The organism is Anoxybacillus sp. LAT27 (genome assembly GCF_022030075.1).
Classification (GTDB): domain Bacteria; phylum Bacillota; class Bacilli; order Bacillales; family Anoxybacillaceae; genus Anoxybacillus; species Anoxybacillus kestanbolensis.
In genome coordinates this window covers 1-53,640 of the sequence record NZ_JAIWYK010000440.1, presented here as the reverse complement: position 1 = coordinate 53,640, position 53,640 = coordinate 1, and the positions used below count along the sequence as shown (strand labels likewise).

Annotated in this window: 70 protein-coding genes, 1 riboswitch and 1 other annotated feature (1 of these 72 only partly in view); of the genes, 42 read left to right on the top strand and 28 right to left on the bottom strand. The window is 43.1% G+C overall.

From position 1 onward, the window contains the following. On the top strand, positions 1–10 hold the 3' end of the coding sequence (locus LD028_RS14255; protein WP_006318213.1) for a GNAT family N-acetyltransferase. 335 nt of this gene lie to the left of the window's left edge; only the last 10 of its 345 coding nucleotides appear in the window; its start codon lies off the left edge, out of view; the stop codon is at positions 8–10. Positions 11–16: 6 nt separating this feature from the next. On the opposite strand, the gene LD028_RS14250 is transcribed toward LD028_RS14255, so the two are convergent. Beyond that, the gene (locus tag LD028_RS14250; protein WP_237812147.1) at positions 17–523 is read right to left on the bottom strand and encodes a DUF309 domain-containing protein; all 507 of its coding nucleotides are present in this window, start codon (positions 521–523) and stop codon (positions 17–19) included. A gap of 49 nt (positions 524–572) precedes the next feature. On the opposite strand from LD028_RS14250, the gene LD028_RS14245 reads away from it, so the two are divergent. Together LD028_RS14245 and scpB are read left to right on the top strand one after the other, a co-directional pair. Further along, on the top strand, positions 573–1,334 hold the full coding sequence (locus LD028_RS14245; RefSeq protein WP_237812146.1) for a segregation/condensation protein A: 762 nt from the start codon (positions 573–575) through the stop codon (positions 1,332–1,334). Continuing rightward, entirely contained in the window at positions 1,327–1,914 is a 588-nt protein-coding gene (gene scpB / locus LD028_RS14240) for an SMC-Scp complex subunit ScpB (RefSeq protein ID WP_080630414.1), read from the top strand. Before LD028_RS14245 ends, scpB begins: the two co-directional genes overlap by 8 nt. A gap of 219 nt (positions 1,915–2,133) precedes the next feature. Here the strand turns inward: scpB and LD028_RS14235 are convergent, their stop codons facing one another. Then, a complete protein-coding gene (locus LD028_RS14235; RefSeq protein WP_237812145.1) occupies positions 2,134–3,495 on the bottom strand; it encodes an IS1182 family transposase in 1,362 nt (453 codons plus the stop codon). A gap of 169 nt (positions 3,496–3,664) precedes the next feature. On the opposite strand from LD028_RS14235, the gene LD028_RS14230 reads away from it, so the two are divergent. The 3 genes from LD028_RS14230 (at position 3,665) to LD028_RS14220 (ending at position 5,465) form a co-directional block, all read left to right on the top strand. Further along, positions 3,665–4,387 (top strand): DUF2268 domain-containing putative Zn-dependent protease, encoded by a 723-nt coding sequence (locus tag LD028_RS14230; RefSeq protein ID WP_237812144.1) that lies wholly within the window; start codon positions 3,665–3,667, stop codon positions 4,385–4,387. Between the two features lie 54 nt (positions 4,388–4,441). Next, positions 4,442–4,648: a YuzI family membrane protein gene (locus tag LD028_RS14225; RefSeq protein WP_006318836.1), complete on the top strand. Its 207-nt coding sequence runs from the start codon at positions 4,442–4,444 to the stop codon at positions 4,646–4,648. Between the two features lie 76 nt (positions 4,649–4,724). Beyond that, entirely contained in the window at positions 4,725–5,465 is a 741-nt protein-coding gene (locus tag LD028_RS14220; protein ID WP_006318835.1) for a YjbA family protein, read from the top strand. 29 nt (positions 5,466–5,494) lie between these two features. Here the strand turns inward: LD028_RS14220 and trpS are convergent, their stop codons facing one another. After that, positions 5,495–6,484 carry a tryptophan--tRNA ligase gene (gene trpS, locus LD028_RS14215; protein WP_237812143.1) on the bottom strand — a complete coding sequence of 330 codons (990 nt, stop codon included), beginning with the start codon at positions 6,482–6,484 and terminating at the stop codon, positions 5,495–5,497. Positions 6,485–6,531: 47 nt separating this feature from the next. Beyond that, positions 6,532–6,759: a binding site (T-box leader), on the bottom strand. 35 nt (positions 6,760–6,794) lie between these two features. Further along, complete coding sequence (locus LD028_RS14210) at positions 6,795–7,124, bottom strand: DUF3899 domain-containing protein (RefSeq protein WP_237812142.1); 330 nt, start codon at positions 7,122–7,124, stop codon at positions 6,795–6,797. Between the two features lie 286 nt (positions 7,125–7,410). Here LD028_RS14210 and LD028_RS14205 point away from each other — a divergent pair, with 286 nt between their 5' ends. From LD028_RS14205 to LD028_RS14185, 5 genes are all read left to right on the top strand, one after another. Then, positions 7,411–9,057, top strand: coding sequence for a peptide ABC transporter substrate-binding protein (locus tag LD028_RS14205; protein ID WP_237812141.1), 1,647 nt, complete (start codon positions 7,411–7,413; stop codon positions 9,055–9,057). A 104-nt stretch (positions 9,058–9,161) separates the two neighbouring features. Beyond that, positions 9,162–10,091 carry an oligopeptide ABC transporter permease gene (gene opp3b, locus LD028_RS14200; protein ID WP_237812140.1) on the top strand — a complete coding sequence of 310 codons (930 nt, stop codon included), beginning with the start codon at positions 9,162–9,164 and terminating at the stop codon, positions 10,089–10,091. Continuing rightward, complete coding sequence (opp3C, locus tag LD028_RS14195; RefSeq protein ID WP_255706985.1) at positions 10,091–11,101, top strand: oligopeptide ABC transporter permease; 1,011 nt, start codon at positions 10,091–10,093, stop codon at positions 11,099–11,101. Before opp3b ends, opp3C begins: the two co-directional genes overlap by 1 nt. A 20-nt stretch (positions 11,102–11,121) precedes the next feature. Continuing rightward, entirely contained in the window at positions 11,122–12,180 is a 1,059-nt protein-coding gene (locus tag LD028_RS14190) for an ABC transporter ATP-binding protein (RefSeq protein WP_237812139.1), read from the top strand. Beyond that, positions 12,177–13,115 carry an ABC transporter ATP-binding protein gene (locus LD028_RS14185; RefSeq protein ID WP_237812138.1) on the top strand — a complete coding sequence of 313 codons (939 nt, stop codon included), beginning with the start codon at positions 12,177–12,179 and terminating at the stop codon, positions 13,113–13,115. The genes LD028_RS14190 and LD028_RS14185 overlap by 4 nt, the downstream gene beginning before the upstream one ends. A 119-nt stretch (positions 13,116–13,234) precedes the next feature. Here LD028_RS14185 and LD028_RS14180 read toward each other — a convergent pair whose 3' ends face one another. Beyond that, the gene (locus LD028_RS14180; protein ID WP_237812137.1) at positions 13,235–13,426 is read right to left on the bottom strand and encodes a hypothetical protein; all 192 of its coding nucleotides are present in this window, start codon (positions 13,424–13,426) and stop codon (positions 13,235–13,237) included. 248 nt (positions 13,427–13,674) lie between these two features. Between LD028_RS14180 and spxA the strand changes: the two genes are divergently transcribed. Further along, positions 13,675–14,085 carry a transcriptional regulator SpxA gene (gene spxA, locus LD028_RS14175; protein WP_237812136.1) on the top strand — a complete coding sequence of 137 codons (411 nt, stop codon included), beginning with the start codon at positions 13,675–13,677 and terminating at the stop codon, positions 14,083–14,085. Between the two features lie 12 nt (positions 14,086–14,097). Here spxA and cls read toward each other — a convergent pair whose 3' ends face one another. Together cls and mecA are read right to left on the bottom strand one after the other, a co-directional pair. Beyond that, a complete protein-coding gene (gene cls / locus LD028_RS14170) occupies positions 14,098–15,606 on the bottom strand; it encodes a cardiolipin synthase (RefSeq protein ID WP_237812135.1) in 1,509 nt (502 codons plus the stop codon). A 57-nt stretch (positions 15,607–15,663) separates the two neighbouring features. Further along, on the bottom strand, positions 15,664–16,329 hold the full coding sequence (mecA, locus tag LD028_RS14165; protein ID WP_237812134.1) for an adaptor protein MecA: 666 nt from the start codon (positions 16,327–16,329) through the stop codon (positions 15,664–15,666). A 225-nt stretch (positions 16,330–16,554) separates the two neighbouring features. Here mecA and LD028_RS14160 point away from each other — a divergent pair, with 225 nt between their 5' ends. Both LD028_RS14160 and pepF read left to right on the top strand, forming a co-directional pair. Then, on the top strand, positions 16,555–17,739 hold the full coding sequence (locus LD028_RS14160) for a competence protein CoiA (protein WP_237812133.1): 1,185 nt from the start codon (positions 16,555–16,557) through the stop codon (positions 17,737–17,739). Positions 17,740–17,776: 37 nt separating this feature from the next. Further along, the gene (gene pepF / locus LD028_RS14155) at positions 17,777–19,573 is read left to right on the top strand and encodes an oligoendopeptidase F (RefSeq protein ID WP_237812132.1); all 1,797 of its coding nucleotides are present in this window, start codon (positions 17,777–17,779) and stop codon (positions 19,571–19,573) included. 24 nt (positions 19,574–19,597) lie between these two features. On the opposite strand, the gene LD028_RS14150 is transcribed toward pepF, so the two are convergent. The 5 genes from LD028_RS14150 to LD028_RS14130 form a co-directional block, all read right to left on the bottom strand. Further along, positions 19,598–19,762, bottom strand: a complete 165-nt coding sequence (locus LD028_RS14150) for a hypothetical protein (RefSeq protein WP_237812131.1) — start codon at positions 19,760–19,762, stop codon at positions 19,598–19,600. Between the two features lie 236 nt (positions 19,763–19,998). Next, positions 19,999–20,811 carry a ClpXP adapter SpxH family protein gene (locus LD028_RS14145; protein WP_237812130.1) on the bottom strand — a complete coding sequence of 271 codons (813 nt, stop codon included), beginning with the start codon at positions 20,809–20,811 and terminating at the stop codon, positions 19,999–20,001. Then, positions 20,795–21,199: a globin domain-containing protein gene (locus LD028_RS14140; protein ID WP_237812129.1), complete on the bottom strand. Its 405-nt coding sequence runs from the start codon at positions 21,197–21,199 to the stop codon at positions 20,795–20,797. Before LD028_RS14140 ends, LD028_RS14145 begins: the two co-directional genes overlap by 17 nt. Before the next feature lie 57 nt (positions 21,200–21,256). Continuing rightward, positions 21,257–21,865, bottom strand: a complete 609-nt coding sequence (locus LD028_RS14135) for a lytic transglycosylase domain-containing protein (RefSeq protein WP_237812128.1) — start codon at positions 21,863–21,865, stop codon at positions 21,257–21,259. Further along, the gene (locus tag LD028_RS14130) at positions 21,862–22,452 is read right to left on the bottom strand and encodes a CYTH domain-containing protein (RefSeq protein WP_237812127.1); all 591 of its coding nucleotides are present in this window, start codon (positions 22,450–22,452) and stop codon (positions 21,862–21,864) included. Before LD028_RS14130 ends, LD028_RS14135 begins: the two co-directional genes overlap by 4 nt. A gap of 127 nt (positions 22,453–22,579) precedes the next feature. On the opposite strand from LD028_RS14130, the gene LD028_RS14125 reads away from it, so the two are divergent. From LD028_RS14125 to LD028_RS14110, 4 genes are read left to right on the top strand one after another with little or no spacing between them, the layout of a single operon-like run. Then, complete coding sequence (locus tag LD028_RS14125) at positions 22,580–22,936, top strand: UPF0738 family protein (protein WP_035019771.1); 357 nt, start codon at positions 22,580–22,582, stop codon at positions 22,934–22,936. A 12-nt stretch (positions 22,937–22,948) separates the two neighbouring features. Then, on the top strand, positions 22,949–23,587 hold the full coding sequence (yjbM, locus tag LD028_RS14120; protein ID WP_006318786.1) for a GTP diphosphokinase: 639 nt from the start codon (positions 22,949–22,951) through the stop codon (positions 23,585–23,587). Positions 23,588–23,592: 5 nt separating this feature from the next. Continuing rightward, on the top strand, positions 23,593–24,384 hold the full coding sequence (locus LD028_RS14115) for an NAD kinase (protein ID WP_006318785.1): 792 nt from the start codon (positions 23,593–23,595) through the stop codon (positions 24,382–24,384). A 12-nt stretch (positions 24,385–24,396) separates the two neighbouring features. Then, a complete protein-coding gene (locus LD028_RS14110) occupies positions 24,397–25,275 on the top strand; it encodes an RluA family pseudouridine synthase (protein ID WP_237812126.1) in 879 nt (292 codons plus the stop codon). Here the strand turns inward: LD028_RS14110 and prpE are convergent. Next, positions 25,272–26,006 carry a bis(5'-nucleosyl)-tetraphosphatase PrpE gene (prpE, locus tag LD028_RS14105; protein WP_237812125.1) on the bottom strand — a complete coding sequence of 245 codons (735 nt, stop codon included), beginning with the start codon at positions 26,004–26,006 and terminating at the stop codon, positions 25,272–25,274. The genes LD028_RS14110 and prpE overlap by 4 nt on opposite strands. A gap of 41 nt (positions 26,007–26,047) precedes the next feature. After that, positions 26,048–27,211: an FtsW/RodA/SpoVE family cell cycle protein gene (locus LD028_RS14100; RefSeq protein WP_237812124.1), complete on the bottom strand. Its 1,164-nt coding sequence runs from the start codon at positions 27,209–27,211 to the stop codon at positions 26,048–26,050. A 111-nt stretch (positions 27,212–27,322) separates the two neighbouring features. Between LD028_RS14100 and mgtE the strand changes: the two genes are divergently transcribed. The 5 genes from mgtE (at position 27,323) to LD028_RS14075 (ending at position 30,867) form a co-directional block, all read left to right on the top strand. After that, positions 27,323–28,645, top strand: coding sequence for a magnesium transporter (gene mgtE / locus LD028_RS14095; protein WP_237812123.1), 1,323 nt, complete (start codon positions 27,323–27,325; stop codon positions 28,643–28,645). Between the two features lie 92 nt (positions 28,646–28,737). Next, entirely contained in the window at positions 28,738–29,514 is a 777-nt protein-coding gene (fabI, locus tag LD028_RS14090; RefSeq protein ID WP_006322799.1) for an enoyl-ACP reductase FabI, read from the top strand. 185 nt (positions 29,515–29,699) lie between these two features. Beyond that, entirely contained in the window at positions 29,700–29,891 is a 192-nt protein-coding gene (locus LD028_RS14085; RefSeq protein WP_035046168.1) for a type II toxin-antitoxin system HicA family toxin, read from the top strand. A 28-nt stretch (positions 29,892–29,919) separates the two neighbouring features. After that, a complete protein-coding gene (locus tag LD028_RS14080; RefSeq protein ID WP_237812122.1) occupies positions 29,920–30,330 on the top strand; it encodes a type II toxin-antitoxin system HicB family antitoxin in 411 nt (136 codons plus the stop codon). Positions 30,331–30,510: 180 nt separating this feature from the next. Beyond that, positions 30,511–30,867, top strand: a complete 357-nt coding sequence (locus LD028_RS14075; protein ID WP_035020845.1) for a CotO family spore coat protein — start codon at positions 30,511–30,513, stop codon at positions 30,865–30,867. Here LD028_RS14075 and LD028_RS14070 read toward each other — a convergent pair. Genes LD028_RS14070 through LD028_RS14055 form a run of 4 tightly spaced genes read right to left on the bottom strand, consistent with a single transcriptional unit; the run spans position 30,851 to position 34,548 of the window. Beyond that, the gene (locus tag LD028_RS14070; protein WP_237812121.1) at positions 30,851–31,987 is read right to left on the bottom strand and encodes a glycosyltransferase family 4 protein; all 1,137 of its coding nucleotides are present in this window, start codon (positions 31,985–31,987) and stop codon (positions 30,851–30,853) included. The two genes, LD028_RS14075 and LD028_RS14070, sit on opposite strands and share 17 nt — an antisense overlap. A gap of 2 nt (positions 31,988–31,989) precedes the next feature. Continuing rightward, positions 31,990–32,931, bottom strand: a complete 942-nt coding sequence (locus LD028_RS14065) for an NAD-dependent epimerase/dehydratase family protein (RefSeq protein WP_237812120.1) — start codon at positions 32,929–32,931, stop codon at positions 31,990–31,992. Continuing rightward, a complete protein-coding gene (locus LD028_RS14060) occupies positions 32,928–34,202 on the bottom strand; it encodes a UDP-glucose dehydrogenase family protein (protein ID WP_237812119.1) in 1,275 nt (424 codons plus the stop codon). Before LD028_RS14060 ends, LD028_RS14065 begins: the two co-directional genes overlap by 4 nt. A gap of 13 nt (positions 34,203–34,215) precedes the next feature. Next, the gene (locus tag LD028_RS14055) at positions 34,216–34,548 is read right to left on the bottom strand and encodes a hypothetical protein (protein ID WP_237812118.1); all 333 of its coding nucleotides are present in this window, start codon (positions 34,546–34,548) and stop codon (positions 34,216–34,218) included. Between the two features lie 124 nt (positions 34,549–34,672). On the opposite strand from LD028_RS14055, the gene LD028_RS14050 reads away from it, so the two are divergent. Next, on the top strand, positions 34,673–34,996 hold the full coding sequence (locus LD028_RS14050; protein WP_035065006.1) for a DUF1360 domain-containing protein: 324 nt from the start codon (positions 34,673–34,675) through the stop codon (positions 34,994–34,996). 29 nt (positions 34,997–35,025) lie between these two features. Here LD028_RS14050 and LD028_RS14045 read toward each other — a convergent pair whose 3' ends face one another. Then, a complete protein-coding gene (locus tag LD028_RS14045; protein WP_237812117.1) occupies positions 35,026–35,694 on the bottom strand; it encodes a mitotic spindle assembly checkpoint protein MAD1 in 669 nt (222 codons plus the stop codon). A 90-nt stretch (positions 35,695–35,784) separates the two neighbouring features. Beyond that, positions 35,785–36,504: a BMQ_0737 family morphogenetic spore coat protein gene (locus LD028_RS14040; protein ID WP_237812116.1), complete on the bottom strand. Its 720-nt coding sequence runs from the start codon at positions 36,502–36,504 to the stop codon at positions 35,785–35,787. Between the two features lie 155 nt (positions 36,505–36,659). Between LD028_RS14040 and LD028_RS14035 the strand changes: the two genes are divergently transcribed. The 9 genes from LD028_RS14035 to LD028_RS13995 all read left to right on the top strand — a co-directional run bounded on the left by LD028_RS14035 (position 36,660) and on the right by LD028_RS13995 (position 41,054). Continuing rightward, positions 36,660–36,923: a spore coat protein regulator YlbO gene (locus LD028_RS14035; RefSeq protein ID WP_035065017.1), complete on the top strand. Its 264-nt coding sequence runs from the start codon at positions 36,660–36,662 to the stop codon at positions 36,921–36,923. A 207-nt stretch (positions 36,924–37,130) separates the two neighbouring features. Beyond that, a complete protein-coding gene (locus LD028_RS14030) occupies positions 37,131–37,322 on the top strand; it encodes a phage holin family protein (protein ID WP_237812115.1) in 192 nt (63 codons plus the stop codon). An 83-nt stretch (positions 37,323–37,405) separates the two neighbouring features. After that, positions 37,406–37,609, top strand: a complete 204-nt coding sequence (locus LD028_RS14025) for a DUF1657 domain-containing protein (protein WP_009362150.1) — start codon at positions 37,406–37,408, stop codon at positions 37,607–37,609. A 58-nt stretch (positions 37,610–37,667) separates the two neighbouring features. After that, the gene (locus LD028_RS14020; RefSeq protein ID WP_237812114.1) at positions 37,668–38,123 is read left to right on the top strand and encodes a YhcN/YlaJ family sporulation lipoprotein; all 456 of its coding nucleotides are present in this window, start codon (positions 37,668–37,670) and stop codon (positions 38,121–38,123) included. 9 nt (positions 38,124–38,132) lie between these two features. After that, complete coding sequence (gene spoVAC, locus LD028_RS14015; RefSeq protein WP_035020855.1) at positions 38,133–38,615, top strand: stage V sporulation protein AC; 483 nt, start codon at positions 38,133–38,135, stop codon at positions 38,613–38,615. Further along, the gene (spoVAD, locus tag LD028_RS14010; protein ID WP_237812113.1) at positions 38,612–39,628 is read left to right on the top strand and encodes a stage V sporulation protein AD; all 1,017 of its coding nucleotides are present in this window, start codon (positions 38,612–38,614) and stop codon (positions 39,626–39,628) included. Before spoVAC ends, spoVAD begins: the two co-directional genes overlap by 4 nt. Continuing rightward, positions 39,625–39,981 (top strand): stage V sporulation protein AE, encoded by a 357-nt coding sequence (gene spoVAE / locus LD028_RS14005; RefSeq protein ID WP_035048897.1) that lies wholly within the window; start codon positions 39,625–39,627, stop codon positions 39,979–39,981. The genes spoVAD and spoVAE overlap by 4 nt, the downstream gene beginning before the upstream one ends. Before the next feature lie 6 nt (positions 39,982–39,987). Beyond that, positions 39,988–40,194 (top strand): DUF1657 domain-containing protein, encoded by a 207-nt coding sequence (locus tag LD028_RS14000; RefSeq protein WP_012575625.1) that lies wholly within the window; start codon positions 39,988–39,990, stop codon positions 40,192–40,194. Between the two features lie 2 nt (positions 40,195–40,196). After that, the gene (locus LD028_RS13995; RefSeq protein ID WP_237812112.1) at positions 40,197–41,054 is read left to right on the top strand and encodes a DUF421 domain-containing protein; all 858 of its coding nucleotides are present in this window, start codon (positions 40,197–40,199) and stop codon (positions 41,052–41,054) included. An 86-nt stretch (positions 41,055–41,140) separates the two neighbouring features. Here LD028_RS13995 and LD028_RS13990 read toward each other — a convergent pair whose 3' ends face one another. Then, positions 41,141–41,458 (bottom strand): thioredoxin family protein, encoded by a 318-nt coding sequence (locus LD028_RS13990; protein ID WP_237812111.1) that lies wholly within the window; start codon positions 41,456–41,458, stop codon positions 41,141–41,143. Between the two features lie 85 nt (positions 41,459–41,543). Here LD028_RS13990 and LD028_RS13985 point away from each other — a divergent pair, with 85 nt between their 5' ends. The 3 genes from LD028_RS13985 to spoVIF all read left to right on the top strand — a co-directional run bounded on the left by LD028_RS13985 (position 41,544) and on the right by spoVIF (position 42,331). Further along, complete coding sequence (locus tag LD028_RS13985; RefSeq protein ID WP_035020859.1) at positions 41,544–41,780, top strand: hypothetical protein; 237 nt, start codon at positions 41,544–41,546, stop codon at positions 41,778–41,780. 81 nt (positions 41,781–41,861) lie between these two features. Then, positions 41,862–41,990, top strand: a complete 129-nt coding sequence (locus LD028_RS13980) for a YjcZ family sporulation protein (protein ID WP_006322839.1) — start codon at positions 41,862–41,864, stop codon at positions 41,988–41,990. Positions 41,991–42,076: 86 nt separating this feature from the next. Then, positions 42,077–42,331, top strand: a complete 255-nt coding sequence (gene spoVIF, locus LD028_RS13975) for a sporulation-specific transcription regulator SpoVIF (RefSeq protein WP_006322845.1) — start codon at positions 42,077–42,079, stop codon at positions 42,329–42,331. Positions 42,332–42,348: 17 nt separating this feature from the next. Here spoVIF and LD028_RS13970 read toward each other — a convergent pair whose 3' ends face one another. Further along, positions 42,349–44,472, bottom strand: coding sequence for an ATP-dependent helicase (locus LD028_RS13970; protein WP_237812110.1), 2,124 nt, complete (start codon positions 44,470–44,472; stop codon positions 42,349–42,351). Between the two features lie 109 nt (positions 44,473–44,581). Between LD028_RS13970 and LD028_RS13965 the strand changes: the two genes are divergently transcribed. After that, the gene (locus LD028_RS13965; RefSeq protein WP_237812109.1) at positions 44,582–44,719 is read left to right on the top strand and encodes a hypothetical protein; all 138 of its coding nucleotides are present in this window, start codon (positions 44,582–44,584) and stop codon (positions 44,717–44,719) included. On the opposite strand, the gene LD028_RS13960 is transcribed toward LD028_RS13965, so the two are convergent. The 4 genes from LD028_RS13960 to LD028_RS13945 form a co-directional block, all read right to left on the bottom strand. Further along, the gene (locus tag LD028_RS13960; protein ID WP_237812277.1) at positions 44,716–45,393 is read right to left on the bottom strand and encodes a DUF421 domain-containing protein; all 678 of its coding nucleotides are present in this window, start codon (positions 45,391–45,393) and stop codon (positions 44,716–44,718) included. The two genes, LD028_RS13965 and LD028_RS13960, sit on opposite strands and share 4 nt — an antisense overlap. Before the next feature lie 67 nt (positions 45,394–45,460). After that, positions 45,461–45,892, bottom strand: coding sequence for a GNAT family N-acetyltransferase (locus tag LD028_RS13955; RefSeq protein WP_237812108.1), 432 nt, complete (start codon positions 45,890–45,892; stop codon positions 45,461–45,463). A gap of 4 nt (positions 45,893–45,896) precedes the next feature. Then, complete coding sequence (locus LD028_RS13950) at positions 45,897–46,409, bottom strand: YjcG family protein (RefSeq protein ID WP_237812107.1); 513 nt, start codon at positions 46,407–46,409, stop codon at positions 45,897–45,899. A 59-nt stretch (positions 46,410–46,468) separates the two neighbouring features. Beyond that, a complete protein-coding gene (locus LD028_RS13945) occupies positions 46,469–47,161 on the bottom strand; it encodes an alpha/beta hydrolase (protein ID WP_237812106.1) in 693 nt (230 codons plus the stop codon). Positions 47,162–47,388: 227 nt separating this feature from the next. Here LD028_RS13945 and LD028_RS13940 point away from each other — a divergent pair, with 227 nt between their 5' ends. Continuing rightward, a complete protein-coding gene (locus LD028_RS13940) occupies positions 47,389–48,606 on the top strand; it encodes an RNA-guided endonuclease InsQ/TnpB family protein (RefSeq protein WP_237812105.1) in 1,218 nt (405 codons plus the stop codon). A gap of 100 nt (positions 48,607–48,706) precedes the next feature. After that, entirely contained in the window at positions 48,707–49,222 is a 516-nt protein-coding gene (locus tag LD028_RS13935) for a phosphatidylglycerophosphatase A family protein (RefSeq protein WP_237812104.1), read from the top strand. A 104-nt stretch (positions 49,223–49,326) separates the two neighbouring features. Here LD028_RS13935 and mscL read toward each other — a convergent pair whose 3' ends face one another. Continuing rightward, positions 49,327–49,722: a large conductance mechanosensitive channel protein MscL gene (mscL, locus tag LD028_RS13930; RefSeq protein ID WP_237812103.1), complete on the bottom strand. Its 396-nt coding sequence runs from the start codon at positions 49,720–49,722 to the stop codon at positions 49,327–49,329. 125 nt (positions 49,723–49,847) lie between these two features. Here mscL and LD028_RS13925 point away from each other — a divergent pair, with 125 nt between their 5' ends. The 3 genes from LD028_RS13925 to metC all read left to right on the top strand — a co-directional run bounded on the left by LD028_RS13925 (position 49,848) and on the right by metC (position 52,852). Then, entirely contained in the window at positions 49,848–50,321 is a 474-nt protein-coding gene (locus tag LD028_RS13925) for a cupin domain-containing protein (RefSeq protein WP_237812102.1), read from the top strand. 114 nt (positions 50,322–50,435) lie between these two features. Then, a riboswitch (SAM riboswitch) is annotated at positions 50,436–50,543 on the top strand. Between the two features lie 62 nt (positions 50,544–50,605). Beyond that, positions 50,606–51,709, top strand: coding sequence for a methionine biosynthesis PLP-dependent protein (locus tag LD028_RS13920; RefSeq protein WP_237812101.1), 1,104 nt, complete (start codon positions 50,606–50,608; stop codon positions 51,707–51,709). A 3-nt stretch (positions 51,710–51,712) separates the two neighbouring features. Then, positions 51,713–52,852 (top strand): cystathionine beta-lyase, encoded by a 1,140-nt coding sequence (gene metC, locus LD028_RS13915; RefSeq protein WP_237812100.1) that lies wholly within the window; start codon positions 51,713–51,715, stop codon positions 52,850–52,852. Between the two features lie 20 nt (positions 52,853–52,872). On the opposite strand, the gene LD028_RS13910 is transcribed toward metC, so the two are convergent. Then, a complete protein-coding gene (locus LD028_RS13910; protein ID WP_004891686.1) occupies positions 52,873–53,409 on the bottom strand; it encodes an HD domain-containing protein in 537 nt (178 codons plus the stop codon). Positions 53,410–53,640: the final 231 nt, after the last annotated feature.

Genomic DNA, 53,640 nt, shown 5'->3' with positions numbered 1-53,640 from the left:
CGAACAATGACAGGGATCAACGTCCCTGTCTTTTTTGCTTTTGTCGCTCACGTTCAGCAACGACATCACTTCGATCACGCAACTTATGTTTATGAATCGTATATTCGTTTGTCATATCGCTTTTTTCTCCCCATACAAGCCCTTTTTGATCGCATTGTTGTTGACATATATGCAACAAGGAAGCATCAATGATCGGCAAGCAAGTGCTTTCATACGGTTGTCCATGATTGATTCGCTCTACATATGTATGAATAAGCGCAATGAGTTGTTCTACATGTATGCCTAGCGCTTCATATGCTTGCTTTTCTCTTTCGCATGCGTTTAATGCTTTTGTAAACATTCGTTTTGCTCCGATCATATTTCCTCGGCGATAATGATACATCCCGACAGCGAGCTGAATGAAGCCGACCCATACATGTTCGCCTGTTTGTTTCCAATGTTCTTCTAGCACTTCATGACATTCAAAATAATCGCGCGTGGCATGGAAGTGAAGTAAATATTCGATATATGCCTTCGGATACAAGTGAAAGCCCCCCTTTTTTCATATGCTTACGTGTATTATACTATTACTTATGAATAAAGGTGGGATCAATGTGCATTATCATGTGAAATTAGATCAATTTGAAGGGCCACTTGATTTATTGCTACATTTAATTCATCGCTATGAAATTGATATTTATGATATTCCTGTGGCACAAATTACGGAGCAATATATGGCTTACATTCACGCGATGAAACAATTGCAACTTGATGTCGCAAGCGAATATTTAGTAATGGCGGCAACGCTTATTGAAATGAAAAGTAAAATGTTGTTGCCTAAGCATGAAGAAACATTGGAGGACGATGAATTATTTATTGAAGAAGATCCGCGTGAGCAACTCATGCAGCAGTTAATCGAGTATAAAAAGTTTAAAGAAGCTGCCAAACAGTTGCGCGAGCGTGAAGAAGAACGAGCGCTTTTATTTACGAAGCCACCGAGCGATTTAACGGCTTATGCGTCAAACGGTGCACCGCTTGCGCTCGATGTTGATTTGTATGATATGCTTGGGGCGCTCGCGAAATTGTTAAGGCGGAAAAAACTACAAAAACCGCTTCATACGAAAGTAGCGCGTCAAGAAATTCCGATTGGACGACGGATGGAAGAAATTTTACACATATTAAAATATGGAGAGCGAATGAACTTTTACGATTTATTTCCGTATGACGATCGCGAGCAAATTGTCGTGACGTTTTTAGCTTTGCTTGAATTAATTAAGCGAGATGAAATTATTGTTGAGCAAGAAAATAATTTTGCTGATTTATATATTCGACGAAAAGGTGATCGATATGAATGAACTAGCGATAATGGAAGCGCTATTGTTTGCTGCCGGAGAAGAAGGATTAACATACAAGCAACTGGCTGATGTGCTTGATATTCAAGAAGAACGTGTATATGAACTTGTGCAGCAATTAAAGCATATGTATGACGTAGCGGAGCGTGGCATTATGGTCGTCGAGATGGCAGGAACGCTTCAACTTGTGACGAAAAAACAATGTGCTCCATATTTGCAAAAACTTGTTGAGTCACCAACGACGTCATCGTTGTCACAAGCTGCGCTTGAAACGTTAGCGATCATCGCCTATCGCCAACCGATTACCCGCGCAGAAATTGAACAAATTCGCGGTGTTAAAAGCGATAAACCGCTTCAAACATTATTAGGAAAAGCGTTAATTAAAGAAGTCGGTCGTGCAGAAGGAACAGGTCGTCCTATCTTATACGGGACAACAAAAGAGTTTTTAGACTACTTTGGTTTAAAAACGTTAGACGAGCTTCCCCCTCTTCCAGAATGGGACGAACAAGAAGAAGAGCGCGAAGCCGACTTATTTTTCGAACGCCTTAACGAACAACTGCAAGAAGCGGGCGAACAACGATGAGTTTTCGTTTTTTCTTTGGGCTTCTTTTTATTTTTGTTTTTGGAAGAATGGTTGAATACGATGTAGAGACGTATATTTTACATCCAATTTTGCAAAGTGCATTTTTTCAACAGTCTGAAATAACCCTCTCAAAGAGGGTTATTTGCAAAGTGTTGAAAAAGTGGGGAGTCAAGAAAAAGTTCACTTTCCTCGTGAATTTTTTCTTCTTTTCTTTTTTCCTTATTTGTGGTAACTTAAATCTATACCATGTGATTGAAGGGATCGTAACTTGGTCCACTTCTTGAGGTTTTGGATCATGGCGGTGATCCAAACCTGAATCTGTACGTATGGAACTCCGCGGTATCGTGCAAAACGAAGTCCGTGGAGTTCTTTACTTTCTGCAAAGCTTCGTTCAATGGTCGCAGGGCGAACAAGGCGAAAAATTTTCCCTTTTTCAGATAGTCGACGTTTTTTCATTTGTTGGTAAACCTCTTGATGAACGGAGACTCGAAAGACGCGATCGCCTTTTCCGTTCGCCGCAGGGCAATTCGCACAACTGCCTTTGACATCAGGTTTGTATTCATGATACCCCGATCGAGTAGATGTGGAATAGAGAAATTTTACTCCACAAGGGCAAACATAGACGTCTTCCTTCACTAAACGGAATTGACTGGAACGACATTTTGAATGTTCCTTTCGATGAAATCGGCGATAAGAAACATAGGCAAGGATCCCTTTGTCTTCGAGCTCTCGTCCAAGACGTGCATTATAATAGCCTGCGTCTAATACGATATTTTCCGGTGTATAACCGACCCGTTGTTTGACTCGCTCGATGCGTTCAATGAGCACACGATGTCCTGGCACATTTGCCGATGTGACGTAGGCATCCAGAATGAAATTGTGTAGTGTGTCGACAATCCGATGATCATGGTAAGCAAATAAACCTCTTGGATCATGTTTGACGGATAGCCCTGCATCGGGATCTGTGGTACTGCAAATCACTTCTTTCTCTACCTCTTTCGGTGGTTTTGGATCTAAAGTTTTTTTGCCGTGTTGTAAGCGCTTTTTATTTACGAGCTGTAACACGTACTCATCTTCCTTCTCCACCACTTTTCGAACCACTTTCACGCGTTTCCGTTTGTTCGCATTGGCTTTCAACTCGGTTTCATCTGAAGCCCATGTTTCTGGGGATAAGAAGCCTTCTTTTTTAATCTGTAAGAGTACATATTCAAATAATGCTTCCCATATTTTCGGATTGACGCGATGGCGCAAAAATTTCGAAACGCTGGAGTGACATGGAGCAGAATCGTCCATGGAAAGACCTAGAAACCATCGGTACGTGATATGTTGGTCAATTTGTTTACAAGTGAAACGAACAGAACGAAACCCTTCAACATATTGAATGATCAAAATTTTTACTAACATCAAAGGATCAAGGGATGGACGACCTTTGTCCTCTGAATAAAACGGTTTTAATAAGGAGTACACGTAATCCCAATCCATCACTTTATCGATTTGAACAAGTAAATGACGTTTGTCGTACATTTTTTCATATGCTTTTCTGTTCTTTTTCAATTCTGACTTGGAGAAAGGACGGTACATACTTCTACCTCTCCTTCTTCATAGTTTTCCTTTAACATATTAACAAAAGAAAAACGATTTTGTCCTTGACAAAATCGTTTTTCAACAGTCTGAAGGATGAGGCTTTCCTCATCCTTTTCACATTTTCCTTTCGTTTTTCGTACAATGCGATAACGAAGGGGGGAGTATCATGGGAGTGATTAACACAAAAAACTGGTTTGAACATGACAAATGGCGTGAAAAAATAAACGAAGACGTACAGCGCCATTTATTCGCACATGGCATGGCACGGCGTAATCAACAGGAGATCATGAAACAGCTCGCTGAAAAAAATGTATGGGCGTTTGTCGCTAAAAAGTTTATGGAGCTAAGAAAAGAGTGGGACGGCCCGGATGTGCCGATTTATATTTTCCCCGCAGATGCCACAAATCGTTCACTTCAACATGAATTTGGCGGAAAGTCAGGCGTCGCTTTTTTCGATCAACTGTTTTTATTTTTACTTCCTCATGTCTCGAACGAACATATTTACGCCCTCCTCATTCACGAATATAACCACGTTTGTCGTTTACATGCTGATCCGAAAAACGAACGCGATTATACGCTCCTTGATCGCATCGTGATGGAAGGATTAGCCGAACATGCGGTGAGGGAGCGGCTTGGAAGCAAATATGTCGCCAAATGGACGACATATTATACGAAAGAACAACTTGAGCAATTTACTAAAAAATGGATCGTGCCAAACTTGTCTCTTTGTCCAGACGATGCTCGTTATCGTGCGCTTTTATACGGCTCAATGTTGTATCCACGCATGCTTGGTTATGCAGTTGGATATGAAGTGGTGAGACGAGCGCTAGCGAAAAAGACGATGACGGAGTTACTCACTATGACATCTGAACAAATTTTTTTTATGTAACGCATCGTTATGTCACTTGTTCATACATATAGTAGTGGACAAGGGGGCTAACGTATGCGTTTCTTTTTTTATTTGCTTGGGTTCGGGATGTCGGTGATCGGTGGGACGACGATGATTGCGTATTTAAACATTATGGCATCGCGCTCAGATTGGAAAGAATATTTGTTATTTATTAGCACAAAAGTGGAGTGTTATTTTTTACCGATTGGCTTATTCATGACGTGGCTAAGCATTTTTTTCCCATTTCGTGATGATGGTTAAATTTAGGGTGAAATGGAATAAAATGAACGACCTCTGACCATACTGTGAACAAATCGTTCGAAGTGAGGGGTTATGCATGTTGTATCTTCATGATGTTTGGGTAAATTGGTTTGAAGGAGAAGAAAACGGCTATAACGTTTGCCACTTTTATGAGTGGAGAAAAGATGATGCGATTGAACTGTTAGATCAAGTGCCAGTGTTGAAAGTGAGTGCACCATTGTTTCACTACTTAGAAAACAGCTTGGCCGAAATTCCGAAAGCGTTGCTTGAAGACGTATATCAAAAAGCGTACGTGCGCAAAAATCATGAGCGCATCCAGCTTGATTATTGTTTTATCGCCACAGACGGTTACGGCATTATCGCCATTGATACGATTGGCTATCATATTCCGATTCGAAAAAGCCGCCTCATTCCACGCCAAGAACAACTCGTTTATGAGATGATGAAAGAACAAGAAGTGCGCACATATCCGTTTCAACAAAGTGAAAAAGAATATCACATTTTATCGCCTCATCCTGCGCTCATGAGCGGATTAACGCGCAAAGAGCGGCAATTGAAGCAACTGTTATTTATGGCGCTTGATCAACTATACGGAACGAAGAATGTTGCCGAAGTGCGTTATTGGTATACGGAATGGGCGCCAGAAAAGTATGCATACATTCAACAAATGTCGTTTGAAGAAGCGTGGAACGGCTTGTACGAAGAAGCGAAACATGGATGGTCGGAGCGGCACGTTCATTTGTGCGAACGGCTTGTAAAAGGACAACCGTTTTTTGAAAAACTATGGGAAATGGAACAAGAACCGAAAGTGAATTAAAAAACTCAGCCCTTATGGAGCTGAGTTTTTTATCGTCTTTTTCTTCCTAACCCGATGGCATTTTCCATTTTCTTTAACATTTTGTTTGCGACGCGGTTTGCTTTTTCTGCTCCTTCGTCTAAAATGTCATCTAGTTTTGAGCTTTCCATAAGTTCATAATATTTTTGTTGGATTGGTGTCAATGCGTCAATAATAACTTGAGCGACATCGGATTTAAACTCCCCGTACCCTTTTCCAGCATATCGTTCTTCTAATCGCTCGATCGGTTCGTTCGCTAAAATGGAGTAAATCGTTAATAAGTTCGATACGCCCGGCTTCTTTTCTTTATCGTAACGAATGATGCCTTCTGAGTCTGTGACGGCGCTTTTTACTTTTTTCTCGATCGTTTTCGCATCGTCAAGTAGTGTAATGTAAGATTTTTGGTTTGGATCGGACTTGCTCATTTTTTTCGTCGGATCAGTAAGCGACATAATGCGGGCTCCGATTTTCGGAATGCGCGCCTCCGGGATCGTGAAAATGTCCCCATATCGTTTATTAAATCGCTCCGCTAAATCGCGTGTGAGCTCAATATGTTGTTTTTGGTCTTCACCGACAGGAACGATATCTGTCGAGTAAAGTAAAATGTCGGCTGCCATAAGCGGCGGATACGTTAACAATCCAGCGCTGACCGCTTCTTTTCCAGCTGATTTATCTTTAAATTGCGTCATCCGCTCTAATTCGCCAATGTAGGCGATGCATTGTAAAATCCAACCCGCTTGCGCATGCGCAGGTACTTCTGATTGAATAAACAACGTTGATTTGTTCGGATCGATGCCAACGGCTAAATAAAAGGCCGCTAAACTGCGAATGTTTTTCCGAAGCGCGAGCCGATCTTGCGGAACGGTAATCGCATGTTGATCGACGATACAAAAGTAGCAGTTGTAATCGTCTTGCAATTCAACAAATTGCTTCATCGCCCCGATATAGTTGCCAAGCGTAATGACACCGCTCGGTTGAATACCTGAAAAAATCGTCTTCATCGAATCACTCCTTTTCGTTTTTTAACAATAAAAAAAGTCCTATCATCTTTAGGGACGATAGAACCGTGGTGCCACCCTAGTTATTGTCGTTGCGACAATCACTTTGCCCATGCGCATGCATGGCACCTTTGTAACGTAAGGCAAACGTCCAAGCCTACTTTTTGTTCAGCTTGAATGCTCGAAAGCCCATTCCATACAACTAGCGGCTTGTTCGCACCATCCACAAGCTCTCTGAACGCCTCGTCATATGTACTATTCTTTGTCATCGCATCGGTTTTTGAAAACATTATATGAGTTTCCACTTCGATTGTCAATTCATGTATGAAAAAATGAGCGTTGCGCCTGTGACGACCAGCCCAGCAAAAAAAAGCGTCGCTCCCCATTGTCTTTTTGACGCGTCGTCGCGTTGTTCATCAGCCATGTATCGTTCAACAGGAGAACGAAACAATCGTTTAAAACTAGAGATAGTGACATCGAAAAATCCTTTTTCATATATGAACCGAAATCCGCCAATAATAACGAGTGGTTGGGCGATGTAAAAAGAAACATTAATAAATGTTAACCACTTCGTTTCAGAAAAAAGTGCAACCGTTAGCGCGATCAAAAATACGAAAAAGCTTGTCATGACTGCCTTTTTCACGATCTATCCACCTTTCACGCTTAATCGCTGTGAAGTATTATACTAAAAAAAGTGTAAATTTTCTATTTACAAATGTCCAGAAAACAAATAAAATAGTCATCAAGCTGATTTTATCAAATTTGTGAACAAACCTCGCATTTATTTAAAATGTTAGAAAATTTAAAAAAGGTTTCAAAAAAATCTTTTCAAATATATTAATTCGTTATATAATGTCCTTGTGTTTCAAATCTTCTGATAAATCAGAAGATGGAAATAAATACAATAAAAAGATGAGGGGGAAACTCGCATGAAGAAAAAGCTATCTGCCTTTTTCGCTCTTCTTCTTGTTGCTTCCATGGTGCTAGCAGCATGTGGCGGCAACAAAGCGGAAGAACCGAAACCTTCAGATGAAGGGAAACAGGAAACACCAGCAAAAGAGCAAGTATTAAACTTGCTTGAAACATCAGAAATTCCTTCTTTAGACTCTACGTTAGCAACTGACAGCGTGTCATTCCGCGTCATGAACAACGTATTTGAAGGTCTATATCGTTTAGACGAAAACAACGAGCCTACACCAGGAATGGCTGAAAGCTATGAAGTAAGCGAAGATGGAAAAGTATACACATTCAAACTTCGCGATGCGAAATGGTCAAATGGTGAGCCTGTAACGGCAAACGATTTCGTATATGCATGGAGAAAAGCGCTTGATCCAAACACAGGTGCTGAGTATGCATACATTATGTACGACATTAAAAACGCTGAAGAAGTAAACACAGGAAAAGTGCCTGTTGACCAATTAGGCGTCAAAGCAATTGACGAAAAAACGTTACAAGTTGAATTGAAAAACCCAATTCCTTATTTCTTAAGCTTATTAGCGTTCCCTACATTCTATCCACAAAACGAGAAATACGTAAAAGAGCAAGGGGACAAATACGGTCTTGAAGCAAATACAACAATTTACAACGGTCCGTTCGTATTAAGCGAGTGGAAACATGAGCAAAGCTTCCAATTAAAGAAAAACGAGCAATATTGGGATGCGCAAACTGTAAAACTTGAAACAATTAACTTCAACATCGTGAAAGACGTTGCGACTGGTGTAAACTTATACGAAACAAACAAAGCTGACCGCGTCGGTTTAAGCGCAGAGTTTGTTGATAAGTACAGCAGCGACAAAAACTTCAAAACAAAATCAGAGCCTGTATTGTTCTTCATTCGCATGAACCAAAAGAATGAAGTGTTGAAAAACGTCAACGCTCGTAAAGCGATTGCGATGGGCTTCGACAAAGAAGCAATGGTTGCAACAATTTTAAATAACGGTTCAAAGGCAGCGAACTATTTCGTTCCAGAAGGATTCGTTACTGGTCCGAACGGAAAAGACTTCCGTGAAGAAAACGGCGATTTAGTGAAATTTAACGCAGAAGAAGCGAAAAAATATTGGGAACAAGCGAAAAAAGAGCTTGGCAAAGACAAAGTTACGCTTGAGTTGTTAAACTACGACTCTGAAAGCGCGAAGAAAATCGGTGAGTTCTTAAAAGAGCAACTTGAAACAAACTTACCTGGTTTAACAGTTAACATTAAGCAACAACCATTTAAGCAAAAACTTGATCTTGAAAGCAAAATGCAATATGAATTATCATTTGCTGGTTGGGGTCCAGACTATCAAGACCCAATGACATTCATCGACATGTTTGTCACAAACGGTGCGCACAACCAAACAGGTTGGTCAAATGCTGAGTATGACAAGCTTGTACAAGATGCGAAAACAACGCTTCTTTCTGACTTGCAAGCTCGTTGGGATGCGATGGTCAAAGCTGAGAAAATCTTGTTAGATGAAGCAGTCATCGCTCCAATGTATCAACGTGGTGCGGCATACCTAGAGCGTGAATACGTGAAAGGTATCGTTGATCATCCATTCGGTCCAGACAACAGCTACAAGTGGGCATATATCGAGTAATCGAAAAGAAAGGAGAGTATATGTGCGACAAGCATATACTCTCCTTTTGCCTGCTAATCCGGGAAATTTCAAAAAGTTTTTAATTTTGTAAGGAGGTGTGCAATATGGCACGATACACGTTACAACGTTTTATTTACATGTTAATTACGTTGTTCATTATCGCAACGGCAACGTTCTTTTTAATGAAGCTTCTCCCAGGTTCCCCTCTCCAAAATCAAGAGAAGTTATCGCCAGAACAACAACAAATTATTTTAGAGAAATATGGATTAAACGATCCGGTGCCAGTGCAATACGTTCGTTATTTAGGTAACTTAGTTAAAGGAGATTTAGGCGTTTCTTTCCAATATGACAATCGCCCAGTGACACAATTAATTGGTGATCGTATTGGTCCATCTGCACAACTTGGTTTTCAAGCGCTTGTGTTTGGAACAATTGTCGGTATTTTACTCGGTGTCATTGCAGCAGTTCGTCATAATACGGCTCTTGACTATGGTGCAACAGTACTAGCTGTATTAGGTATTTCTATTCCATCATTCGTATTTGGTGGTTTACTGCAATACTATGTTGGTGTAAAACTACAGTGGCTACCTGTTGCGTTTTGGGATGGTTTTGAGTACACGATTATGCCAACGTTAGCATTATCGGTGTTTGTTATTGCAAGCATCGCTCGTTTTATGCGTACGGAAATGTTAGAAGTGCTCGGTTCCGACTACATTTTAACCGCGCGTGCGAAAGGGATTAGCGGCTTTGGGGTTATTTTTAAACACGGATTACGAAACGCAATGATTCCAATTATTACAATTCTTGGTCCGATGGCTGTTAACTTAATGACAGGAACGCTTGTTATCGAACAAATTTTTGCTGTTCCTGGATTAGGGGAGCAGTTCGTTCGTTCCATTAATTTAAACGATTACCCTGTGATTATGGGGACGACCATTTTCTATAGTGCGTTATTTATTCTCGTTATTTTTATTGTGGACTTGCTTTACGGTTTAATTGATCCGCGAATTCGTTTAGCGGGAGGGAAAAAATAATGACAGAAAAACAATTATCTCCTGAGTTATTTGAATTAGCACCAGAACGTCAAGGTGATATGGAAAAAATTAATCGCCCAAGCTTAACTTTTTTACAAGATGCTTGGATTCGATTAAGAAAAAATAAAGGTGCTGTTTTCGGATTAGTGATGATTATCGCTATTACACTTATGGCGATTTTTGCACCGATATTTAGTGATCATACGTATAAAGAACAAAATTTAAAACATGCGAAATTACCACCGCGCATTCCGGTGTTAGAAAATATAGATTGGCTTCCGTTTAACGGAAAAGATATGAACGGCATTGATGTGTACGAGAAACGTGGGGTAAAAGAATATTATTGGTTTGGAACGGACGATCTCGGCCGTGATTTATGGACGCGCACATGGTACGGAGCACGCATTTCGCTGTACATCGGTGTATTAGCAGCAGCGATTGATTTGTTAATTGGAATTATTTACGGTGGCGTTTCAGGATTTTACGGCGGTCGCGTCGATAATGTCATGCAGCGCATTATTGAAGTGTTAGTTGGTATTCCGAACTTAATCGTTGTTATCTTATTTATTCTCGTGTTCGAACCGGGAATTATTTCGATTACAATGGCGATGGTTATTACTGGATGGGTGACGATGGCACGGATCGTGCGCGGACAAATTTTAAAATTAAAAAATATGGAATACGTGTTAGCCGCTCGCACGCTCGGTGCATCTGATTCGCGCATTATCGCTAAACATTTATTACCGAACGTTGTTGGACCGATTATTATTACGACGATGTTTACGATTCCGAGTGCGATCTTTACTGAGGCGTTTTTAAGCTTTATCGGACTTGGTATTCGTCCACCGGAAGCGTCTCTCGGTTCGCTCGTTAATGACGGTTACAAATCGATCCAAACGTTCCCGCATTTAATGATGATTCCAGCGTTTGTGATCAGCTTGCTCATTTTAAGCTTTAACTTATTAGCAGACGGATTACGCGATGCGCTCGATCCGAAAATGCGTAAGTAACGGATGAAAGGGGTGGAATGATGGAAAAAGTACTAGAAGTAAAAGATTTGCACATTTCTTTTGACGTATACGGCGGTGAAGTACAAGCTGTACGTGGTGTATCATTTGATTTATATAAAGGCGAGACGCTTGCGATTGTTGGGGAGTCTGGTTCAGGAAAATCGGTGACTTCAAAAGCGCTTATGCGTTTACTACCGGTTCCTCCTGCGCGAATTAAACAAGGACAAATTTTGTTAGAAGGTCGCGATTTAACGAAGCTGTCAGAAAAAGAAATGCAGCGTGTACGCGGGGCGGAAATTTCGATGATTTTCCAAGACCCGATGACAGCATTAAATCCGACGATGACAATCGGAAAACAAATTACAGAAGTATTATTAAAGCATCAACAAATGACAAAAGAAGAGGCGAAAGCGCGCGCCATCGAGTTGCTTGACCTCGTTGGGATTAAAGAACCAGCGCTTCGTTTTAAACAATATCCACATCAATTGTCAGGCGGGATGCGTCAACGCGTCGTTATTGCGATCGCGCTTGCATGCAATCCGAAAGTGTTAATTGCCGATGAGCCGACAACAGCGTTAGACGTAACGATTCAGGCGCAAATTTTAGAACTTATTAAAGACATTCAGAAAAAGACAGGAACGTCGATTATTTTCATTACGCACGATTTAGGTGTTGTGGCAAACGTAGCTGATCGCGTCGCGGTCATGTATGCCGGAAAAATTGTTGAAAAAGGAACGGTTGATGAAATTTTTTACAATCCAAAACATCCGTATACATGGGGGCTGCTTGCATCGATGCCAAGTTTAGAGCACGGAGACGAAGAGTTATATTCGATTCCTGGAACGCCTCCAGATTTATTAAATCCGCCAAAAGGTGATGCGTTTGCACCACGTAATGCGTACGCGTTAAAAATCGACTATGAAATGGAACCGCCAATGTTTCAAGTATCTGATACGCACTATGCGGCAACGTGGTTGCTTCATCCGAATGCACCGAAAGTCGAACCTCCGAAAGTCGTTCGTGAACGGATGAAAAAATTCGTTACACTAACGAACAACAAAGGAGGGAATAAGCAATGAGCGAAAAACAAAAACTCGTTGAAGTGAAAAACTTAAAACAATATTTTAAAGTCGGGAAAGGTCGAGTTGTTAAGGCGGTTGACGATGTGACGTTCGACATTTATAAAGGCGAAACGCTCGGTCTTGTTGGGGAGTCAGGATGCGGAAAGTCAACGACAGGCCGTACGATTATCGGTTTATATGAAGCAACAGATGGTGAAGTGTTGTTTAACGGATTGAGCGTCCATCGAAAAAAATCGGCGAAAGAAGCGAAAGAATTAAAACGGAAAATGCAAATGATTTTCCAAGATCCGTATGCGTCATTAAATCCACGTATGACGGTTGCGGATATTATTGCGGAAGGCATCGATATTCACGGCTTAGCGTCGTCGCGAGAAGAGCGCATGAATCGCGTATATGAGCTTCTTGAAACAGTCGGGTTAAATCGTGAACATGCGAATCGCTATCCGCATGAGTTTTCGGGTGGGCAGCGTCAGCGGATCGGTATTGCGCGCGCATTGGCGGTTGAGCCGGAGTTTATTATTGCGGACGAGCCAATTTCGGCACTTGACGTATCGATTCAAGCGCAAGTCGTCAACTTAATGAAAAAGTTGCAGCGTGAAAAAGGATTGACGTACTTATTTATCGCGCACGACTTATCGATGGTCAAATACATTAGCGATCGCATTGGTGTCATGTATTTCGGAAAAATGGTTGAGCTTGCCGATGCGGAAGAATTGTATCGCAACCCAATTCATCCATACACGAAATCGCTTCTTTCTGCGATTCCGCATCCAGATCCAGAAACAGAGCGGACGCGTAAGCGCATCATTTACGATCCGTCACAACATAACTATAAAGAAGGCGAAGACGTGCGCATGCGCGAAATTACGCCAGGTCATTTCGTTTACTGCTCCGAAGCAGAGTACGAAAAATATAAAGCGATGTACAGCTAATCTCTCGTTCGAGAGATTAGCTTTTTTTCACTTCACTGCTTTTTTCGTTTTCTGCACTAAAGTATTATACAATATTTTGATTCATTTGACTATTTTGTTTGTAAAAAAAACTCCGAGATTTATCTCGAAGCTTTTTTTCCGCCAACTGTTTTCCAGCCCGTTTGCATCTGTTCGCTCATCGATGTATGTAATCGTTTTTTTCGCCCGCCAAATATGTTTTCACCAATGCCGTTTAAAATGACGCCCATAAGCGCCGTAATGCCGATTACTAAAATGGCGACGATCGTAAAGTCGATAAAAAATTGCGCCATACGTTTTCCCCCTTTGTTTGCCATGTCTATTTTTATTGTAGAGAAAATTTAAAATGTAAGCAATAAAAAATGAAACCATTTTGATCGGACAACCGTATAATATGTTGGGTAAAATTGAAAAAAGGTGTATCTTTCTAAACTTTTTTGTTGTATAATGTACGTTGTAAAGTTTTTTAAAGTCATTTTAAAATAAGATGTGTTTTAATACAGAAAGCGAATAAAGCAACCCATAAGGGAGTGATTCATATATGGTGATCGTATATTCATCGCCAAGTTGTACGTCTTGCCGAAAAGCAAAAGCGTGGTTAGAAGAGCATAACATTCCGTATAAAGAGCGCAACATTTTTGCAGAGCCGTTAACGATTGAAGAAATTAAAAGCATTTTGCGCATGACAGAAAACGGAACGGACGAAATTATTTCAACGAGATCGAAGATTTTTCAAAAGTTAAATATTCAACTCGATTCGTTGCCGTTGCAAGATTTATATGAAATTATTCGTCAACATCCAGGCTTGTTGCGCCGTCCGATCATTATGGACGAAAAGCGCCTACAAGTTGGCTACAATGAAGACGAAATTCGTCGCTTTTTACCGAGAAAAGTGCGTACGTATCAATTGCGTCAAGCACAGCAACTCGTCAACAACAAAGGCTTAGCATAAACGCTAAGCCTTTTATAGTAATGGCGAAAGGAGGCGAGCTGTCGATTCAGTCATGCGCATCCAAAGCGGTCGGCGTTTGAATTGATTGATATCAATTTTTGATGAATGCTCGAAGTCGTTTATAAAATCATCGACTAACGTTTGTACGCTTGGCGTTTGATATAAAAACGCATTTACCTCAAAATTTAAATGAAAGCTGCGCATATCCATGTTCGCTGTACCGATGGAAGCGAGTTCCCCATCTACAACGATAATTTTGCTGTGCATAAATCCTTTTTCGTATTCGTAAATGGTCGCTCCTGCTTCGAGTAGTTCGGGAAAATAAGAGCGTGACGCGTAAAATACAATTTTTTTATCCGGTCGCTTTGGGACAAGAAGCCGCACGTCAATTCCGCTTAATGCCGCCACTTTTAATGCCGTTAAAATGTCTTCATCTGGAATAAAATACGGCGAGGCGATCCAAATCGAGCGCTGTGCCGATGTAATCATCGCGAAAAATAAATGTTTAATGACTTCCCATTTCGTATCCGGTCCGCCAGCGACAAGCTGAACGCCTCCAAGTGCTTCATCCTCAACTGTCGGTGCACTTAAGTAGTTCATCGTTAATAGCTGTTGACCGGTCATGTAATACCAATCTTGTAAAAAAATAAGTTGTAGCGTACGTACTGCTTCGCCGTACACGAATAAATGCGTATCGCGCCAAAAGCCGAAATATTCGTTTTTCCCTAAATATTCGTCCCCGATATTTAACCCGCCAACAAAACCGACTTTTCCATCAATGACGATAATTTTACGATGGTTGCGGAAGTTAATTTTATTGTTTAAAAACGGCAAGCGCACAGGGGAGAAAGGGATGATATCGACGCCAGCTTCACGCATCTCCTGTATGTACGTTTTCGATAGCTGCCAACTGCCGACCGCATCGTATAAAAAGCGAACGTGCACTCCTTTTTTTGCTTTGTCCATTAATATTTGCTTCAGCCGTTGGCCGATGTCGTCGTCACGTACGATATAATATTCAAGATGAATGTGATGCTCGGCTTTTTCTAACTCTTTAAAAATGGTTGTAAACGTTTCTTCTCCGTTCGTCAACACACGTGTTTTTGTCGCAGTTGAAATCGATTCTTTCGTCATGTGTCTCGCTAGTTGTAGCAACGGCTGTTGATGCGGTTTCATATATAATGTTTGCGCGTCATGCGTCTCGTTGCGCTCTAGTTTGCGAAACGTTTGTTCATCAAGCAACGCCTTTTTTCGAAATAGTCGTTTTTTGCGATAGTTTTGGCCGAGTAAAAAATAAAGAATAAAACCAACGAGCGGAAAGCTGCTAAATAAAACGAGCCATGTGAGCGTTTTCGTTGGATGGCGATTTTCTAAAAAGATGACAAACGAAATAAAAATCACTGACAAGGTGACAAATAAGCTGAACGTTCCGAGCAGCCAGCCTTCCCAATAATCTTTTGTCACTACTAAAAAGCCGACGAAAGCAAGTATAAATAGCACAACTTTTAAAGCGTTTCTCATTTGTTGTTCACCTGACCTCGCGAGAAAAAAGCCGATTTCAATCAATTGAAATCGGCGTTATGAGTTTGGAAAGTGTTTGGCGATCATCGTTAATGCTTGTTCTGCGATGACGATTTTTCCGTATTCTTCGAGACGATGAATCGTCATTTGCGAATCTTGCCCGTATTCAAGCAATATGCTTAACATATTGTCAATGTCGCGATCGGCATCTTCTTCTGTAAATTCGACGTACAAGTAGTAGTGATTTTCAAATGCGAATAGTTTGTTGTGTAATGTTGAAAAATCGCGACGGTGCGCAAGAGCAATGACGTCTTCAATCGTTTTGAAGCGGATGACGAATTGGAGCGGATTATCAGGTTCTGATGATGATGCTTTTATAATGTTAAAATGCTGGTCTAATATATGTTCGATTTTTTCATCAACCGGTAAGTCTTTGAATCGTTCATCGACAATTGGCAATTCGAGTCTGCTGCCGTCTTTTGAAATTTGCGCTTTTGTGACGAACACTTCTAACCCTTTTTCAAGAGCGTGCACTTGAATCCAAAGCGGTCCTTCTAAATAAATTTCTGCTTCTTGATGGATTTCATCCATCATTTCCCAAAATAATTCTTCGCTCCGTTCGCGATTGTACCAAATTTCTTCACGATCGAAGCCGCGTTCTTCAATATCTCCGTAAGATATATATAGTTTCAACGTATATTCATTGATGCGTTCGATTTCCATGTTCCTCAGCTCCCTTCTACGATTATCCAGTCAGGAAGGGAATGTATCCCCGAGCGTTCGCCCATCCTCCTACATCTTGTACTTCTATTGTATGACAAAATGTGAAAGAAGGGAAATAAAAAACGCCTAATTCAATAAATTTAGTTGTTCCCCTATTTTTTGTATTTGTTGCAGGAAAAAAGACGATGTTGATGAAAAAAAATGTGTGGAGAAAGGAGAGGTTATATGTTTGTCGCATTATTGAAAAATGGAGAAACATGTTCGTTGTTAGACGATTGGACGATCGAGCAGCTACATGTATTGCGAGCGACGCAGGCGTTTTTTTGTCCTGTTTGTTTAAAACGAGTTCAGTTGAAAATAGGGACAAAACGTATGCCGCATTTTGCGCACGAAACGAAATGTACGATTGAAACAGAGCGGGAGACATTTGCTCATTTACAAGGGAAACAACAATTGTATGAATGGTTGACAAATGAAAAAATCGAAGTAGAAGTCGAGAAGTATTTGCGGCACATTCAGCAACGTCCAGATGTATTTGTTCGACATATGCAACACATGTACGCGATCGAATATCAATGTTCCGTCATTCCATTCTCTTTATTCGCGAAACGAACGAATGCATACAAGAACGCACATATTGTTCCGATTTGGTTACTTCATACATCTCATGTCAAACGCCGCAGTTTGTTTTTTCAACTTTCCTCATTTTCATGGCTATTTTTCAACGATCAAGAAGTCATCCCGTTTTATTGTGCTGAGCGCCGAGAAGTATCGTTTCTTCATCATCTTATTCCGCTCTCTTCCACGCTCGCATACGGAGAATGGGCGACGTTTCCGCTTCATGCGATATCGTTTTCTTCTTTTTTTCAGACGCCACAACGACAACATGATGTTTTGTTCCATGCATGGCAAATGAAAAAGAAGCAATGGCGGCTATCTCCCCTATACTATCGCACAAATCGAACGTTTTGCCGCATCGTATATCATGCGCATATGACCCCATCGCTATTTCCTCATGAGGCAGGCATTCCGCTTCGCCATGCGTATTGGTTTGAGACGCCCCCATTTATTTGGCAAACGTATATGTTGCTTGAGATGATGCGTATTCCGCTTCATGTGACGTTTTCGTTTCATCAATTATATGAGCGAATGCGATATTTCATTCGTCAAAATCTTATTCATATTCGCCGCTTGCCGCTTGTGACAAAAAGTCATTATTCATATGCCCTTATGGATTATTTACATGCGCTCGTGTCGCTTCAATTTTTGAAAAAAGTAGGAAAACGTACGTTTCAGCGCATTCGGTCATGGTCGCTTCCGCGCAACGTTGAAGAAGCGATTCGTGGAGATGAGCAACTATTGCGACGAATTGTAAGCAAAAAAGAGGATTTTTTCACAAAACGAGAATAATATATAAGTAAACATTTTGATGTAAGAGGTGATTGATATGGCAAAAACGTTGCCGACACGCAAAGACGTTCCGGTAGAGTATACGTGGCGTCTTGAAGATATTTTTGCGACGGATGAACAATGGGAGAAAGAATTTGAAGAAATTATGTCGCTTCTTCCGAAATTTTCGGAATATAAAGGTAGGCTTGGAGAAAGTGCTCAAACGTTATACGAAGCGTTACAATATCGCGACCATGTGTTCATGCGACTAGGAAAATTGTATGCGTACGCACATATGCGCCATGACGAAGATACGGCTAATTCGCTTTATCAAGGATTGGAAACGAGAGCGGAAGGGTTGTATGCGGAAGCAGGTCAAGCGACGGCGTTTATCGTGCCAGAAATTTTAGCGATGGATGAAGATGTGTTGCGCACGTTTTTACAACAATACGAGCCGCTTCGTTTGTATGCGCATGAATTAGATGAAATGAACCGCCAACGTCCGCACGTGTTATCGGAAAAAGAAGAAGCGTTGCTTGCACAGGCGGCGGAAGTGATGAACGCATCAAGCAATACGTTCGGGGCGTTAAATAATGCTGATTTGCGTTTTCCGACGATTACAGATGAAAACGGAGAAGAAGTGGAAGTGACGCACGGTCGTTACATTCGTTTTCTCGAAAGCGAAGATCGCCGCGTGCGCCACGATGCGTTTAAAGCGGTATACGATACATATCGCAAATATGAAAATACGTTTGCGAGCACGTTAAGCGGAGCGGTGAAGCGCAATAACTTTTTTGCGCGCGTTCGCAACTATCGCTCAGCGCGCGAGGCGGCATTAAGTAAAAACCAAATTCCTGAAACGGTGTACGATAACTTAATTGAAACGATTCATCGCTATTTGCCACTTTTGCATCGTTACGTTCAATTGCGCAAGCGCGTGCTCGGATTAGATGAGTTGCATATGTACGATTTATATACGCCGCTTGTCAAACAAGTCGATATGAAAGTGACGTATGAAGAAGCAAAAGACATATTGTTAAAAGGATTGACGCCACTAGGTGACGAATATATTTCGATCGTAAAAGAAGGGTTTGATAACCGTTGGGTTGACGTGCAAGAAACGCGCGGCAAACGAAGTGGAGCATACTCGTCTGGTTCATATGGAACGAATCCGTACATTTTAATGAACTGGCAAGATAATGTGAACAACTTATTTACGCTTGCCCATGAGTTTGGCCATTCGGTGCATAGTTACTATACGCGCAAATATCAGCCGTATCCGTACGGAAACTATTCGATTTTCGTTGCGGAAGTCGCATCGACGTGCAACGAAGCGTTGTTGAACGATTATTTATTAAAAACGATCGATGACGAGAAGAAAAAGTTATATTTATTAAATCATTATTTAGAAACGTTCCGAGGGACGGTATTCCGTCAAACGATGTTTGCGGAGTTTGAACATATGATTCATCAAATGGCACAAAACGGGGAAGCGTTGACCGCCAAAGTATTGACGGAAAAATATTATGAGCTAAACAAAACGTATTTCGGGGATGGCGTCGTCATCGATGAAGAAATCGGCTTAGAATGGGCGCGCATTCCGCATTTTTACTACAACTATTATGTGTATCAATATGCGACAGGCTTTAGCGCTGCGACTGCATTAAGCAAACAAATTTTAGAAGAGGGTGCACCTGCGGTTGAACGTTATATTGAATTTTTAAAAGCAGGAAGCTCCGATTATCCAATTGAAGTGTTGAAAAAAGCAGGTGTCGATATGACGTCTCCAGAGCCAATTGAACAAGCGTGTCAAGTGTTCGAACAAAAATTACAACAGCTTGAGCAACTATTATAAAAGGCGACTGCGTGTCGCCTTTTTTTAATGAAATCCGCGAAAACGGTGGCGGTTGTTGAGGTAAGTAAAAAACGAGAAAAAAGAAAGAAATAAAAACGGAATGGATATGATGAGCGGAAAGAGCCGCATCAGTGCGAAAAAGTGAATAATGAGCGCAACGACGATCCAAACGATATGAACAATGAGCATCGAATCCCCCCTTTTTATTCATAGTAAGCGAGGGAGAAAATAATTATGACAAATGTGTGAACAAGCAAACAAAACACTTGTCAAGACATAGAGGAGTTTGTTAATATATAAACGTGAAGTGAATCACAATCAAACAAACTTATACCCCTTTGTTTGACCGTGAAAAATTTCTCCCATCCCCTTTGTTGTCTTTATGACAAAGAAAAAGGACTCGGCATCCCCCGAGTCCTTTTTCTTTATCCGATCCAGCGCCAAAATGAGCCGATTTTCTCCACTTTTTGCTTTAAACGCAACTTTTTTAATTCGCATTCCGCTTTGCTGTGTGGGATGTTGTATACCATCGCAATATCATCGGTCGTAACGAATAGCGCATGATGTAAAAACTGTTCAATTGGTGGAAGTGAAGATGGTTGAGGATGAAATCCGAGCATTTCATGGATTAAATCGACATATACGTCGTACGGATAACAGCCTGAAATTTTAATGCCTTCATCTTCAATGTTTTCGTTAAAAAAGACGAGCGTTGGAACTTCGCGAACGTCCATTTCTGCACTAATTTTTAAATCGCATTGTAGCGCTTTAACGGCACTTGGAGAAGATAAATCGTTTATAAACTCTTGCACATCTAAACCAGCATCGATGGCGCATTGAATGAGTGTGTTTGTTTCTGTAATCGTTTTGCCTTGAATAAATACAATTTCTTGTAGTTGACGCAAAAAGCGAATGCTCGCTTGACGCCCTTGCAATTCGGCTGCTTTCACAGCGAGCGAAGCAACGTATGGGATCGGCAACGGCGTTTGAAGAAGCACGCGGTCTTCACAGGCGATGCCGACGCGCGACGCATGCCGATCGATTCGTTTATAGCTGACGCCATTCAGCCGATCGAGTTGACCGGTTAAGACGTGACGCAAAGCAAAATATTGTCCGTATTCGATCCATAACTTTTTTAAAACAGGTTCAAGCGCCCAACAGTCCGGGCAAAGAGGATCGACAAATAAGTAAATTTCTAATTGCTTTGCCGTTCCTTCTTGCTTACCATTCACCTTCATGCTCCTTTCGCTCGTCATCTGGTGTATTAATCATATGTTGGGCAGTCAACATGAGCCGTTGATACAATTCATCTCGAACAGGTCCTTTTAGTCCGATCTCATCCATCGCTTCATGCATACACGCAAGCCATGCTTTTGCGCGCATTGGTGTAATTGGAAACGGCAAATGACGGGCGCGCAACATCGGGTGTCCGTGTTCTGCTGTATAAAGCGGTGGGCCGCCTAAATATTGCGTTAAAAATTGTTTTTGTTTTCGCGCGGTTTCCGTTAAATCGTTCGGGAAAATAGGCGCCAAGTCAGGATGTTTTGCGACTCGTTCATAAAAAGCATCAACGAGTTTTGAGACAACTTGTTCGCCTCCAATCGCTTCATAAGGGGATTGAAACATATGAAAAACTCCTTTGCCGAAAATATATACATATTGTAACAACGACTTTGTTTCATCTCAAACGATGTGACTTGCGGCATAGTACGTTTGCATTACTTTTTTCACGTAGTTCATCGTTTCACGAAATGGTGGAATGCCTCCATGTTTATCGACATTGCCCGGCCCGGCGTTATAAGCTGCAAGCGCAAGGGCGATATTGCCGTCGTACCGATCGAGAAGTTGGCGTAAATATTTTGTCCCACCTTCAATGTTTTGTTGTGGATCGAAGGCGTCTTGTACCCCTAACATGCGCGCCGTGCTCGGCATTAACTGCATCAGTCCCATCGCCCCGACGCGGCTTTTTGCTTGCGGATTGAAATTCGATTCATGGCGAATGACCGCATAAATGAGTTTCGGATCGACATCGTATTTCGCTGCAGCTTCGTCAATCCATTGATGTATCGTATCTTTATGAAGCGGTGCACTCGCTTTATATGTCGGCGCTTTCGTTTCTTCGTTTGTCATAAGCGGAAGCGATAGGCGCATCGTTTCCGTTTCTTCGTTCGTCTCTGGCGTTAACAGCTCGCGAAATAAGTCGTGAAACGATGTTGTTGGCGCTTCTTTTTTTCCTTGTAAATGTTGCAACGCTTGCAGTTCAAGAAGCAATTTCAATTGTTGCACGTTCATGATGATCGCTCCGTTTCGTATTTAGCTTCGTAAAATCGTTCAATTTTATTTTTCGTTTTTCGTTTTGGAATATGAAACGATTCGAGCAGTTGCGTAAACGTTTTTTCCCCTTCTGCTCGCTCGCTCGCTTCGTATTCGACTTCATAGTCAGCTACGTTCATGTATTCGCTATAATCGAAAACGAGCGTGCCATTTTTATACGGGCGTTCCGCACGCCGAGTTGTGAGCGATCCGAAACAAACGATCGCTGTCGGATCGATATGAAGCGCCTGCAATATGTTGGCGATGTCGCCTTGAAGTGATGTCGCACCCGAAATAAGTGCTGTCGCGGTTTCAGACGTTAGCGGCTCATGCGTTTCTAACAGCCCGTCTTCGTATGGTTGTTTTAATGTTAATGTATATGAGCCGTTTTTGAAACGAATGCGTAATGCGCTTTTTTGTTGTTTCAGTTGAAAGTCTGGCGTGTCAAAATAATAATTTTGTTGCACGTCCCATTCCTCATCGCGCACCGCAAACGCTGTCGTGAAACGGGAAAATTCGTCGGCTGTTAACAAGTTTTTAAATTCAATTTCTAATTCGTGCTTCATCGTTTTTTCTCCTTACATCATTCTACTTTTATTATCAACATGTACGCGAAAAAGTGCAACTAGTGAACATCGCTAGGTGAAATGTGGTAAAATAAAGGCGGACATCATGGATGACGGAGGAACAAACATGAAAATATATGTACATACAGCAGAAAAAAAAGAAAACGGATGGTACTTTTTATGTGAGGCGTCGCTTCAAGGATTAAAACCAAAACGACATATGCTTGTTGATTCCGATGCGTGTGCGTTCGTATACATATTAGAAGCAAGCGATGCATTTGTTTATGTCGTGATGCCGAAAGCGGTGTGGGGAGCGTTAAAGGGAGCGCTCGCGACAAACGAGCCGGTGTTTCTTGTCGGAAACGATGCAACAATCGAGTTAGAAGGCATTCATGAAGAAGTGGCATACTTAATCGAAAATATTGCAGGAAATGCAAACTACGGTGAAGAAATGGAACAGGCGGTAACGGCATTTTTCGCATAAGTAGGTGGTTGAATGGAAAGACATTGGGAATTTTTTTTAGCGCCGTATAAACAGGCGGTCGAGGAGTTGAAAGTCAAGTTAAAAGGGATGCGCGCTCAATTTGAAATGCAAGGGGTGCATTCTCCAATCGAATTTGTGACCGGAAGAGTGAAGCCAATTGCGAGCATTTTAGATAAGGCGCAAAAGAAAAATATTCCGCTCGATCAACTAGAAGAACAAATGCAAGATATTGCAGGATTACGTATGATGTGTCAGTTTGTCGATGACATTCAAACGGTCGTTGAACTGTTGCGCAAGCGCAACGATTTTACGATTGTCGAGGAACGCGACTACATTACGCAAAAAAAGGAGAGCGGTTATCGTTCGTATCATGTCGTTATTCGTTATCCGGTGCAAATGATTTATGGCGAGAAAAACATTTTAGTTGAAATTCAAATTCGCACGCTTGCGATGAACTTTTGGGCGACGATTGAACATTCGTTAAACTACAAATATAGCGGCAAGTTTCCAGAAGATATTCGCCAACGATTACAGCGCGCCGCAGAAGCCGCATATTTGTTAGACGAGGAAATGTCGAAAATTCGTTTTGAAATTCAAGAGGCACAAGCGGCGTTTTCGCGTAAGCAAGACGTAAAAGATAACGAGGGGTGAGGCGCGTGAAATTTGCGGTCATATCAAAAGGGGATGCGATATCAAACGAATGTATGTATAAAATTCGTACATATTTAACGGATTTTCGTTTAACGTATGATGAAGATGAGCCGGATATCGTCATTTCAGTCGGCGGGGATGGGACGTTGTTGTATGCGTTTCATCGCTATCGGAGCCGGTTAGAACAGACGGCGTTTGTCGGGGTACATACGGGCCATTTAGGCTTTTATGCCGATTGGGTGCCAGATGAAATTGAAAAACTCGTCATTGCGATTGCGAAAACGCCATATCAAATCGTGGAATACCCGCTTTTAGAAGTGACGATTCGATATGTGCGCGGCGGACGCGAAGCAAAATATTTAGCGCTCAATGAATGTACGGTGAAAAGCGTTGGAGGGACGCTTGTGATGGACGTTGAAATTCGTGGCGATTTGTTTGAAACGTTTCGCGGGGATGGGTTATGCATTTCGACGCCATCGGGAAGTACGGCATACAATAAAGCGCTTGGTGGGGCGATTTTACATCCATCGCTCGAAGCGATTCAAGTCGCAGAAATGGCATCGATTAACAACCGCGTGTTTCGTACGATTGGCTCACCGCTTATTTTGCCTGCGCATCATACGTGCATGTTAAAGCCGGTCAATGACGTCGATTTTCAAATTACGATCGACCATTTGTCGCTACTTCATAAAGATGTGAAGTCGATACAATGCCGCGTCGCCGACGAAAAAATTCGCTTTGCTCGCTTCCGTCCGTTTCCGTTTTGGAAGCGCGTGCGCGAATCATTCATTCAGTAGAAAGGGATTTGTATGTTTCAACTTCGTTGGATCGTCACACAACAACAAGATGGGATGCTCGTTCGTGAATTTTTAAAACAACAACATATTTCAAAAACAGCGCTCACCGATATTAAATTTCAAGGGGGGCGGATCGAAGTGAACGATGTGCCTGTGACCGTTCGTTACGTGCTAAAAGCAGGCGATGAAGTGTGCGTTTCGTTTCCACCAGAACAAAAAGGTGTACATATGGTCGCTGAGCCGATTCCGCTTGCGGTCGTGTATGAAGATGATTATGTGATCGTCATCAATAAGCCTCCGCACATGTCAACCATTCCGTCGCGCGAACATCCGCATGGGACGCTTGCGAATGCGTTATTGCATCATTACGAACAACAACAGTTACAAACGACGGTGCATGTCGTTACACGGCTTGACCGCGATACGTCCGGGCTTGTGCTTGTGGCGAAACATCGCCATGTGCATCATTTACTTAGCGAACAACAAAAGCAAGGGCGGGTGAAACGGCGGTACGAAGCGGTTTGCCACGGTTATGTCACCCCGCTCGTTGGAACGATTGATGCGCCGATCGGACGAAAAGGCGACAGCATCATCGAGCGGGAAGTGCGATTAGACGGTCAGCGGGCGGTGACGCATTATGAAGTATTGCAACAGAAAAATGAGATGACGCACGTGTCGATTCGATTAGAAACGGGGCGTACGCATCAAATTCGCGTTCATTTTTCTCATATCGGTCATCCGCTCGTTGGCGATGATTTATATGGGGGATTGCGGGAACATATCGACCGCCAAGCGTTACATAGTTGTGAGCTGACGTTTTTTCATCCGTTTTTTGAAAAAACGATGACGTTTCATGCGCCGCTCCCTGACGACATCGCCCGTTTGCTTTAATCAAACGGGCGAAACTTTTCAGCGACGTACGGCATCGTTGATGGAACAGAAACCGTCTCCATTTCCGGATAGCGAAGGGCTGTGAGTTGTCCACCGAATACGCAGCCGGTGTCGATGTTGACGGTGTTGTTTAGCCAGCGCGGCTCTTTGACGGGCGTATGTCCGTATACGATAAGCGCATCGCCTCGGTAATGTTTTGCCCAATCTCGGCGCACAGGGGAGCCGTCCGGATGTTTTTCACCTGTAATATCGCCGTATAACACAAACGTTTTTACTTTTTGATTCGATTTGCCAATATAGTCCCCTCGAATGCCGGCGTGGGCGATCACAAGTTTTCCATCGTCTAAGACGGCATAAAGCGGGGCGTTTTCGTACAGCTTCATAAATTGCGTACGAATGCGTGTTTTTGTTTTTTCATCCGCTTGTTCCCATTCGGCAACCGTCGTTTCAAGTCCGTGTGTCACTTGCACATTTCGACCGAGAAAAAAACGATACAATTTGTCGCAATGATTGCCTGGGACGTACACCGCTTTGTTTTGTTGAACGAGCGAGATGACCGTATCAATGACGCGCAATGACTGCGGACCACGATCGGCTAAATCGCCAACGAAAGCAAGCTTTCGTCCGTTCGGATGAATCGGGATATCGTGTTCCCAAACGTAGCCAAGCTTTTTTGTTAATAACATGAACTCGTGAAAACAACCATGAATATCGCCAATAATGTCGTACATTTTTCCTCCTTTCTACAAAAATAGCCGCATACAAGCGGCTATCATTGTTCAGCAGAAAACATAAATTTTTGTGTGCGCGAACGGACGTTTAAGACGAGCCCGATTGCGAGCATGTATGTGGCAAGCGAGCTTCCTCCGTAGCTGACGAATGGAAGCGGAAGACCAGTAATCGGTAGTAACCCGATCGTCATGCCGACATTTTGGAATACTTGGAACGTAATCATGCCGATGACGCCGGCGCATAAATAACTGCCGAATGGGTCGTGGCATTCTAGCGCAATTTGAATCATGCGGTAAATTAATAGGAAAAAGAGCGACACGACGATGCTTGACCCAATAAAGCCGAATTGTTCTCCGATAATGCTAAAAATAAAGTCGGTATGCGACTCTGGTAAATAGACGTCTAAGTTTTTATATCCTTTTCCATATAATTCCCCAGATCCGATCGCAAGTAGCGATTTAATAAGCTGAAACCCTTGATCGCTCGAATATTCGTACGGATTCAACCAGCCGTAAAAACGGTTTAATTGATATTGTTGAATTTTTAATACGTCTGGGAAATATAAAAACGCCACGATAAATGCTGTTGCGCCAAGTACAGCAACACCGACGATAGCGGCGATAATGCGCAAACGAATGCCGGAAACGAGAATGAGCGAGCCGGTGATCGCCATAAATACCATTGACATCCCCATATCAGGCTGACGCGCAAGTAAAAAAAGCGGCGGCAGTAGCGACAGTCCGATTTTTCCGAGCAGTTTCAAATCGTCTTGCAACGTCGGGTCATGGTATTTTTCACGATGGTTGACGATAATCCGGCTAATGACGATAATCATAAAAATTTTCATCAGCTCAGACGGCTGAAAGTTTCCGCCCGGCAGGCTGTACCAGCTCGTTGCTCCTTTAATCGTTAATGTACCCGGGACGTTTAATTCTAATCCAAGTAAAAGAATCATCCCGAAGCCGTACAAATACCAAGCGATTTTAAACAGTCGATCGTAATCGACAAGCATCGTCACCGCAATGACGACGACTCCGACGCCATACCACATGAGCTGCTTTTGCGCAAAGTTAATATGTTGCAGTTTAGCGGGGAGTGTTTCGCGTGCACTTTCGATAGCGACGGCGCTGACGATCGCAATTAAAAATAAAATGAACAATAAATGATAATCTATTTTCGATTGAACGGTTTTTTCGTTTTCCATCGTCGTTCCCCCTGTGTTTCATCGTGCATTCTCATTTTACATCGTTGCTTGCAAGTTGGCAAAGATTCGCGCATAATAAGAAAAGCGATTTTTGTCGAGAGGAGGGGTATTATGTTGCAGGCGTTATATGATGGAAAAATCGAAGCGTTTCGAAAACAGTTTTTAAAATTGCATCCGTATGATCGGGCGAAGTTTTACGTTGAACAAAGCCCAGAAGTGAGAAAACGCATGTATGAATATTTGTCGCCAGCGGAAATGGCGGAAATTTTTGACCACCTCGACATTGAAGAAGATGAATATAAAATTTATTTGTCGGAAATGGATCCGTTATTTGTGGCGCAAATGCTCGCGCACATGTATGCCGACAATGCGGCGGACGTATTAAATGAACTAGATAAAAACGAAGTAGCGAATTATTTAACGATTATGGACGATGAAGCGGCGAAAGATATTCAAGGGTTGCTTCATTATAAAGAATATACGGCCGGAAGCATTATGACAACGGAATATATCGCCATTCACGCCAATCAAACGGTGCGTTCGGCGATGCAAATTTTAAAAAGAGAAGCAGCGAATGCGGAAACGATTTATTATTTGTATGTCGTCAATGAACAACGGCAGCTCGTTGGGGTATTGTCGCTACGCGAGCTGTTGACATCGGATGATGATGCGATGATTTGTGATGTCATGAACGATCGGGTCGTTTCTGTATTTGTTGATGAAGATCAAGAAGAAGTGGCGCGCAAAATGCAAAACTACGATTTTTTAGCGCTTCCTGTCGTCGATATGAACAATCATTTGCTTGGGATTATTACCGTCGATGACATTGTCGACGTCATTTCGGAAGAAGCGACAGACGACTATTCGAAACTCGCGGGGGTTCCGGATGTCGATATTCAATACACTCCGTTCGAAGCGGCGAAAAAGCGGTTGCCGTGGCTCATTATTTTACTGTTTTTAGGCATGATGACGGCGAATTTAATTAGCCGTTTTGAAGACACGTTGCAAAAAGTCGCGATTTTAGCGGTGTTTATTCCGCTTATTGCGGGCATGTCTGGAAATACAGGGACGCAGTCGTTGGCGGTCGCGGTGCGCCGTTTAGCGATGGGGGATTTCGAAAAAGAAGGAAAGTGGCGCATGCTTGCACGCGAAGCGCTAACGGGGCTACTTATCGGTTTATCTTGTGGCGTCGTCATTACGATTGTTGTGTACGTATGGAAGCAACAGTTTTTCTTAGGTGTGCTCGTCGGATTAGCGTTATTTGCGACGTTGACGGTCGCGACAGTTGCAGGGGCGCTCATTCCGCTCTTTATGCATAAATTGCGCATCGACCCGGCTGTTGCATCTGGTCCGTTTATTACGACGATTAACGATTTAATTAGCATTCTCATTTATTTCGGTTTAGCGACGATGTTTATGGACTATTTATTATAAAATTCCCTATTTGAAAGTAGGGAATTTTTTGTTATAATCATATTAATACTAGGTTCTAATAACAAATCATAAATTTAAGGGGATGAACGAATATGCAATTATCATTACAAGGGAAGACATACGTCATTATGGGTGTGGCAAATAAACGAAGCATCGCTTGGGGCATTGCGCGTGCGCTTCATGCGGCAGGAGCACGATTAATTTTTACATATGCAGGTGAGCGTTTTGAAAATGAAGTGAAAAAATTAGTGGCGACGTTAGAAGATGACACAGCGCTTGTATTGCCTTGTGATGTAACGAAAGATGAGGAAATTGCATCATGCTTTGCGCAAATTAAAGAGCAAGTGGGCGTTATTCACGGTCTTGCGCATTGTATCGCGTTTGCGAATAAAGAACATTTAGAAGGCGAGTATATGAACGTCGATCGCGAAGGATTTTTACTTGCACACAACATTAGCGCCTATTCGTTAACAGCGGTGGCGAAAGCGGCGAAAGAGCTAATGACCGAAGGCGGCAGCATCGTCACATTAACGTATTTAGGTGGCGAGCGTGTCGTGCAAAACTATAACGTCATGGGCGTCGCAAAAGCATCGTTAGAAGCGAGCGTGAAATATTTAGCGAACGACTTAGGGAAATACGGCATTCGCGTCAACGCCATTTCCGCAGGTCCAATTCGCACGTTATCTGCGAAAGGTGTCGGCGATTTTAACTCGATTTTAAAAGAAATTGAAGAGCGTGCACCACTACGTCGCACAACGACACAAGAAGAAGTTGGCGACACAGCCTTATTTTTATTTAGCGACTTATCGCGCGGCGTGACAGGCGAAATTATCCACGTCGACTCTGGCTACCACATTTTAGCGCGCTAATTTGAAAGCTGTTTGGCATTTGCCGAACAGCTTTTTTCAGTAAGGGGGAATTAGAAAAAACTAGAGATCAAAGCAATGAACCACTGTTTCTATGAAACTTCGACAAATTTTGGGCGGTGAAAGGAAACGAAAAAATATTGTACGTACTTTAATACGTGTTATAATAAAATCAAGGGGAGAGGGAAATGAAGAGTTATTCTTCAAAACAATTAATTAAAATGATACAACAGGACGGATGGTACATAGTAAGAACGAGTGGCAGCCATCATCAGTTTAAACATCCTAGTAAACCTGGTTTAGTGACCATCCCCCATCCTAAGAAAGACCTACCAGCAAAAACGGTAAAAAGTATACTCAAGCAGGCCGGACTACTCTAAACCTGTACGAAAAGGAGGTTAATACCTAATGAATAAAAAAGATCGTTACATTTATCCAGCTATTTTCGATTACGATAGTGATGGAATATCTGTTGAGTTTCCCGATCTTCCTGGTTGCTTTACTTGTGGAGATACGGAAGAGGAAGCGTTTCAAATGGCAAAAGAAGCGATGGCATTGCATCTATATGGCTTGGAACAGGAAAATGAAGAAATCCCTCAACCTTCAAAAGTGTCAGAAATTCAAACAGAAAAACACCAAGTCGTTGTGTTCGTCGAAGTGTGGATGCCACCCTTCCGCCACGAAATGGAGAATAAAGCCGTGAAAAAGACATTAACCATTCCGAAATGGTTAGATGACCTTGCCAAACAATATAATGTGAACTATTCACAAATTCTTCAAGAAGCATTAAAAAAACATTTGGGAGCTACTGACCGATAAGGTGTAAACACAAAAAGCCTCATCCGTACATGAAGAAAAAATTCTCCAGGGACTAAATGAAGCATGTTTTAGCACGCTAATTTGAAAGCTGTTTGGCATCGACCAAACAGCTTTTTATGTATTATGGCATGCCCCTTTCTTTTTGCGCATATAGTAGTCGTAAAAAGGAGGGGTGTGAGAATGAAAAAGCGTGTGGAAAATGCGCCGTTGTTGTATATCGTTCAGCCGAATTTAGGGCCGAAAACGTGTTATATGCAACAGACGTTTCGGACGAAAAAAGAAAAGCTGTCGTATCCACCACCGTCATTTGCGAATTTTCGTGAGATGAATACGGCTGAGCGTATTGAATTTTTAGCGACGCTCCCGAATGAACTTCGCCCGGTGACGTGTGAGTTGAAAACGAAAAATCGCACGTATGAAGGAGTCATTCAAACGTGCGATAAGAAAAAAGTCGTTTTTACATTAAGTGAAGAAGAAAAAACGATCACGATCCCGATTGAACATGTCGTATCGGTATCGCTTATTGGCAAATCGTAATATATACACGCTCAAGCTGCTCGGCTGTGTTTGCGAAGGAAAACGTCGTTTCCGCTCGTTTTCGTCCTTCGTAAGCAAGTGCGAGCGCTTTTTCTTTATCGTGCAATAATTCGCTAATGGCGCGTGCGAACGCTTTTGGTGACGCATAGTCGTCAACGACAAGCCCGTTTACGTTATGTTCGATCACTTCGCTATTTCCGCCGCGGTTTGTCGTCACGATCGGCACGCCCGCCGCCATCGCTTCGTAATGTACGCGGGCAAGCGGCTCGTGCCATTGCGAACTGCAAACGAACACATCACCGATTGTGAATATGTGTGGAATGTATTCGGACGGAATGTAGCTTGTAAATTGAATACGATCGTTGTAAGGCTTCGCTAGTTGATGAAGGAAGCGCACATATTCGTTTGGACGATTGTCGCTAAACCATTTGCCTCCGACGATGACGAGCTTTGCCTTTGGACGTTCGGCTAATACATGATTCATGCTTTCGATTAACACGTGTACCCCTTTTGTTTTGCTTAACCGCCCGATAAATAAAATGACGTCATCATCTTCTGTTCCAAAACGTTGGCGCATGGTGGTGCGCATTTGTTTTCCTTCCTCCGTCCATGGCGGCGTGTAGCGTGTCGCATCGACACCTGAGTAGACGACGTGAATGAGATCGTCTCGGACATCGTATCGTTTTGTGACGGTTCGTTTCATATATTCACTTACCGTTGTGATCGCATCTACTTCCGCAATCACTCGTTCGGCAACGTCACGTTTCATTTTCATCGGCGAAAACATATCGTTATGCAAACTTGTGACGAAACGGCTGTTTGGCGCAGCTTGTTTGTAAAATAACACGTTTGCGGGGCGGTTAAAAACGTGAATGACGTCAAACGTACGCTTTTTTAGTTCGTTGACGATATGTTGTTCGTACTGTTCTTTTGGCACGCGCACATATTCGATGCCATCACGCTGTTCGTATGAGGGAAGCGACGGATCGGTAATCGAAAAAATAGTGAGCGTATGTTTGGCGGCAAACATGGGAGCGATGCCATCAATCATCAGTTGAATAGCGCCCCCTTTGACGGCTGGCGACGGCAATTTTTCTGTACAAATGAATGCGATGCGCATAGCTACCTCCCGTAAAGCGAGCGAATATATTCGACTTCACGACGCAACCCTTCTCGTAACGGCACGTTCGGGGCGTAGGCAAGCATGTTTTTTGCTTTTGAAATGTCCGCCCACGTATGTTTAGGCTCGCCGATCGCTTGATTGACATATTGTTTTTTTGCTTGTTTCCCGATCATGTTTTCAAGCATGGCAATGACGTCGTTAATAGATGCACGCTCTTTTCCACCAATGTTAAACGTTTCGCCAATCGCTTTGTCGTTGCCAAGTACAGCAAGCGTACCATTGACGCAGTCGGAAATGTACGTAAAGTCGCGCGTTTGTGTGCCGTCTCCGAAAATCGTGATTAGCTCATCAAACAACATTTGGCGAATAAAGCGATGAAATGCCATATCAGGTCGCTGGCGTGGACCGTATACAGTAAAATAACGTAAAATCGTCATCGGCACGCCAAACTCCGATTCATATACGTGGCATAAATGTTCGCCAGCAAGCTTCGTGATGCCGTACGGTGAAAGAGGAGTCGGAGTCATGTTTTCATGCACGCGCTCATGTTTTTCTCCGTAAACGGATGAGGTGGACGTATAAATGAACTGTTTTGGTCGATGTTGTTTACACGCTTCAAGCAACCGTTGCGTTGCTAATATGTTGTTTGTTGTGTATAAATCAAATGACGTTCCCCAGCTTGTGCGTACGCCCGGCATGCCAGCCAAATGATAAATGACGTCGACTTGTTTGACGATGTCGTCAAGCGGCAACGACAATAAATCACCCTCGAGCCATGTAAAACGGTCATGTTTTTTTAACATGGCGATCGTTTTTTCTTTCCATTGTTTTGGCGTCGGACCGGTGAAACAGTCGATGCCGATGACGTGATGGTGCTGTAACAATGCTTCGCATACGTGCGAACCGATAAAGCCAGCTGCTCCTGTAACAAGTATGTTCATCTGCGCCCCACCCCGATATAGTGTAGTCCTGCGTTTATGATCGCCTCACGAGGCAAGCTATTTCGTCCGTCGATGACGGCGTTTCCGTTCATCATTCGTTTTACTTCTTCCCAATTTAACTGTTTATACGCATCCCAATCGGTCGCAACGATAAGCGCATCAGCCTTTTTAACCGCTTCATCTATCGTTTTTGCTTGTTTAACCGCGACGTCGTGTGGAAGTGTAGCTTTTGGATCATGAGCAATGACGTCAGCGCCATGGGCGTGCAGTTTGTTGATGAGTAAAACGGCGGGAGATTCACGAATATCGTCTGTATTTGGTTTAAAAGCGATGCCGAGGACGGCAATACGTCTCCCAGCAAGTTCTCCTAACGTTCGTTTCATTTTTTGAACGTACCAATTGATCTGCGTGTCGTTTACCGCTTTTGTCGCTTCTAACATGTACGGTCGCACCATTTGTTCATACGCCATTTGAATAAGAGCTGTCACATCTTTCGGAAAACAAGAGCCCCCATAGCCGATCCCAGCTTGTAAAAAGTGCGGACCGATTCTTCCGTCAAGGCCGATTCCTTTGGCGACGTCGACAACGTCGACACCGTACGTGTCGCAAAGGCGTGCCATTTCGTTTATAAAGGAAATTTTCGTCGCTAAAAAAGCGTTGGCAGCATATTTTATCATTTCTGCGCCACTTAAACTTGTCACGACATATGGTGCATGAATGCCGGCATATAACGTTTGCATGACGGAAAGGGAACGATCATCATCGTCACGTAAGCCGATGACGATACGGTCAGGATGGAAAGAATCGTAAACGGCAGAGCCTTCCCGTAAAAATTCGGGGTTTGAGACGACGCGTACATGTTTTCCTTCGTTTTTTAGTCGTTCGTATATCCGTTCGTTCGTTCCGATCGGGACGGTGCTTTTCATGACGAGCGTTTGATGATCGCTTACATGTGGGATAAGCATGTCAATGGCGCGATTGACGTACGAGACGTCTGGTTTTCCTTTTACATCTGGAGGTGTGCCGACGCAAATAAAAATGACGTCTGCTTCTTGTATATGTTTTTGTCCATCATGATGAGAAAAAAGCCGACTTTGATGGTCGGTAAATAACTCAGCTAAACGTGGCTCGTAAATTGGGATTTCTCCGCGTTGTAAGGCGGCAATTTTTTGTTCGTTTTCATCAATACAATGAACGGTATGCCCGAGTTTTGCGAGAACAGCAGCTGTCGTTAATCCGACATAACCGGCACCAATGATACAAACGTTCATACGTTCACTTCCTTTACTCGTCTTCGTCTTCTGTTTTTTTCGTTCCAATTGTTGTTGTTTGTTCTTTGCCTGCGGCGACGAGCGCCTCGGTCGGAAACTCGACTGCGACGATGTCACGACAGTTGAGCGTAAGCGCTGTTCCTCCTTTTTTATAAAATGGGTCAACGATGATGGTTAATGTTTTCGCCAATGTGTCGACTTGCACGAGCTTCACGTTATAGTACGTCTCGTTGTTTGTGTGCACATGTAGTTCTGTTCCTTCGCTTAATGTCGAAAGTGTCGCGCACATTTGTTGGATATGGCGATGCTTCGCTAAAAGACGGTTGCTGAAAAAAATGTTATACACAGTTTCACATCCTTTTTTATGAATTGACTCATTGCATTATATGTGAAATGAAAAAAAGGGAATGGGCGAAAGCACTACATGTTTTGTGAATGGAGAACATAAAGTGAAGCGAGGAGGCGAGAGAATGGATGCTTTTCACTTTTTTTTGTTATGTGTTGCTTCATTTCGTTTGACGCGCTTACTTGTGTACGACCGCATTACGTCGTTTTTGCGCGCGCCGTTTCATGATGAGTTCGAACAAGACGGAGAGACGTATATTGTCATCAAAGGGACAGGGATAAGAAAGTGGATCGGGGAGCTGTTAAGTTGTCATTGGTGTACAGGGGTGTGGTGTGCGGCGCTGTTGTACGTCGGAACAGTTTATGCGCCAACCATGTTTATGCCACTTGTGTCGATATTAGCGATTGCAGGTGTCGCGTCTGTCATCGAAATGATTGTCCAAAAATGAAGCAAATAAAAAAGCGGGCGGATGCCTGCTTATTTGTTGATCACGATATGATTGAAAGACGATACCCCTTGTTTCAGCTGGCGGAAATAAACGAACGCTTCGACGACAATCGTTTGTACGATGCGCAATTCAAATGACGGAAAGCGCAGTTGTTCGTTTGGCAAAAGCGTCGTTTCATCGATTGGCTTTAACCAATATTCTCCTTCTTTTATTTTTTGGCGCCAATTGTCGACCGCAAACGTCCAACCGCCTTCTTCTTGCAGTTGTCGAAAGGAAAATTTTCCACTTAATTGCGCATGATCGGGAGGACGAAGGCGAAGGCAAATGATCGGATCGTTAAGTGGTGTATTACCAATATTTTCGACAACGAAATCGCCGATGACCGTCGTCGGCTCTTCTTTCTCCTCTGAAATCATGACCGCATACGTGAAATACGCATGCGCACGTACGATATCTTGTTTCATTTCTTTTTTTCGCTTTTTTTCTTCTTCAAGCGCCACTTCGTAAAAAAGAAGTTGTTGTTTTAATTGTTCGATGGTTTGTTCGTATTCGTCTAGTTGTTCGAGTTGCTTTTGTATATATTGATTGCGCAATTGCTCGCGCTTTAACTCGGTTTCGGCAAGCTGCAAAAGTTGTTTATATTTCGCCACTTCCGAGCGATAATGAATAATTTTTTGTTGCAGTTGAATATGGTTCATCATATCCCTCCTTTCTTTTTCATGTATATGTAAAAACGAAAAAAACATCAATAAAAAAAGGCTGCTGAACGACAACAGCCTTTTCATTCATTAATGTGCCGGGAATACTTCTGGGCATTGCGGTGGGAATTTGTCTGTTGGGCAAAGTGTTGCTTCTAAAATTTCTTCGCGCGGTTGGCAGAAGCGTGCTTCGACTTCGATTTTTACGTCTGCTTCCATTTGCACTTCTACGCATAATGTAATCGATACATCAAGCTGAGAGAAGTTGTCAGTGCAAATTAAGCTTGCGTCACATTCGAAAAACGAAATGTGGCAATCGAGCGTCGTTCCTTCTGGTGCGCATAAGATAAATGTTTGTGCCGTCGCAAATGGGATTGGGCTAGATTCGCAAACGACGTGGCCGTTCGCATTAACGACTTGCACGACAACGTGACCTTTTACGAGCACTTTTACTTTTTGTAATGTAACTGTGTCGCCTGATGGAAGTGTGACGTGAACAGGTTGACGTCCGTTTGGTTGTAAAATTTCTTGGCAAATTAACGCGTTGTTGTCGACTGTGCGATCAATGCGATTGCCTTCATCGTCTGTTAAAAAGCAGCGAATCGAGAAATCGCCAGCACTTAAACCGTTTGATGCGAAAAAGTCACACACCGTTTGCCCGTGACGTGGACATTTGCTTTCAGGGAAAATCGCTTCCAAATCCCCATTTGAAAAACTGCGCAACGGCACATCGACTTGACGAGTAACCCAGTCATACACTTTGCGTGTTTTAATACACACTTTTTCTTTACGCTCTTTATGATGCGTCATGCCTCGTTCCTCCTATTTCAGTTTTTCCCGTCGCATGTATCGGGACTACTGTATAGTATGAGAAAGGTAGGTAAGTGTGCAGGGATAAGTGCGGAATTTTTTTGTCATAAATGAGCGTCCGTTTGAATTGTTATGTAGTAGAAAGGGGTGGGCATATGCAAGAAATAGATATGTTGCGGGCGGAAAATGTGTTGTTAAAAGAGTTAGCGGAGTTAAGTGAACAACGTTATCAAGAAGTGAAACGGTTAAAAAAAGAAAACGAGGAGTTAAAAAAGCAAATTGAACAACTGACAAAACAGTTATTCGGGCAAGGAACAGATTCGTGGTTTATGCATACGGTCAAGCGCCAACAAGCGTTAAAACAAGGCGGACAGCTGCCACTTTCGACCCCATTTTCATTTACGGAAAAAAAGAAATAGAGAAAACGCATAGTCGTTCGCTCCATCTTTTTCATATGCTATTGTATCTTACACGTGTGGAGGGTTTGACAATGGAAAAGAAAAAGCCAATTGTTCTCGGTGGATCACAAGCTGCAAAAGTATATACATCTTCACCAGCACCTGTAAAAAAAACAGGCGGTTGTGGATGTGGAAAGAAATTAAAACAATAGCATGGGGGAGAAAATGATGGAGCGTTTTAAAAATTACGGACTATGGTTAGCGATCGGTTCGTTTATTGCGCTTTTGCTTCAAACGTTTGGGGTTGATTTAGATTTAGGAAAATATGAGCAATTATGGAATGCGTTTTTAAGCATTTTAGTGATGGCAGGCATTTTAAACAATCCGTCGATCGGAAAAGGATTTCGTGATAAACCGTAGCTCCTTTTAGGGGCTATTTTTTTTGTATAACTTTGTCATATGAGCGCATGCTATTGTGTGAAAAAGGAAAAGGAGGGTTTATGATGACTGTCGCCAGTTCTGTCAAACAAACGTTAGCGGGGTTAAAGTCGGCGCAAGCAAGTTTTGAAACGTTTGCGTTGCAAACAGAAAATGAAAAAGCAAAACAATTGTATCAACAAGCGGCACAACAAACGCAAGCGATCGTCGATTTAGTAGCACCGCGCTTGCAAGAAATTGAACAAGAAGAGCCACAATATAAACAGTAAGTAATGCGGGTGTCCAATAAGGGCGCCCTTTCGTTACATGCATAGAAAGGTGAATGCTATGAAAAAATGGCTTGTACTCATTTCCGTTTTTTTTCTTATGAGTTGTGCACATGAACAGAAAGAACAAAACCAGTCGCTTCAACAAGAAAATATCACCAATGTTAGTCATAACGGAAGCGCGAAACGAAGCGACCAACAACATGCCGAAAAAGCCGTACAGATGTTAAAGGAACGACAAGATGTGAAAGATGCGGTGGCGGTTGAGGCGAACGGACGGTTGCTTGTCGCGTATCAAGTGAAACATTTGCATCGCTTTCGAATGAAACAAATTGAAAAAGATGTACGGAATATGTTAAACGATGCGTTCGATGAAAAAGTGATCGCCTCGCACGATTTGAAAATTTTTTGGAAAACGAAAGCGTTAAAAGAAAAAATTGAAACGAAACAGATGAACGAAAAAGAAATCGAAAAAGAAGTAACGGTCATTCAAAAATTAAGTGAAGAACAAACGTGAGGTGAGATGATGGCAAACGAAAAGCGAAAACATTTAACGCCCGTTCAACAACAGTATCATCAATTTGAACAAGCGCGTGAAACGAAGCGACCGGTGTTAAAAAATTGCGTGCGTGCCTTTTTTGTTGGCGGTTTGATTTGTGCGATTGGCCAAGCAATTTCTTATTTTTATATGTACTTTTTCGACTTTACGGAAAAAACGGTCGGCAATCCGACGGTGGCGACGATGGTATTTATCGCGATGTTGTTAACCGGTTTTGGCGTATACGACCGATTGGCGCAATTTGCCGGGGCAGGAAGTGCGGTGCCTGTCACCGGATTCGGCAACGCCGTCATTTCCGCCGCCATTGAACATCGGACGGAAGGATTCGTGCTCGGCGTTGGCGGCAATATGTTTAAACTAGCTGGTTCTGTCATTTTGTTCGGTACGTTTTCCGCTTTCGTCGTGGCGCTTATTAAAACGATCGCGGTGAAATGGGGTGGGCTCGGATGATGAAAGGACATCGCACATGGGTGTTTGAAAACCGTCCGGTCATCGTCGCCGCTGCCACAGTCGGCGGACCGTTTGAAGCGAACGGAAACATTGCCGATGATTTTGATTTGCTTCATGAAGACCTTTGGCTCGGGGAAGATTCGTATGAAAAAGCGCATAAAGTGCTGTTTGAAGAAGCGTTTTTTCAAGCGATGGCGAAAGCAAACATCGAAAAAGAACAAGTGCAATTCATTATTTCTGGCGATTTAATTAATCAAATGACGCCGTCAAGCTTTGCGGCACGCACGCTTAGCACCCCGTATTTAGGTGTATTTGGCGCTTGTTCGACATCGATGGAAGCGCTCGCGTTAAGCGCGTTTATCGTCAATTACGGCGGAGCGAAGTACATATTAACAGGTGCCGCAAGCCATAACGCTGCCGTCGAAAAGCAGTTTCGTTATCCGACCGAATACGGTGGGCAAAAGCCGCCGACGGCGCAATGGACGGTGACTGGGGCAGGGGTAGCGCTCGTCGGAAGTGAAGGAGATGGTCCACGCATTACATCGGCGACGATTGGGCGCGTCGTCGATATGGGATTGACCGACCCGTTTAATATGGGCGGGGCGATGGCGCCAGCCGCAGTCGATACGATTGAAGCGCATTTACGCGATATGCAAGTCGATGCGTCGTATTACGATTTAATTGTCACGGGCGATTTAGGAAAAATCGGCCGCACCGTCTCGCTCGATTTGTTGCGAAAAAACGGGATGGAGCTTGAAGAAGAGCGATATCAAGATTGCGGGTTAATCATTTATCGCGAAGGACAGCCGGTGTTGTCGGGAGGGAGCGGGGCAGGGTGTTCTGCGACGGTCGTGTACGGTCATTTGTTGAATCGTATGAAGCGAGGAGAGATAAAGCGCATGCTTGTCGTAGCGACAGGAGCGCTTTTATCGCCGCTCACGTTTCAACAAGGCGAGACGATTCCTTGCATTGCCCATGCAGTTGCGATTGAATATGGAGGCGATCATTCATGATGGCGATGTTTTTCTGGGCGTTTGTCGTCGGAGGGCTTATTTGCGTCATTGGACAAGTGATGTTTGATGTGTTTAAGTTGACGCCTGCCCATACGTTAAGCGCACTCGTTGTGACAGGAGCGATTTTAGACGGATTTGGATTGTACGAGCCGCTTATTGATTTTGCAGGTGCAGGGGCAACGATTCCCATTACAAGTTTCGGTAATGCGCTCGTGCACGGGGCGATGCAAGAGGCAGAAAAACATGGCATTGTCGGGGTGTTGACGGGCATGTTTGAAGTGACGAGCGCCGGCATTTCAGCAGCCATCGTATTCGGTTTTATCGGAGCATTATTATTTAAACCGAAAGGATAGAGGGACATGACGATTGGTTCACAAGTGAAACAAAGTTTAGCGAACATGAAAGCGATTCATGCGACGCTACAAGAGCTTGCGCTGACGTCAACGAATGAGGAGGCGCAGCGTGCGTTTCATGACGCGATGTTACAGACGGAACAAATGATTGCGGCATTAAAAGGACGCATCGCGACGCTTGAGCGCGAAGAGCCGCAATATAAGGGGATGTAAGTATGCCAGCATGGTTAGAAGTTGCGATTCGCTCGATTTGCATTTTAATTGGACTGTTTGTCATTACAAAATTGTTAGGAAAAAAACAATTATCGAAGCTGTCGTTTTTTGAATATATCGTCGGCATTACGATCGGAGATATTGCCGGGTCGATGTCGATGGATTTAGACATTCGCTTAACGGAAGGGATAACAAGCATTTTAATTTGGTCGCTTTTCCCTGTTGCCATTTCGATCATTTCGCTGCGCAGTAAAAAATTTCGTGATTTCGTTGAAGGCAATTCCACCGTCTTTATTAAAAACGGCAAAATTTTAGAAGATAATTTGAAAAAAGAAAAATATACAGCTGATGAATTGCTTGAGCAGTTGCGGAAAAAAGATGTGTTTCGCGTTGCCGATGTCGAATTTGCGACGCTTGAGGCGAACGGTGATTTAAGTATTTTATTAAAACGCGACAAACAGCCGTTGACGATTGGGGATGTCCAAAAGTACGTTCCAGAGGAAAAAGAACCACAAACGGTCATTATGGACGGCAAAATTTTAGACGAACCGCTCGCAACTGCGCGCTTAAACCGCGGCTGGTTAAAAAAACAGCTCGATCAAATGGGCGTTGCTGTCGAAAACGTCTTTTTAGCGCAAGTTGATTCGTACGGCCAATTGACCGTCGATCTATACGACGACCGCATTCAACTACCAGAGCCGCAACAAAAGCAACTATTGCTTGCATCAATGAAAAAAGCAGAAGCCGATTTCGAGCTGTTCTCCTTACAAACAAACGATGCAGAAGCGAAACAAATGTACGAACAACAAGCGAAACAAATGCAACAGCTTATTCAAAAATTGCAGCCGTTTCTTATGTGAAGCCACGATACGTACGTGGCTTTTTTGGTGTTCGTTATCCCCTTCAACGTAATTTTTTGATTTATATGTACAAACAATCAGCTAAATTAGCTGATTGTTTGCAGAAACTCCTCGACTTGTTCGCGTGTTTTGGCGTTGGCGCTATGTAAGTGGGCAATTTTTTCGCCGTTTTGGAACACAAGCAAGCTTGGAATGCCCATAACGTTGTACGTTTCGGCGATGTGTGGCACGTCATCGCGATTGATGTCATACCATGTAAATTGTGGATAACTAGCAATCACTTCGCCGATAAATTGATCCATGCGCACGCAATCTGGGCACCATGTTGTAAAAAACTTTACGACAACGGGCGTGCTTGATGCGATCGCTTGTTCAAATTGTTGTGCATCTTGTAGTCGTTCCATATGACACGTCCTTTCTTTTTGTTTCATGTTTTATTTTAGCACATTTTTACGTTCGTTACGTATGAAAAAGCAAGGGGGGAAGAGGATGGATCGTTTGGAAAAAGAACTGCAATCGTATACGCGCGCCAAACACCAAAAGCACGATGCATTAATGAAAGCGTTTGACACATGGGGAAAAGAAGTGGAAGCGACGTTAAACCACCTTGAAAAAATAAACGGTAAGTTCTTTCAACAATTTGAAGCAAATATGGGCGATGCGGAAGCGTTTTTTGCGAAAAAAGAAAAGCAGTTTGCGCGCATGCGTCGTCAGTTTCGTGAATGAGGAGAAATTTGATGAGCGCCCATACCAAATCCGTTTCGATGCATATGATGTAAGCGACAACGTTGAAGGAGGTGCAGTCTTATGGGTTACGGATATTGCGGATATGGTTACGGTGGCTACGGCTACGGCGGCGGATACGGTTCAACATTCGTGTTGATCGTTGTGTTGTTCATCTTGTTGATTATCGTTGGTGCAGCGTTCGTTCACTAAGAAGAGACGTTCCAAAGGGCATACCTTTGGAACGTTTTTTTATGTTTTTCATATGCTGAAAAAGAAAAGTGAAGGAGGTAGCGAAGATGGATCAACATTTTTTTAAAAACATTGAAAAGAAAACGGGTGTGAATATGCAAGATATTTTTGCGCTCGCCAATTCGTTGCAACATGCGAACTTTAAAGATGAAAAAACGGTGCGCGGCATCGTCAAGCGCGTCGCTCAAATTGCGAATCGTAACGTACCGAAAGAATTGGAAGATAAAATTGTGCAATCGATCGTCAACAACGGAAAACAGATCGATTTTAATACAATTGCGAATATGTTAAATAAAAAATGAGAAAAAAGCGAAAAGTCTTAGACGAGGCTTTTCGCTTTTGTTTGAAGAAAGGAAAGTAAGCGCGAGGCGTTCGCTTTTTTTAATCGGCGCATGGACGGAACGGAAATAAAAAGACGTTGTTTCGCGCGCGTGATCGCAACGTATAGAAGGCGACGTTCTTCTTCAAGCGGAGCGACATCGCCATTTCGGTATGCTTCAAGCGCATAGTCATGCGGCAATAGCCCGTCGACTGCCCCGATGATATAGACGATTGGAAATTCTAGCCCTTTTGAGCGGTGAATCGTCATGAGTTGAACGCCATCGTCGCACGTTTTGTTGGCGTATGCTTGAACGCGTTTGACGTGAGATAGAAACGCTTGAATCGTTTTAAATTTCCGCGCGACGACTTTCATATCGCGCACGTCGTCGGATCCTTTTTCAATCGCGTTACCTTCGTTGCCGCGCTTTTTTAAAAATTCGCCTAGGCCCATCTCTTTTTCGATGAAATCGATCGCATCAAACGGCTTCATCTCTTTCACTTTCACGAAAAGCGGGGCGATTGTGCGTAATTTTTGTTTTTGAAACGGCGGAATACCGTCAAGTTTAGCAAGCGCTTCAACGAGTGAACAGTCTTGTAAAATGGCGTTCGCCTTTAAGTCGTTCATAATCGTTTGTTTTAAAAACAAAACGGTGGCGACGTCGGTCATTGCTTGTTCGTCGTTTTGATCGAGCGCAAGTTGAAAAAAGCTTAACAAATAGCGCACGATGCGACGATTGTAAAACGAATCACCGTCTGTCGTGACGGGGATGTGAAGTTGTGAAAGCCGTTCGAAGACGGCGCGCGCCGATGCGTTCGTGCGACATAAAATGGCGATATCGCTTGGGTGCACACCTTGTTTCATTCGTTCTTCGATGTCGCAGGCGATCATCGTTGCCTCTTCTTCTTCATCGTACGGAAAGAACAGCGTCGGCATATGTACGCTGTCGGTTTGAGCGTTCATTTGTTTCGGAATGCGCGTGCGACTTTTCGCAATGATACGGTTGGCGAGCGATACGATCGGATGCGGTGAACGATAGTTTTCGGTAAGCTTGACGATTTTCGTGTTCGGAAAGTCTTGTTGGAATTGCTGAATAAACGATGAATCGGAGCCGCGAAACGCATAAATCGCTTGGTCATCATCGCCAACGGCGCAAATATGATGCGTGTGAGACGCAAGTAGTTTCATCGTTTCGTATTGCACGCTGTTAATGTCTTGAAATTCGTCGATTAAAAAGTAATGAAACCGTTCGTGATATTGTCGCAATCGTCTTTCGTCCGTCCGCAACATGTTATAGCACGCGTATAACATATCATCAAAATCAAACAATTCGAGCTGTTGTTTTTTCGCTTCATATTGTTTGTACAATTGCACAACGCGCTCGTCCCATTCGTTTTCAACGGTGATGGTGTGAAGGGGCGTCAGCGTATTTTTCCAATATGAAATACGTTGCATCGCTTCATCGTACGGAAAATCACGTTCATCGATGCCGATGTCGCGGCCGATTTCTTTCATCATCTTTTCTTTTTGCCAGTCGCGAATGAGCCGTTCGTGTCGCCAACGGAACGGATCGGCATGTTGCAACATGCGATAAAATAAGCTATGAAATGTGCCGACGGTCGGTATGTTGTCAAGGTTGTACGACTGCAGTCTGTTGACTAGCTCTTTTGCTGCTTTTGTCGTAAAGGTGACGATCATGATGTTTTTCGATTGAATGCGATGATGTGCGATCATGGCGGCAGCGCGCGTCGTTAACGTGCGCGTTTTTCCGCTTCCAGCACCCGCAAGCACAAGAAGTGGACCTTCCACGTGTTGAACGGCTTCGTATTGCTCTGTATCGAGTGGGATACCGCATACGGTCATTTGTTTTTTTTCTTTCGTTTGAAACGGTTCGGTTGGGCGAATCGAGATGATGTTCGCTTGTTTTCGTTCTTCTTTTATACAAGCATGGGACACATGATAAAAGTGCGGGGCATGTTCAATCGCTAAATGAAAGCGAACGACTCCACCGCACATCGGGCACGTCCATTTGTTGCGTAAACTTTGTTCATACACGAGCTCATATTTTTCCCTTGGTAACGTATGAATGTCAAACAACTTGCCGTTATATTGCGCCTTATTCATCGCTTGAACTCCTTTGTGTAACGTCAACGTCTATGTTAACAAAACATACAATAAGAGAAAAGGAGTTTTTTGTTGGTTGGCGAATATATAAACAAAGGAGGCGATTTGTATGCACATCCCACCGATTCGTTCAAACCCGCTTCATGTTCCGCGCGTCACAAACATACAACGAGCAACAAACGAGAAAAAACAAGAAACGTCCCAAAAGAAAAAACGACCTCAAGATCGTTCTTTAAAAAAGCGTTAGTATGATTGTACATGCATGCCTTTTCCGTCTTGCCATTCGGCGTATAAAATGTCGCTATAGTTTTCAAAGCCAGCATGGCGCATATGTTTTTTCAGCCATTGTTCGTCCCAGCCGTTTTCACGTAAATTGTCCCAAATGACTTCCCCGTCGATAATGACCGTCACAGGCAATACCGCTTCAGATGCAGATATGTTGTGGTCTTGGCGCGTCGGTTGTTCGTATGGGGCTTTTTTCATGACGCTTACGGTTCCGTCTGTTTCTAAAATGGCGTATTCGACTTCGCGAATGGAAAAGACGTTGCGAGCGCGAAGTAAATGTTGCAGTTGGTTTAAATCAAGCTTCGTTTTTTTCAATGCGTCATATAAAATTTTTCCTTTCGAAATGACGATTACCGGTTTTCCTTCGAGCAATTCACGCAGTTCTTTTTTCTTTTGCGTAATCATTTCAGTTGCGTAAATTAAAAGTCCCCAAAGAGCGATTGCGAACAATACTTGCGCAAGTCCGACATTTGCATCGTATAGTCCATTTCCGACAAGCTCTCCGAGAACGAGGGCGGAAATGAAGTCGAATGGTGTAATTTGCGTAATTTGTGTCCGTCCGAGTATTTTCGCCATAATAAACAAGGCGATATAACCGACAATGAGTTCGACCGCAATTTGTCCAAATTCGTTCATCACGCTAATCCTTTCTTCTGTCGCTTCTTTTGTTAGTATGCCAAGGGAAAAAGAAAACATGCGACCGTTATGATCGCATGTCGATTGTTTTTACCATCGTCACATGAGGAATGCCCGCGTCCAAAAAGACGTCGGATACCGTTTCGTAGCCGAGCTGTTTATAAAACGGTTCGGCGTGGGTTTGCGCGTTTAGTTTTACTTTTGTAACGTGTTTTGTTGCGTATTGCTCGATCGCTTCCATGATGCGTTTGCCAAGGCCGCGTCCGCGATATGCTGGAAGGACGCAAATGCGTTCGATTTTCCCGACGTCGTCAATCGTTCGGAAGCGTCCTGCCGCAATCGGTTTGTCATCGTCGTATAGTACGAAATGAATAGATTCGCGCTCGAATGCGTCAATTTCTTCTTCTTCCGACACCCCTTGTTCGTCAATAAAGACGGCGCGGCGAACGATCAGGGCGTCGTGCCAAAGCGTTTCCTCTTGTCCGTATTTGACGTACATATGATTATTCCTTTCCGAGATGAAATGTTTCGTATGCCGACCAAGATCCGTTGTCAAGCTGATATAACAGATGGAAGCGGTCGACTTGTTCTTCAAAATGGACGGACTGCATGTTAAAGCGTCCGAATACGTCGGAATATTCGTCGTTTGATAAATCGCGTGCGATCGTAATGTGCGGTACGAACGCATAGTCCGTTTGTTCGATAAACGGTGGACGATGTAATTTTTCATGTAGCGCAACGAGTGGCTCTGTTTTTTCTACTTTTAAATAAATGACGTTGTTGACCGGATAAAACGAACTAAATTTTGTGACGCGCAGCGTGAATGGTTCTGTTTCGCGCGCGACGTCACGAAGTTGTTGAACGAGCTCATTGAGCTTGTCTTCCTCCACATCAAACGCATATTTTAGCGTAATATGCGGTGGGATTAAGGCGTAATGAGAGTCGTACCGTTTGCGATACGAATTCGCAAAATCTTGAATTTTTTTTGATGGAAAAATCGCGATACCACATTTCATGCGATTTCCTCCTTTCATCATTATGTTTATATATTATAACAAATTTTCGGAAAATACTGTTACATTTCAATCACTTTTTTTAATCCGATCGGTAAATTCGGTTGCCAGTATGTCCATGAATGATCGCCGTCAAACTCTTCATAATGATAGCGACTTTGTTTTGCTTGAAGAACGTGAGCAAGCGCACGATTTGGTTCAATAAAGTTACGGACAGCACCGTCTGTCGTTTTGACTTCGGTCTCTTTTATGCCGACGGAATGATAAAGCGCAAGCAAATGCCAGTCCGTAAATGATTGCACGTGCGTCATGACATCGTCGTTAACGTATGGCGACTGCATGACAACTTTTCCGAACGTATGCGGATATGTCATCGCAGTAAGTAGCGAAACGGTTCCAGCGAGCGAATCACCGACGAGAATGCGCGTTGCACCCATTTGATATGTTGAAAATTGCTCGTCGACAAGCGGCGCCAGTTCGTTTGCTAGAAAGCGCATGTACGCTTCGCGTTTTTTTCCGTTCGGATGATATTTCTCATAGCGATCTGACACGTTGCGATACGGCACGCCGATGACGACAGCACGTATGCCGAGCTCATCGATGACGCGGCCAATTTTTCCGAACATAAAATAATCTTGTCCATCTTGTGCGATGATGACGAGATGTTTATAAAGCGGTGTGACAGGTTTGGAGCAATATACAGGTAACGATAGTTCCTCGTCTAAATGTTGGCTGTGAAGTTTTAACTCTTGCATGTTCTCCCATCCTTTTTCGACGTTGTTCTTTTTTATCGTACCACATTTCTGCATTTTTTGTCGTTGCGTGATATGGTTCTGTTTTTTCATCCAATCGTAAAAATATATTAAAAATTTTGATAAAATATATTTGAGATCCCACTTCTTTCGTGATTATCTTTACATCTTATTGCATGGTTCTCTTATGAACATGTATAGTAAAAGAGAAAGCGAGGTGAACAACGATCATGATGGCGAATCGAGTGGAAAGGCATATGATTTTCGCCACTCATCCGTATTATCCGATGATCGATGAGTATTGTTTTCGGTCAAAAAATTTGTACAACTTCGCCAACTATCAAGTGAGGCAAACGTTTTTCCAACACGGCACGTATCTTTCTTACAACAAGCTAGACAAGCTGCTGAAAACAGAAGGGATGGATACAGACTATCGAGCGATGCCAATGGCTCAATGTGCTCAACAAACGTTAAGAATGTTGCATCAAAATTGGCAATCATTTTTTAAGTCGATGAAAGATTGGGCAAAAAACAAAGACAAATATACAGGCAGACCGAAACCGCCCAAATATCTCAAAAAAGACGGACGATATGTACTTGTGCTAACGAATCAATCATGCAAAGTCGTCGATGAACAAATCACGTTTCCTGCCTGTTTTCAAGGGTTTCGGTTAAAGACAAACATGAAAGGGAAGCTACAACAAGTCCGATTCGTTCCGAAACACCGCCATATCATCGTCGAAGTCGTTTACAAAATCCCTATTCCAACACAAAAACAAGATAACAACAGAGATATCAGTATTGATTTGGGATTAGATAACTTCGCAACCATTGTGAACAATGTGGGCAAACAACCGATCGTCATCAATGGTAAAGGTCTAAAATCCGCCAATCAATACTATAACAAACAAATGAGCCACTACCGCAAAGTAGCGAAACAGATGAATGGACTCGATTGGACAAAACGAATGAGCAAAATGACAGAAAAACGAAATCGCATCGTGGAAAACTTTATGCACCAAGCGAGTGCCTTTGTCATGAAACATGCGTTGTCTTTAGACTGCGATACGATTGTGGTGGGGATGAATAAAGATTGGAAGCGTGAAGTCCATCTCGGAAAGCGCACAAATCAAGCGTTCGTTCACATCCCGTATCAAACGTTTCTTCATCAGTTGCAGTACAAAGCAGCACAGCATGGGATTCGTGTCATCGTGACAGAAGAAAGCTATACATCGAAATGCAGTTTTTTAGACATGGAAGAAATCAAAAAGCAAAAGCAATACAAAGGAACGCGCATCAAGCGAGGACTGTTTCAATCTGAAAATGGAATACTGATTAACGCAGATGTCAACGGGGCATACAACATCATGAGAAAAGTATTCCCAAAGGCGTTCGCCAATGGGATAGCGGGTGTGGGGTTACACCCAATCCGAGTACATGTCGCTTAAACGACGTGGACGGATAAACAATTTTATTAAAATCTTTATCATTATTCTATGATTTTAATAAAATTGATAACCTAATGAGAGAACGAGAGGAGGAAGAGGAATGAAGCGTATATCAAGTAAAGAAGTGTATGAAAGAACGTTGCAGTTATTAACAGAACGTGGGGTAACGATTCCAGCCATTGCTGAGATTGTATATGAAATGCAAAGTCCGTATAATAAAAATTTAACGATGGCAGAATGTATCGAAAGTGTAGAAAAAGTGTTACAAAAACGCGAAGTACAACATGCGATTTTAGTTGGTATTGAGCTTGATAAACTAGCAGAAAACGGCATGTTGTCAGAGCCGCTTCAAACGATTGTCGAAACGGATGAAGGGCTGTTTGGCGTCGATGAAACGTTAGCGTTAGGGGCGGTACTCGGATACGGAAGCATTGCGGTGACGACATTTGGTCATCTCGATAAAAATAAAGTCGGAATCATTAAGCAGCTTGATACGAAACGTGGCAAAGGCGTGCATACGTTTTTAGACGATTTAGTCGCAAGCATTGCCGCAAGCGCCTCTGGTCGCCTTGCGCACAACTTGCGCGACGAGGAAGAAGCTGCGTTGAATGCGTAAAAAAAGCCGTAAATCCGCATGGGTTTACGGTTTTTTTACGGAAAAATGTGAAATATAAACGGCTTGCTTATTATGCGAATGAAGCCCTCAAAAAGCTTTAGGGGCTACGGTGTTTCTTTTTGCTGTTTTAACAAATCGCGAATTTCTGTGAGTAGTTGTTGTTCTTTTGTCATCGTTGGTGCGGTTTGTTTCGTTTCTTCTTGTTTTTTGATTCGCTCGTGCAAGTTGTTTAAAAGTTTGACAAATAGAAAAATCGAAAAGGCGATAACTAAAAAGTCAACGACGTTTTGAAGAAACACCCCGTATTTCACTTCCGCTTTGCCGACTTTCCAAGATAACCCGCTAAAATCAATGCCACCTAAAATAAGACCAACGAGCGGCATAATGATGTCGTTGACGAGAGAAGAAACGATTTTCCCGAACGCCCCGCCGATAATGACCCCGACAGCTAAGTCGATGACGTTGCCTCGTACTGCGAATTTTTTAAATTCGTTCCACATCGGCATGCCTCCTTTTGTTCATACTTTACCATACCCCCATTCTATTTGTCGATTTTTGCATGCGAGGCGCATGGTCGGGCAGTTGTGCATAACATGACGATGAATATGAAAAAAGAGGTGGGAACATGTATTACGTGTATCCAATGTATCCAATGTATCCATATCCGATCATGCCTTATCCGCTTCCGCGGGAATATACGAAAGATTACGGACCGAACCCGTTTGTCATTCAAATTGAAGAAGCGACGAAACGAAACAATATGTTCCGTACGACGTTATGGACAGGTCCGCATTTACAAGTGACGTTAATGAGCTTGCGTGTCGGGGAGGATATTGGTTTAGAAATTCATCCGGGCGTGGATCAACTTTTACGTATTGAACAAGGCGAAGGCATCGTGCGGATGGGAAAAAGGAAAAATGAATGGACGTTTGAACGACGAGTGGGCGACGGTTCTGCTATTTTTGTCCCTGCAGGAACGTGGCATAATGTAATAAACATTGGAAACGTTCCGCTAAAATTGTATTCCATTTATGCGCCGCCACAACATCCAGCCGGCACCGTCCATCCGACAAAAGCTGATGCTCTTGCGGCGGAATGAGAGAAAAGACTTGGGGGAAGCCCTCACGTGTTGGAAAAGGATAAAAAATAGTTGCAATTTTTCGGAAAATAAGATACATTAATTAAAAATCAGAAAATTCAATATCGTTTTGCGTTCTTATCAAGAGAAGGGGAGGGACTGGCCCGATGAACCTTCAGCAACCAGCCGAAAGCGGTCAGGTGCTAAATCCAGCGAATTGGCGTTCAATTCGGAAGATAAGAAGAAGCGACTGTAAAAGCCTTCTTCTTTGAAGGCTTTTATTTTTTTAGAAAGGAAGAGAGCGAATGAGTCATGTGGAAACGATATTAGCGCAAATTGGCAATCGAAGCGAGACGGTGACAGGGACGGTCAATCCGCCTGTCTATTTTTCAACAGCGTATCGGCATGAAGGGATCGGACAGTCGACAGGGTACGATTACATTCGGACAGGAAACCCGACGAGACATATTGTCGAGGAGGCGATTGCGCAGTTAGAAGAAGGGGATCAAGGGTTTGCATGTAGCTCAGGCATGGCGGCGATTCAAACGTTGTTTGCGTTGTTTGAAAGCGGCGATCATTTCCTCGTTTCAGCCGATTTATATGGCGGAACGTATCGGCTATTTGAAAAAGGGTGGAAGAAATACGGTTTGTCGTTTACATACGTCGATTTTCGCGATCTCGATGCGGTAAAGGCGCATGTGACGGACAAAACGAAAGCGATTTTTTTAGAAACGCCGACAAATCCGCTTATGCAAGAGGCGGATATTGAAGCGGTGGCAACGTTTGCGAAGCAATATGGGTTGCTTCTTATTGTTGATAATACGTTTTACACCCCTGTGTTACAAAGGCCATTAACGAAAGGGGCGGACATCGTCATTCATAGCGCAACGAAATATTTAGGCGGGCATAACGACGTGCTTGCCGGGCTCATTGTTGCCAAAGGAAAAGAGCTATGCGAGCAACTCGCGATGTATCATAACGCGATTGGGGCGGTGTTATCACCGTTTGATTCATGGCTGTTAATTCGCGGCATGAAGACGCTTGCGCTGCGCATGCGTCAGCACGAACAAAACGCGAAAGCCATTTATGAATTTTTAACACAACACGAAGATGTGACGGATGTGTTATATCCGGGGAGAGGCGGCATGTTGTCGTTTCGCGTGCGCGATGAAAAATGGGTGAATGCCTTCTTACGAAGTTTAAAACTGATTACGTTTGCGGAAAGTTTAGGCGGTGTCGAAAGTTTTATTACGTATCCCGCGACGCAAACGCATATGGATATTCCAGAGGATATTCGTATCGCCAACGGGGTATGTAATCGTTTGTTACGTTTTTCGGTCGGCATTGAATACGATGATGATTTAATTGCTGATTTAGCACAAGCGTTTCAGCGTATGAAAGAGGTGTAAAAAATGGATGTACAAACAAAGCTCGTTCACAATCAATGGCAGATTGATACGCAAACGGGCGCAGTGAGTGTCCCGATTCATCATGCATCGACGTTTCATCAGTTTGATTTTGATACGTTTGGCAAGTACGATTATAGCCGTTCTGGTAACCCGACGCGTGAGGCGCTTGAGGAAACAATTGCGGAACTGGAGGGGGGCGTCAGCGGTTTTGCGTTCGCATCGGGCATGGCGGCCATTTCTACGGCATTTTTATTATTGTCAAAAGGCGATCACGTGTTGGTTACCGATGACGTATATGGTGGAACGTACCGCATCATCACGGATGTATTGAGCCGATTTGGCATTGAATATACGTTTGTTGATATGACTGATTTAGATGCGGTGGCACGTCATATTCGCCCAAACACGAAAGTCATTTATATGGAAACGCCGTCCAATCCGCTTTTGAAAATTACAGATATTCGTGGGGTTGTGAAGCTTGCGAAAGCGCACGGTTGTTTGACGTTTTTAGATAATACGTTTGCGACTCCTTTGTTGCAGCGTCCGCTTGATCTCGGTGTTGATGTCGTTTTGCATAGCGCAACGAAATTTTTAGCAGGTCATAGCGATGTCATTGCTGGACTTGCGGTTGTGAAAGACGAGCGTCTCGCAAAACAGCTGCGGAAATTGCAGTATTCGTTTGGAGCAGTGCTCGGTGTGCAAGATGCATGGCTTGTGTTGCGCGGATTAAAAACGTTGCACGTTCGGTTAGAGCATTCGTCTCGTTCAGCTATGCAATTGGCGCAATTTTTACATCGTCATCCGAAAGTGGCACATGTATATTATCCAGGGCTTTCTCATCATGATGGACACGTCATTCATCGCGAACAAGCGCGCGGATTTGGGGCGGTGTTGTCGTTTGAATTGGAAGATGAACAAGCGGTGCGGACGTTCGTCCAACATGCGCACATTCCCATTTTTGCGGTTAGTTTAGGGGCGGTTGAATCGATTTTATCGTATCCAGCGAAAATGTCGCATGCGGCGATGCCGAAAACGGAACGCCTTCGTCGCGGCATTACGGACGGTTTGTTGCGCATAAGCGTCGGACTTGAGGCAATTGATGATTTAGTGGCCGACTTTGAACAGGCGTTATCGTATGTATAGGCTAGGTATAACACCTAGCCTTAGCTAATTTGGTCGAGAGCGTTACGTTGTAGTTGTTGTTCGACCATGCGATCGAGCTGTTGAATTTTTTTTAAAGCGAGTTCGTCATCGATTTGGCGATAATGATGTTTGCCACCCGGTTCTTCATCTGCTTCATCGGCGAGTTTCACGATCGTTTGAAGCGGTTTTCGTTTTAGTTCTCCTTCTGGAAGATACGAATCGGTATGAAGCAAAATGGCGAGGGCGATTTCTTTGGCGTGTTGAGGATGTTCACCGAGTCGAATAAGCAGTTTATGCGCTCGCTCCGCCCCTTTAATCGCATGAATGTCGTTTTGTTTATATGTTTCATAGTCCCATGTTCCATTAGAGTACCATTCATAATGCCCGATATCATGAAGCAATGCGGCTTTTGTCGCTAAATCAACATTCACTCCATATTGCAAGGCAAGGCGATACGCATGATATGCGGTAGCGATGGCATGCGCGACGCCTGAACGTTTTAAATATTTTTGGGTGATGGGGTGAAGGAAGATGTCAGTTAATGTGACACGTCTCATAGCTCACCATCCCTTTCGAATGTTTTTCTAATCATCATACCACGTCTACTTTTAAAATGGCAATACATATTTTTTTCGTTTTTTCTTCATGATTAATCACGCAGGAAACCCCTGCTTTCAAGCATGGGGAGGAATGCGTTTTTTTTGTTTATTTTTCACTAAAAAATATAAAATAAAATTAGTGAAAGGTGGTGAGGACATGAAATTGACTTTAACAGCAAAAATTAAAAT

What these genes read in the sequence shown, in the direction of transcription:
- LD028_RS14245 (WP_237812146.1), top strand. Translation starts at nt 573, where the DNA reads ATGAATAAAGGTGGGATCAATGTGCATTATCATGTGAAATTAGATCAA.
- scpB (WP_080630414.1), top strand. Translation starts at nt 1,327, where the DNA reads ATGAATGAACTAGCGATAATGGAAGCGCTATTGTTTGCTGCCGGAGAA.
- LD028_RS14235 (WP_237812145.1), bottom strand. Translation starts at nt 3,495, where the DNA reads ATGTACCGTCCTTTCTCCAAGTCAGAATTGAAAAAGAACAGAAAAGCA.
- LD028_RS14230 (WP_237812144.1), top strand. Translation starts at nt 3,665, where the DNA reads ATGGGAGTGATTAACACAAAAAACTGGTTTGAACATGACAAATGGCGT.
- LD028_RS14225 (WP_006318836.1), top strand. Translation starts at nt 4,442, where the DNA reads ATGCGTTTCTTTTTTTATTTGCTTGGGTTCGGGATGTCGGTGATCGGT.
- LD028_RS14220 (WP_006318835.1), top strand. Translation starts at nt 4,725, where the DNA reads ATGTTGTATCTTCATGATGTTTGGGTAAATTGGTTTGAAGGAGAAGAA.
- trpS (WP_237812143.1), bottom strand. Translation starts at nt 6,484, where the DNA reads ATGAAGACGATTTTTTCAGGTATTCAACCGAGCGGTGTCATTACGCTT.
- LD028_RS14205 (WP_237812141.1), top strand. Translation starts at nt 7,411, where the DNA reads ATGAAGAAAAAGCTATCTGCCTTTTTCGCTCTTCTTCTTGTTGCTTCC.
- opp3b (WP_237812140.1), top strand. Translation starts at nt 9,162, where the DNA reads ATGGCACGATACACGTTACAACGTTTTATTTACATGTTAATTACGTTG.
- opp3C (WP_255706985.1), top strand. Translation starts at nt 10,091, where the DNA reads ATGACAGAAAAACAATTATCTCCTGAGTTATTTGAATTAGCACCAGAA.
- LD028_RS14190 (WP_237812139.1), top strand. Translation starts at nt 11,122, where the DNA reads ATGGAAAAAGTACTAGAAGTAAAAGATTTGCACATTTCTTTTGACGTA.
- LD028_RS14185 (WP_237812138.1), top strand. Translation starts at nt 12,177, where the DNA reads ATGAGCGAAAAACAAAAACTCGTTGAAGTGAAAAACTTAAAACAATAT.
- LD028_RS14180 (WP_237812137.1), bottom strand. Translation starts at nt 13,426, where the DNA reads ATGGCGCAATTTTTTATCGACTTTACGATCGTCGCCATTTTAGTAATC.
- spxA (WP_237812136.1), top strand. Translation starts at nt 13,675, where the DNA reads ATGGTGATCGTATATTCATCGCCAAGTTGTACGTCTTGCCGAAAAGCA.
- cls (WP_237812135.1), bottom strand. Translation starts at nt 15,606, where the DNA reads ATGAGAAACGCTTTAAAAGTTGTGCTATTTATACTTGCTTTCGTCGGC.
- mecA (WP_237812134.1), bottom strand. Translation starts at nt 16,329, where the DNA reads ATGGAAATCGAACGCATCAATGAATATACGTTGAAACTATATATATCT.
- LD028_RS14160 (WP_237812133.1), top strand. Translation starts at nt 16,555, where the DNA reads ATGTTTGTCGCATTATTGAAAAATGGAGAAACATGTTCGTTGTTAGAC.
- pepF (WP_237812132.1), top strand. Translation starts at nt 17,777, where the DNA reads ATGGCAAAAACGTTGCCGACACGCAAAGACGTTCCGGTAGAGTATACG.
- LD028_RS14150 (WP_237812131.1), bottom strand. Translation starts at nt 19,762, where the DNA reads ATGCTCATTGTTCATATCGTTTGGATCGTCGTTGCGCTCATTATTCAC.
- LD028_RS14145 (WP_237812130.1), bottom strand. Translation starts at nt 20,811, where the DNA reads ATGAAGGTGAATGGTAAGCAAGAAGGAACGGCAAAGCAATTAGAAATT.
- LD028_RS14140 (WP_237812129.1), bottom strand. Translation starts at nt 21,199, where the DNA reads ATGTTTCAATCCCCTTATGAAGCGATTGGAGGCGAACAAGTTGTCTCA.
- LD028_RS14135 (WP_237812128.1), bottom strand. Translation starts at nt 21,865, where the DNA reads ATGAACGTGCAACAATTGAAATTGCTTCTTGAACTGCAAGCGTTGCAA.
- LD028_RS14130 (WP_237812127.1), bottom strand. Translation starts at nt 22,452, where the DNA reads ATGAAGCACGAATTAGAAATTGAATTTAAAAACTTGTTAACAGCCGAC.
- LD028_RS14125 (WP_035019771.1), top strand. Translation starts at nt 22,580, where the DNA reads ATGAAAATATATGTACATACAGCAGAAAAAAAAGAAAACGGATGGTAC.
- yjbM (WP_006318786.1), top strand. Translation starts at nt 22,949, where the DNA reads ATGGAAAGACATTGGGAATTTTTTTTAGCGCCGTATAAACAGGCGGTC.
- LD028_RS14110 (WP_237812126.1), top strand. Translation starts at nt 24,397, where the DNA reads ATGTTTCAACTTCGTTGGATCGTCACACAACAACAAGATGGGATGCTC.
- prpE (WP_237812125.1), bottom strand. Translation starts at nt 26,006, where the DNA reads ATGTACGACATTATTGGCGATATTCATGGTTGTTTTCACGAGTTCATG.
- LD028_RS14100 (WP_237812124.1), bottom strand. Translation starts at nt 27,211, where the DNA reads ATGGAAAACGAAAAAACCGTTCAATCGAAAATAGATTATCATTTATTG.
- mgtE (WP_237812123.1), top strand. Translation starts at nt 27,323, where the DNA reads ATGTTGCAGGCGTTATATGATGGAAAAATCGAAGCGTTTCGAAAACAG.
- fabI (WP_006322799.1), top strand. Translation starts at nt 28,738, where the DNA reads ATGCAATTATCATTACAAGGGAAGACATACGTCATTATGGGTGTGGCA.
- LD028_RS14085 (WP_035046168.1), top strand. Translation starts at nt 29,700, where the DNA reads ATGAAGAGTTATTCTTCAAAACAATTAATTAAAATGATACAACAGGAC.
- LD028_RS14080 (WP_237812122.1), top strand. Translation starts at nt 29,920, where the DNA reads ATGAATAAAAAAGATCGTTACATTTATCCAGCTATTTTCGATTACGAT.
- LD028_RS14075 (WP_035020845.1), top strand. Translation starts at nt 30,511, where the DNA reads ATGAAAAAGCGTGTGGAAAATGCGCCGTTGTTGTATATCGTTCAGCCG.
- LD028_RS14070 (WP_237812121.1), bottom strand. Translation starts at nt 31,987, where the DNA reads ATGCGCATCGCATTCATTTGTACAGAAAAATTGCCGTCGCCAGCCGTC.
- LD028_RS14065 (WP_237812120.1), bottom strand. Translation starts at nt 32,931, where the DNA reads ATGAACATACTTGTTACAGGAGCAGCTGGCTTTATCGGTTCGCACGTA.
- LD028_RS14060 (WP_237812119.1), bottom strand. Translation starts at nt 34,202, where the DNA reads ATGAACGTTTGTATCATTGGTGCCGGTTATGTCGGATTAACGACAGCT.
- LD028_RS14050 (WP_035065006.1), top strand. Translation starts at nt 34,673, where the DNA reads ATGGATGCTTTTCACTTTTTTTTGTTATGTGTTGCTTCATTTCGTTTG.
- LD028_RS14045 (WP_237812117.1), bottom strand. Translation starts at nt 35,694, where the DNA reads ATGAACCATATTCAACTGCAACAAAAAATTATTCATTATCGCTCGGAA.
- LD028_RS14040 (WP_237812116.1), bottom strand. Translation starts at nt 36,504, where the DNA reads ATGACGCATCATAAAGAGCGTAAAGAAAAAGTGTGTATTAAAACACGC.
- LD028_RS14035 (WP_035065017.1), top strand. Translation starts at nt 36,660, where the DNA reads ATGCAAGAAATAGATATGTTGCGGGCGGAAAATGTGTTGTTAAAAGAG.
- LD028_RS14030 (WP_237812115.1), top strand. Translation starts at nt 37,131, where the DNA reads ATGGAGCGTTTTAAAAATTACGGACTATGGTTAGCGATCGGTTCGTTT.
- LD028_RS14025 (WP_009362150.1), top strand. Translation starts at nt 37,406, where the DNA reads ATGACTGTCGCCAGTTCTGTCAAACAAACGTTAGCGGGGTTAAAGTCG.
- LD028_RS14020 (WP_237812114.1), top strand. Translation starts at nt 37,668, where the DNA reads ATGAAAAAATGGCTTGTACTCATTTCCGTTTTTTTTCTTATGAGTTGT.
- spoVAC (WP_035020855.1), top strand. Translation starts at nt 38,133, where the DNA reads ATGGCAAACGAAAAGCGAAAACATTTAACGCCCGTTCAACAACAGTAT.
- spoVAD (WP_237812113.1), top strand. Translation starts at nt 38,612, where the DNA reads ATGATGAAAGGACATCGCACATGGGTGTTTGAAAACCGTCCGGTCATC.
- spoVAE (WP_035048897.1), top strand. Translation starts at nt 39,625, where the DNA reads ATGATGGCGATGTTTTTCTGGGCGTTTGTCGTCGGAGGGCTTATTTGC.
- LD028_RS14000 (WP_012575625.1), top strand. Translation starts at nt 39,988, where the DNA reads ATGACGATTGGTTCACAAGTGAAACAAAGTTTAGCGAACATGAAAGCG.
- LD028_RS13995 (WP_237812112.1), top strand. Translation starts at nt 40,197, where the DNA reads ATGCCAGCATGGTTAGAAGTTGCGATTCGCTCGATTTGCATTTTAATT.
- LD028_RS13990 (WP_237812111.1), bottom strand. Translation starts at nt 41,458, where the DNA reads ATGGAACGACTACAAGATGCACAACAATTTGAACAAGCGATCGCATCA.
- LD028_RS13985 (WP_035020859.1), top strand. Translation starts at nt 41,544, where the DNA reads ATGGATCGTTTGGAAAAAGAACTGCAATCGTATACGCGCGCCAAACAC.
- LD028_RS13980 (WP_006322839.1), top strand. Translation starts at nt 41,862, where the DNA reads ATGGGTTACGGATATTGCGGATATGGTTACGGTGGCTACGGCTACGGC.
- spoVIF (WP_006322845.1), top strand. Translation starts at nt 42,077, where the DNA reads ATGGATCAACATTTTTTTAAAAACATTGAAAAGAAAACGGGTGTGAAT.
- LD028_RS13970 (WP_237812110.1), bottom strand. Translation starts at nt 44,472, where the DNA reads ATGAATAAGGCGCAATATAACGGCAAGTTGTTTGACATTCATACGTTA.
- LD028_RS13965 (WP_237812109.1), top strand. Translation starts at nt 44,582, where the DNA reads ATGCACATCCCACCGATTCGTTCAAACCCGCTTCATGTTCCGCGCGTC.
- LD028_RS13960 (WP_237812277.1), bottom strand. Translation starts at nt 45,393, where the DNA reads ATGAACGAATTTGGACAAATTGCGGTCGAACTCATTGTCGGTTATATC.
- LD028_RS13955 (WP_237812108.1), bottom strand. Translation starts at nt 45,892, where the DNA reads ATGTACGTCAAATACGGACAAGAGGAAACGCTTTGGCACGACGCCCTG.
- LD028_RS13950 (WP_237812107.1), bottom strand. Translation starts at nt 46,409, where the DNA reads ATGAAATGTGGTATCGCGATTTTTCCATCAAAAAAAATTCAAGATTTT.
- LD028_RS13945 (WP_237812106.1), bottom strand. Translation starts at nt 47,161, where the DNA reads ATGCAAGAGTTAAAACTTCACAGCCAACATTTAGACGAGGAACTATCG.
- LD028_RS13940 (WP_237812105.1), top strand. Translation starts at nt 47,389, where the DNA reads ATGATGGCGAATCGAGTGGAAAGGCATATGATTTTCGCCACTCATCCG.
- LD028_RS13935 (WP_237812104.1), top strand. Translation starts at nt 48,707, where the DNA reads ATGAAGCGTATATCAAGTAAAGAAGTGTATGAAAGAACGTTGCAGTTA.
- mscL (WP_237812103.1), bottom strand. Translation starts at nt 49,722, where the DNA reads ATGTGGAACGAATTTAAAAAATTCGCAGTACGAGGCAACGTCATCGAC.
- LD028_RS13925 (WP_237812102.1), top strand. Translation starts at nt 49,848, where the DNA reads ATGTATTACGTGTATCCAATGTATCCAATGTATCCATATCCGATCATG.
- LD028_RS13920 (WP_237812101.1), top strand. Translation starts at nt 50,606, where the DNA reads ATGAGTCATGTGGAAACGATATTAGCGCAAATTGGCAATCGAAGCGAG.
- metC (WP_237812100.1), top strand. Translation starts at nt 51,713, where the DNA reads ATGGATGTACAAACAAAGCTCGTTCACAATCAATGGCAGATTGATACG.
- LD028_RS13910 (WP_004891686.1), bottom strand. Translation starts at nt 53,409, where the DNA reads ATGAGACGTGTCACATTAACTGACATCTTCCTTCACCCCATCACCCAA.